Raw genomic sequence first — 57,671 nt, forward strand, 5'->3', positions numbered from 1 at the left:
GAGCCCTCCTCTACGCCGGAAAACCCAACTGGAATCTACTCGCCACCATCACACCCCGCTGAAATCCGATGAGCCGGATAACGGACCAGAGATGAAAGCCGGCGACACCCGCACCTTCATGGCGCTGATGGCGATCACCCAACATCATGGACGGCCCCACACTCCCACCGACCAGGCACCGATCGAGTCGTTCTTCGGCCACCTCAAAGGCGACTGGCCCCACCTGACCAGGATCACCGATCCTGCCGTCCTCGACGTCGAGCTCGACAGGATTCGAGTCGAATACAACACCGTCCGGCTACATGAAGGGATCGGGTATGTCACCCCCGATGACGAGCACTCCGGCAGAGGAGCCGCCATCCGACGGCAACGATCAACCGGGATGAAGAAGGCACGCAAAGATCGGATCGACTACAACAGAAACAACCCGCCCCGGACCCGACCATGAATTGGGTTAGGAACCCGGCGACCTATATCAAAGAGTCAGATACACCTCAGATCCAGAGACGCCTGCGCCTCAGCCAGCGACGTCGCCTGGAGGGTTCGCCACCAGCGTTGAGTCAGATAGTGGATCTGTTTCTCCACGACGCCTTTGCGGTTCCCCCGCCTCGGCGGACACGGCACCACTCTGACTCCGTAATGCTTCGCCACCGGTGCGAACGACGCCTGGATCTTCCCGGTCTGTGGGTTGATCACCGTCGCCATCCGATCCACCCTCCACACCCGTGCGGTGCCACCAAAACGGCGCAGCACCGCGTCGATGCCCTCAACCAGATACGGCTGATCGGTCGAATAGGCCAGCCACGCCCGACTCTTGGACGAATACGACAAGGCTCCGACCAGCATCGACACCTCCACGGTCCGATCCCACGGACACGTCCCGAGTTCGTCCCAGTCCCACTGGAGCTCCTCACCGGATGGATGCTCAATGATGACCGTGGGGCGGCCCTTCACCCCCGAACAGGCTTCGCAATGCGGACGCAGATTCCGTTCGCGTATCTTGCGGGTGAACGTCGGATACGAACGGTCATACCCCAACGCCTGGACCTCATCGAACAAGGTTGTTGCCCACACACCATGATCATCGACCAGACGCTGCCGCACATACGCCTCGACGTGGTCGAACGGATCTTCCTCGACCACCGCCCGAACGCCTGGTTGGCGGACACCAGCCAGATACGCCCGGATCGTCTTTCGGTCTCTTCCCGTGTGGCGGGCGATCTCCGAGATCGTCCAACCCTGCTTCCTCAATGCATGAACTTCCACGTCTTCCTCCTGTGTCAACATCAGGCAGGGGTTCCTCTCCTCGCCGGCGGGTCGTTGCTGACAGCCAGCTTGGAGAGGGCCCCACCCAACAGTGGGTATTCCCTCTCAGGAGGTGGGGAATTTCAGTGAGCAGGTCTGGGGAGTTTCAATGAGCGTGGTCAGGACCGCCGGCATAGATCAGGTATCCGCCCACGGCATCGTCGTGAAAAGCCGGGCCGTTGGCCAGGTAGTCCAGTGCTGCCACCGGAAACGTCTGGTCGTCGATTTCGACCGGACCTCGAAAGGCGGCAAATGGGAGGGCCAGTATGAGTCCTGCCGCGATCAACACCACAATCGGCGAAGCTGAACCATTAGATCGCTCACGAGACCGGATCGCCGGCACCATCCACGGCACCAACACAATCATTGCCGGAAATAGCGCCCGCAGTGATGTCAACCCAAACAGAAGGAATGGACCGATGATCCATAGATCTCCGACAGGAACCCTGCCCTTGATCGCTTGATAGATAAGGGCGATGATGCCGGCGAAAAACGGAAGGGCCCCAATGGACAGCGGATCGGGAGCAGCCCACTCGGAGATGAAATCCAAAGCTCCTCGATTCGATACAAATCGCCACAGGATCTCCCAAGCATGCCACCCATGCGCCGTAAGGGACACCACTATGCTCGCCAGTGTCAGCGGACGCACGATCCGCCGATCCCGCTGAGCGACGGCATACAGCGCCACGTATCCAATCCCGAGAACGAAAGAACCATGGCTCGATGCCCACACCCAGAGAAGGACCGGGATCGACCATCTCATTCCGGGCATCTCCGTGACGAGTATCAACAAAGCCAAAAGGGCAAACGATGCCACTACCGGCCGCGGAACGAAGTACATACCTCCCAGCCACGTCAGCCCGATCATCCCAGCGGATATGCGAGTCGCATTGAACCCGAGGCGGTACATGCGGATCCCGGTCGCTCCGACAGTCAGCAAGGCGCAGCCGGCAATCCATGCAGGTACGAACCTTAGTTCGAACCTGCCGTCGAGCCATCCGTACATGAGTTCGATCAACCAACTCTGGGTCCGCCATGGTGCGCCGCCGGACGTGAACGAGAAGGGATCGCTTCGGATCACCTCACCTGCACCGAGCTGAAGGTCGCCTGCCCGGAGATGCCAGAGAAACGAGTTGTCCCTGATGGGCTGAAATGCCGCGATGCCGATGGCGACCCAGGGAATGAGCATAAACAGACTCCGGATGGACCATCTAGTCGACGGAGACCGCGACGCAGGCGAATGGCGGGAGGGTCCTACCAATGAATCCTCAGAGATTGATGAAGTTGTCCCAGATCTGGAGTGCTGCCGGGCCTAGCAGGACGATGAATAGAGATGGGAAGATACAGAAAACCAGCGGGAACACCAGCTTGACTGGAGCGGCGAACGCTTTTTCTTGAGCCCGCTGCCTCCGCTTGACGCGCATCTCATCTGCCTGCACTCGCAGCACCCGGGAGATCGTCACACCGAAGGCCTCGGCCTGCATCATCGAGAGGATGAACGACCGAAGCTCGTCGAGGTCGGTCCTGTCCGTCAAGTGCCGCATCGCATCGCGGCGGGTGACGCCAACGCGAGTCTCCTGAAGCATGCGGAAGAACTCCTCAGACAGCGGGCCTGGGACCGTTGCCACCACCCTCGACAGGGCGGAATCGAAGCCGAGTCCGGCCTCAACGCTGATGACGAGCAGGTCCAAGACATCAGGTAGAGCGCGCTGCATCAGTGCGCGCCGCTCATCGATCTTGCGGGTCAGCCAGGCGTCTGGCCCGAAGAAACCGAGAATGAGCGCAAACGCAAGCATGAGCAGCGTCATCCCAATTGTGAGATCAACCGTCGATACAGCCAGGAAGAACAGTCCGAGGCCGGCGGCGACGCCCAACAGTTTGATCACGGCCCAGGCGTTGGCATCGAGAGTTCCGGGGCTGCCGGCAAAGATCAACCGCTTCTGCGTGCGTTTCAGCCAGCCCACCGGTGTAAAACGTGCAAGACCGCGACCGAGTCCGATGAAGATCGGGGCGATCGCCCGTTCGGAGACCGGCTTGGACAGCGTTTCCTCGCGCAGCGCGTTCCGCCCGTACATGGCCAACCGGTCGGTCGCCGCCTCGCGCACACGTACTACACCAAGTCCCACCCAGAAGGCAAAGGCAAATAGGACCAGAAATACAGAACCAGCGGCAAGGAGTAGTTGATCCATCAGATCTCGATATCCACGATCTTCTTCAACCAGAATCCGCCCAAGCCCATGAGCAGCAATCCGACGCCGATTGCGGACCATCCTCTGATATCGGCGGTGAGCGGGCTCAGGTAGTCGGGGTTGGTCGTGAACAGAAACAAGCCGAGAAGGAAGGGCATTGCGGCCAGGATCAAGGCCGATATACGGCCCTCCGCGGTCAGCGCACGAATCTCGCCTCGGAGCCGATTTCGCTGCAACATCGTGTCTGCCACAGTCTGCAGCACTTCAGCGAGGTTACCGCCGACCTCACGCTGGATTTCGATGGCCATGACTGCCCAGTTCCAGTCCTCAGACCGCATGCGGGCGGTGATTCCGTGTAGAGCATCGACAACGGGACGTCCCAATCGTGTCTCGGCAATCACCCTTCCGAACTCCCGAGCGGTCGGCTGCGGCGCCTCAGAAACGACGGCCTCGACAGCCTGCAGCAGCGATAACCCTGCGCGCAAAGACGTTGAAACAAGGATCAGTGTATCGGGCAACTGCTCTTCGAACTTGGTTTTCTCGCGTTGGCCCACCCGTTGGATGAGCGCAAACAGCAGGAGCAGCATCACAGCCAGAGCCGCGATCCCGAAGAGGGCATTTCGGGTCACAGCCCAGACAACCACACCAATTATGATGCTGAGGCCCAACCCTGCCGCAATAGCTTCGCCCGCCCGAAGAGGAATGTTGCCCTGCTCGAGAACACTGTTGAGAGCGTTGAGAATCCCGCGTTGCCGGGCGGCCTCCTCGGCTTGTTCGGTGAAGCGGCCGAGGAATGGGATGCGGGCCAGGATTCCCTTCTTCTCTTCAACGGCCTCCCGGCCTCCGCGCCCGTATGCTTGGAGGCGATTGCGGAAGGAGTCTGCCCCCTCGTCTTGCTCCCGCCCGAAGAGAATATAGAGCAGCATTACCAGAGAAAGACCAACGGCCAGGGATCCGATCAGAAGCAAGGTGCCGGGAGGAGCCGGGGCATTGGAGATAACGGTGTATTGCTCCGCCTGCGGAAAGGTCACGGTTGTCGTCGACCGGGGCTCGGTGGTTCGCGTTACGAAACCGGGAACGGCGACTGAGGTTGAAGCAACCAATGCGCCATACTCGACCGCGAAGGCAACATCCTCCGGGCTCTTGGTTGAGGCGTTGAATCGCAGGACGAGTTTGTTGTCGAGTTCGCGCTGAATCTGGTCGTAGAGCGTCGCCAACTCCGCCGGATCCGAGGTTGCGAGATAGAGACCATCGGTAGCCGATGAGAAGCTCTGGAGGGGGCCAGGATCGAAGGTTGCCGACTCGAGCCCGATGCCGAACACCCGCGGGGCACTTCCAGAGTCCAAGACTGCGAGCACGTCATCGACCGTCGCCTCGGAGCCATCATCTGCGCCGTCGGTGAGGATGATCATGTGTGGTTGGAGTTCGGCTGCCTCGCCTTGATACATACCAACCGAACGAATGACCGCGTCGTAGAGGGCGGTGTCGCCCCCAGATTCGAGCGTGCTGATCAGCCGGAGCAGTTCAGCCGAATCATTCCGGAAGGCCGAGAGAACATTGACCTCGTCGCCAAACGTGACGAGCGCAATCCAGTCTTGATCCCGTTTGGTGCGCACGAAACTGGCGGCGGCCGCCTTGGCCTGCTCAATAGGATCGCCCACCATGCTGCCGCTGACGTCGATGACAAGGACAACGCCCACCCTGACTGTCGACTCCGCAATGGACTCGACCTCAATCGACTCCAGGGGCACACCATTCTCGGTGACCACTATCTCGTCAGTGTTGAGACCAACGATGTTGCGGAACTCGACCACCATTGTGACACGACCATCGTCCTCGTACCGTCCAATGTTGACATCGAGGATGTCGAGAGAGGCCGTTTCGCTCTGGGCAAGCGCCGGTAGACCGGCAGAGACCAGAAGCATGACGACAAGCCCGAGGAGCAAGAGGCGCTTGATGGCTACCGTCCCATCGTGTAGGAATCAGACCGGCGAGCGAACGGTTCGGGATCGAAGAGATCGCCCGGCAGGCGAATGCCGATGTCCGATAGCTGATCGCTGAAGCTCGGCCGGATGCCGGTGGCTTTCAGCCGACCAAGGTACTTGCCGTCCTCGTCGACACCCATCCCGAAGTCGAACAGGAACAGATCCTGCAGGGTGATGATGTCGCCCTCCATGCCCTCCACCTCGGTTACGTGCGTTACACGGCGGGTGCCATCCCGCAACCGGCCGATGTGGACGATGAGATCGACGGCCGACGAGATCTGCTCACGGATGGCCCGGACCGGGAGGTCAAACCCGGCCATGAGCACCATGGTCTCGACGCGGGACAGTGTGTCCCGTGGCGAGTTCGAGTGCACGGTGGTCAACGACCCATCGTGACCGGTATTCATCGCCTGCAGCATGTCGAGGGCCTCACCACCACGAACCTCACCGACGACGATCCGGTCGGGCCGCATACGCAGGGTGTTGCGAACCAGGTCGCGAATCGTGATCTGACCTTTGCCCTCGAGGTTCGGCGGCCGGGACTCGAGGCTGAGCAGATGCTCTTGATGGAGCTGCAATTCGGCTGCATCCTCAATCGTCACGATTCGCTCGGTCTCGGGAATGTAGGAAGACGCCACATTGAGGGTGGTGGTCTTGCCGGAGCCGGTTCCACCGCTAATGAAGATGTTGAGCCGGCCCTCGACACATGCCCGCAGGAAGTCGGCCACTTTCTGGCTCATCGAGCCAAACCGGACCAGATCCTCCTCCTGCAATGGGTCGACGGAGAACTTACGAATAGTCAGGAACGGGCCACCGATGGCCAATGGATGAATGACCGCGTTGACGCGGGAACCGTCGGGAAGCCGTGCATCGACCAGCGGAGTGGCCTCGTCGACGCGCCTGCCGACCTGACCGACGATCTTGTCGATGATGCGTCGCAGATGGACATCATCGACGAACCTGACGTCGGTCCTGGCCAGCTTGCCGTCGCGCTCGACATAGATGCTGTGCGGTCCGTTGACCATTACTTCGGTCACCTCAGGGTCGTTGAGAAGCGGATCGATCGGGCCGTATCCGAGAACGTCCGAGGCGATCTCATTGAGGAGTTGTGATCGGTCGGCGCTCGACAGGGGGACGCTCTCCTCCTGGTCGACTGCCCATTCGAGCATCTCCATCACCCGTAAACGCAGTTCGGCGTCACTCATCTGGCGGTCGTAGAGCGTCGGACCGAGTTCCTCGACGACCCGGAAATGGAGCTTGCCGCGCAGGTCGCGGAACGTCTTCTCGCGCTGCGAGTCGAACGTCACGCCCGACTGTTTGGCGGCGGCCACTCTCTCAGACAGCGATGCCATGGTTCAGTCCCTCCTTCGGGGTGCGCGTCGACCAGTACCTATAACCATCGGCGCTTGGACTCCCGACTTGACTCGGTTGTCTCCCCAACGACGAGTCTATATACGGACTCAAATCCTTTGGCAACCTTCGATTTGGGAGCACTCTCGACGACCGGCCGGCCTTCGTTGACCGAAGCCGGTACCAGCCCGTCGGACGGAACAGATGCCGAAATCTTCATCTTTAGAGACTTCTCGATCTCCTTCTCGTCCAGCCGCGCCTTGGCGTTCGAACGGTTGAGCACCAGCTGGATCTTGGAAGAGGGGAACTTCAGCAAGCGCAACGTCTCGAGGGCCAGCTTGGCGTTCTTGACGCTGGGCAGATCCATGTCGACGATGACCAGTACGTCATCGGCACGTTCCAGCAGCGACAGCAGCAACTCATCGAGCAGCGAAGCCGTGTCGACGACCACGAAGTCGAACATGCCTCGCAGCTTGCCGAGGATCTCGATCATGGCGGCGGTGGAGATCTCGTCGGCGAAGGCCGGCTCGAGCGGGGCGGCGAGAACACTCAATCCGGTTGGGTGCTTGGTCAACAATGAATCGAGCAGGGACTCGTCCAGACGATGGATCTCATGGGCGGCGTTGACGACGGTCAGCTTCGGCTCAAGTTGCAGTACGAGGCAGACGTCGCCGAACTGCAGGTCGGCATCGACCACGACGACCCGCTTGGGGTCATGGTGTTGCGCCAGCATCATGGCCAGGTTGGTCGCCATGACCGTCTTGCCGCTTCCACCCTTGGCCGACATGACGGTGATGATGCGGCCCTCACGGGGAGCAGCGGGCGCATACGGCTCCGACGGTGGGGCGGCCAGTTTTCGTTCGGCACGCTTCCCGACGTCACCAAGTATCTCTGCCAGCTTGGCGGGAGAGACGGGTGCTTCGATCACATCACGAAGACCGCCCCGGAGCGCCGCCCTCAGGAGTGGAGCGGTGATCGTGCCTGCGACCAGGACGAGAGAGAGGTCGGGATCGAACTCCTGCAGCATCGTGGCGTCCTTGATACCGGCCTCGTGGGCGTGGGATGGTCCAAGCAACACCAAACGGATATCGCCCGCCTCGACGGCGCGCTGCGCATCGGCGAGCGTGCGCGCGGTCGGAACGCGTCCGTCGAAGGCACGCTTTGCCTCGTCGAGGAACTCGTCATCGTCATCGACGATGATGATTCCGTATTGGTCCCAGTCGTATTCGGTCGTCATTCTTCGAGGAGCAACGCTTCCAGGTCGGCAAGGAACGGGAACAACTTGGTTAGGTAGCCAAACTCGGGTCCGTACAGGGCTTCCACGGTCACACCCTCGGTCGGCTGATCGGATACGGCAACGAATCCGGGAGGTACGAGCGTCAACCAGGTCGAGCCGTTCTCACGGCCGAACACGAGTTTCTCGGCCTGGTCGGGAGAAACCTCGAGGGTAAGAACGACGACGCTGCTCTCTTCTTCTGGGACCGTCACCGCCCCGTCTTCGGTGGTCTGAGGAACGACGACCTCCGCAGGAGCGTCTTCTTCCGGCTTGACGTCTTTGCCAACTGCGAGGACAGGAACGCCTTGCAGCGTATAGCGGGTGAAGGCTTTGGTGATGGTATTGGTCTCTACCGGCTGTCCATCGGCAGGAGCGGGCTCTTCTGGCTGCACGTCTCCGATGATGACTTCTTCTCCGATCGGCACGTCGATCTCGAGTTCCATGGAAACGATCACATTCACCCTGTCACCGGGCTCGATGAACCCGTTGACACCCTGTTCAAGTGCGACTGAAACGGTGATGGCTTCCTTGCCGTCGGCAATCCGACCGGCCAGCGGCGCGATTTCTGTCGTGATCGCCACCCACTGATCGGTCGTCAAGACCTGCCCGCCGGAGATCGGACCGGCGGCTACCCGGCCGGCCAGCGTCGCTTCGAGTTTCTCGATCGAGTCGATGGCGTTCTGCGGAACGAGGCGGGCTTCTTCTTCGCTCTCCACATAGCGGAACTGCTCGATCACGGCCGCACCGGTGGTGCCCTCCGGGAGAACCTCGAGGGCGCGGTAAACGACCTGATAGGTGCGGTCCTTGGCGGCCTCTTCTTCGACTCCGGAGAGGAAGTTGTACACAGCAAACGTGGCGATGGCCGCCAGCAGCAGCGCAACCACCAGGACGAGTGTCCGCCTACCCATTGAGTCTCCTTAAATCATGAGGGCCGCATTCGAACGGCATCAAAACCCCAAAGTACCAGTTTGTTGCGGGGGCGCGCACAGCAGCGCGGTCGGTGAAAGCCCAACCGTTACCGTACACAAAACCCCCCTGTTGTCGCAGAGTCATCGTTATTCAGTCTCCCCGGCCCTGCCACCAGCACCGAGGCTGCCACAGATCGTGAAATTGTCAAGCCGCGTTCTCAGCGCCGGCCAATCCCGCGTTCTTTGAGTTCTTGCAGGATAGCCTCGAGACTCGAATCTACGTTGAATGAACGCTCTTCTGTTGTCTCCGGCTCCTTCTCGAATTCCCGGCGCTCGGGCGGACGGCGACGCGGCTCACGCGGCGCGGAAGTTGCGCCCGCCGAAGGCGGCGCCGGCCGGTCCTGCCAATCAGGAGAAGCCTGCTTGATCGAAAGGCTCACCCGGCGGCGACCTTCGTCCATCTCGGTGACCTTGACTTTGACCGGCTGCCCGATCGAAAGCTCGAGTTCCGGTGACTCCACCCGATGAGCGGCAATCTCCGAAACATGCACAAGACCCTCGACGCCGTCGCCGACGGAGACGAATGCTCCGAACGGGACCGTCTTCGTCACGGTGCCGTCCACAACCGAGCCCACGTCATGCACACTCGAGAAGGCTTCCCAGGGGTCTTCCATGGTCTGTTTGATCGAGAGGGAGATCCGTTCGCGATCGAGATCGACCTCGAGCACCTTGATCATCACTTCGTCTCCGACCTTCACGACCTCTGAAGGATGGTTGACGTGTTGAAAGGAGAGTTCGGACACGTGCACGAGTCCGTCCATGCCACCCAGGTCCACAAATGCACCGAAGTTCACCACCGAGGAAACCACCCCCGGGCGAATCTCGCCCACTGCCAAATCGTCGAGGAAGGCTTGACGTTGCTCGGCCTGAGCCTCTTCGAGGAACGCCCGCCGTGACAACACGACGTTGTTGCGATTGCGATCGAGTTCGATGACCTTGGCTTCGATGTCCTGACCGACGTACTGGTCGAGATCGCGCACCCTGCGCAACTCAACGAGCGATGCAGGTAGGAATCCACGCAGGCCGATGTCGACGATGAGGCCGCCCTTGACGACCTCGATGACGGGGCCCGTCACCGTGCCACCCTCATGGGTGATAGTCTCGATCCGGCCCCAAGCGCGCTCGTACTGCGCACGTTTCTTCGAGAGGATGAGACGACCCTCGTCGTCTTCCTTGTCCAGGACCACCGCCTCGATGCGCTCACCGGGGGACACGACGTCGGCCGGATTCACGTTGTTGCGAATGGACAGCTCAGAAGCCGGGATCACACCCTCGGATTTGTAACCGATGTCAACGAGGACCTCGTTCTGATCGATACCGACGACGGTACCTTCGACGATGTCGCCTTCGGAGAACTCGAGGACCGTGTGAGCGAGCGCGGCTTCGAAGTCATCGGCGATATCGTCCGGCAGGTCGGCGAGTGTCTTGACGACGATCGGCTTCGGGGGCTGGCGAACCACTGCCTCAACCGGAGCCGCCTCAGGGGCTTCCTCCGCGGGCGCTTCGGAAACGGCTTCCTCCGCTTCGGAGACGGCCTCAGCCTGTTCTCCGGGAGCCGGTTCGGCGGGCACTTCAGAGACTTCTGCAGCGGGCGCTTCGGCAATGACCGCGGCCGCCGATTCTTCAGCGACCTCCCCGGCGACGGGTGTGACCGTCTCCTCGGGTGCGTCTTCGACTAACTCTGCGACCGCTTCCGCCACTACGGCTTCGTCGGTCGTTTCGGTCTGATCAGTTTCGGCCGCCGGAGTTTCCGGTTCGAGGTCGGCCACCGCATCGCTCGCCTCATCGGCGATAGGCGCGGATTCGTTTTCGGTCGTCATGGGTGGTTGTGTTTCCTCCGAGAGAGATGCTCTCGCGACGGAACGTCACGAGGCGGAAAGAGTGTATCACGGAACAGCATCCGGCCTCCAGTCGAAACCCGGCGAGCTTGCAGATCATCCCAGGTGTCTGGGAGTCGGATTAACCCTTGCACTCGGCCAGGTTGGCGCCATTCGAGACATCGACTCGCAGCGGCACCGAGAGCTCGACCACGCTCTCCATTGTGGACACCAGTAGTCCGGTCGCTTCCGTCATCTCGTCGGGGGGAACTTCGAGCACCAGTTCATCGTGGATCTGGAGCAGCATCCTCGACTCGAGGCCGGCCAGGCGGGTGTCGAGTTCGACCATCGCCTTCTTGATGATGTCCGCCGCCGCTCCCTGAATCGGAGCATTCAGCGCCATCCGCTCCCCCATTTGACGGATGCGGAAGTTGTCGCTCTTCAGTTCGGGAAGGTACCGGCGCCGGCCGAACAACGTCTCCGTGTATCCCAACCGCTTGGCGTCCACGACCACGGAATCCATGAACGCCCGCACATCGGGGAACTGGGCGAAGTAGGCGTCGATGTGCTCGGTCGCTTCCTCGCGGGTGATCTCCAGCCGGTCGGCCAGGCCGAACGCCTCCATCCCGTACAGCAGTCCGAAGTTGATGGCCTTCGCCCTTCTCCGCAACTCGACGGGAACGTCATCGAGATCCCTGCCGAACACCCGGGCGGCGGTGGCGGTGTGGATGTCCTGATCATTCTTGAAGGCCTCGAGCAGCCCGGGGTCGCCGCTGAGGTGGGCGAGGATCCGGAGTTCGATCTGCGAATAGTCGGCGACCACGAACGTCCACCCGGCCTCCGGAACGAAGGCCCGCCGGATCAGGCGGCCCGTCTCCGACCGCACCGGGATGTTCTGCAGATTCGGATTGTCTGAAGAGAGCCGTCCCGTCGAGGCAGCGATCTGGTTGAACGAAGTGTGAATCCGTCCGTCCGCCGCGATCAAGGGCAGATAGCCGTCCACATAGGTTGACCGCAGCTTCTCGAGTTCGCGGTACCGAAGCAGGTGCTCGACGATCGGGTGGGCGTCCCCCAGCTTCTTCAACACTGAGGCGTCGGTCGACGGAGCCCCCTTCGAGGTTTTCTTGAGAACAGGGAGGTCGAGCCGGTCGTAGAGCACCTCACGCAACTGGAGCGTTGAGTTGATGTTGAAAGGTCCGCCCGCAGCCTCATGAATCAGCACTTCGAGATCGGCCAGCTGAGCCCTCAGGTCGTCGCCGAGCCCTTCGAGGTACTTCCGATCAATACCGACGCCCCGTACCTCCATCCGGGCCAGGACACCGAGCAGAGGGATCTCGACCTCGTCGAACAAGGGCCGCTCGCTGCGCGTGTCGAGTTCATCCATCAGTGCCCCGGAAAGCCGGCGGAGCACAACGGCCCGCCGGCCTGCCGCTTCGAGATCAGGTCCACCGGAGAAATCGAACGCCCCCTGGCTGCCACCGGACGCCTCTGTGTCGGGTGACTCGACCTCGAGACCCAGGTAGCGGTCCGCCAGATCGCGCAACTCGAATGACCGGGCGGCCGGGTCGATGAGGTAGGCAGCCAGGGCCGTATCGAGATCGAGTCCATGGACCTCGAGGTTCCTGGCCAGCATCTCGCGGACAAAGCCCTTGGCATCGTGAGCAGTCTTGGGGACCCCCTCATCCGTGAAGAAGGGACTCCATTCATCGATCCGGTCGATAGGCAAGAAGGCGGCCGTCTCATCGTCGACGGCGATGACCACCCCGACCAGCTCACCTCCTTCATGGAGCGGGTCGAACGCGATTCGATCCATCCGGGACAGCAGTTCGTTCATCTCTTGGCCGGGCGGGATCACGACTTCGACGTCGAGTGCTTCCACCTCCGGGGCGCCGTCCGGATGCACCGCCATCAGTTCATCGAACAGCGAATGGAACTCGAGGCTCTGGAACAGGACCTTCATCCGGTCGAGATCCCAGTTTGTCCAGGTCAGCTCATCCACCACGGCACCGGTGTCGAGATCGAGAATCAGCTGCATCAGATGCCGGTTGAGGAACGCTTGGGCACTCGCAGCCTCGAGGTTCTCGCGCAGCTTGGGCGTCATCTCATCGAGATGCTCGTAGATGCTCTCGAGTGTGCCGTAGGAGGCGACCAGCCGCGCCGCCGTCTTCTCCCCGACGCCGGGCACGCCGGGCAGATTGTCCGACGTGTCGCCGCGCAATGCTGCGTAGTCGACGTACTGCGCAGGGCTGATGCCGTAGCGCTCAGTCACCCACGGCTCATCGGCCATGACGATGTCGGAAATGCCGCGGCGCGTGTAGACCACCTTCACCCTGTCATTCACCAACTGGAACGCGTCGCGATCACCCGTCACGATCAGCACATCCCAACCCTCATCGGAGGCACTCGTAGCAAGGCTGCCGATGATGTCGTCTGCCTCGTACCCCTCCATGCGGAACTGGGTGATCCCCAGCGAGTCGAGCACCTCATCGATCAGTGGCAGTTGACTCCGGAAGGTGTCGGGAGCTTTCTCTCGCTGTGCCTTGTACTCGGGGTATTCATCGGTGCGGAACGTCCTCCGCCCTACGTCCCAGGCCACAGCCAGGCCGTCGACGGGGTGATCCTTGAGGAGACGGATCAGCATTCTGGCGAACCCATACACCGAATTGGTGACTTGCCCCGATTGAGTGGCGAGATCTTCCGGGAGCGCGTAGAACGCGCGGTAAGCCAGGCTATGGCCGTCGAGCAGGGCGAGAGTGGGCATGAACCGTGATCATAGGTCCCGGAGTCGATCGAGGAGCTTGCCTCGCTTCTCCTCGAGCCTAAGGCGGCGTGCTTGCACTTCGGCGACCGCCCGTTCGAACCTGGCGACATCTGCGGCAGTCTGGCGGGCGCCGGCCCGATCCTCCGGGTGATCTGAAACCGCGGCATCGCGCTGGGCGTCGTCGTTGAGGTGACGGTGGAACTGAAGCTCCTCGAACACCTGCGCTTCTTCGCGCTCGAGTTCGGCGAGGCGCTCGTTCATCTGGAAGATACGTCGTTCTGTGCGGGACATCAGACTCCGGGTGGCGGGCATGTAGTGCCGGGGGCGGGACTTGAACCCGCACGGACCAAGGTCCAATGGATTTTGAGTCCATCGCGTCTGCCAATTTCGCCACCCCGGCTCGGCGAGAAGTGTAGAGCATACGGAGGAGGCGGTCGCCACGCCTCGCCATCCTCTCAAAGCCCACCGCAAATCCTGATGAGGAGTATTCTTGAGGTGCAACGGTCACTCGAAATCTGGATCGCTCTTCGCCGCATCCCCCCACTCCCCACTCCCGGCTGGAACGGTCCGAGTTTCATACGGGTGACCGTTGCCTTGAAGAGGTTCTAGGTCAATAGGTTCTAGGTTGTGGCGCGTCAGAACCTAAGACCCAAAACTTAGAACCTAGAACTTCCTCTTTTCATAATGCCGCGCGAAACTCCCTCACGCCGGTGGCTACCGACGAGATTGCGTCCGCTGGTGTCCTCGCCTCGAGGACCCGGCGCACCAATGCCGAGCCGACTATCACTCCGTCGGCCGATGCTGCGACGGCAGCTGCTTGCTCGGGGGTCGAAATGCCCACTCCCAGCACCAGGGGAATATCGGTCAGCGCCCGGATCCTGCCGGCGAGTTCCCCGGCCCGACTGCTGGCAACCTTGCGTTCGCCTGTGACCCCCAGATCGGCGACCCCGTAGATGAAGACCGGTTCTGCGTCGACGATCCGGCGCAGTCGTGCCTCCGTTGTCGTCGGGGCTGCGAACAGAACCATGCCGAGTCCGGCCCGTTCGACGGCCTCCTGGATGGGACCGGCTTCCTCGAGGGGGAGATCGGCAACGATCACCCCGCTGACGCCGTGATCGGCTGCCCGGCGGGCGAATTCATCCGGTCCGGCCTGCACGACGACGTTCGCGTAGGTCATGACGAGAGCCGGCAAGCCGGTCCGGGCGACCACCCGACCGGCGATTTCGAGCCCTTCCTCGAGGCCAACGCCGGTAGCCAGGGCTCGCGCCCCGCCTTCCTGAATGATGGGCCCATCCATCAGCGGATCCGAGTAGGGGATCCCCACCTCGAATCCGTCGGCGCCGGCCCCGGCCATCGCCTCGAACATCTCGACCGCATGTCCGGGGTCGGGCAATCCGGCCGTCATGAACGGCAAGAGCGCGGTGGAATTGCCGGCGCGGCGAGCCGCGAACATAGACGTGAGTCGTTCGGCGCTCACGAGCGGGCCTCGGCGATCTGCTGAACGTCTTTGTCGCCCCGACCGGAGAGATTGACGAGTACGGTCTTGCCCTGGAGTTCCCCGGCGGCCTTGGCGATCCAGGAGATCGCATGAGCAGATTCGAGGGCAGGAATGATGCCTTCGGTCCTGGCCAGCAAACTGACTCCTTCGAGCGATTCGTCGTCTGTGATCGACACGTAGCGAGCGAGACCGAGGTCCTGGAAGTAGGCGTGTTCCGGGCCGACTCCCGGATAGTCGAGTCCTGCCGAAATGGAATGCGCCTCCTGCACCTGGCCGTCGGCGTTCTGCAAGAGGTAGGTTCGGGTTCCATGGAGAATTCCGGGCGAGCCCTCACCCAGTGAGGCACCATGCCGGCCGGTCTCGATGCCCTCTCCGGCCGCTTCGACTCCGACCAGATCAATGCCCAGACCGGCGAACGGATAGAAGATCCCGATGGCGTTCGACCCACCGCCAACACACGCCACCACGACATCCGGCAGATCCTCGCCCAGTTGCTCGAGTGACTCATCTCCGATCACCCGCTGGAATTCACGCACCATCCAGGGGAAGGGATGCGGACCGACCACCGAACCGATCACATAGTGAGTGGTCTCGACGGTACCAACCCAATCTCGCATGGCTTCGTTTACCGCGTCCTTCAGCGTCCCGGCCCCACTCGTGACCGGGATGACGCGGGTGCCGAGCATCTGCATGCGGTACACGTTGAGCGACTGCCGCTCGATGTCCTTCTCCCCCATGAACACCTCGCACTCGAGGCCGAGCAGGGCGGCGGCCGTCGCAGTGGCGACGCCGTGCTGTCCGGCTCCGGTCTCTGCGATCACGCGCGGTTTGCCCATACGGCGGGCGAGAAGAACCTGGCCGATGGCGTTGTTGATCTTGTGGGCGCCGGTATGAGCGAGATCTTCTCGCTTGAGCAACACCCGGAACCCGAGCTGAGCACTCAAGCGTTCGGCCTCGAAGATCGGGGTGGGGCGGCCGACGAAATCCTTCAGCAGGCGGTCGAGCTCGGCGCGGAACCCGGGGTCCACCCAGGCGGCCTCAAAGGCGTGCTCGAGCTCTTCGAGTGCAGGCATCAAGGTCTCGGGAGCGAACCGCCCTCCGAACTCGCCGAAGCGGCCTCGTGAATCGGGTCGTTCCAGTTTCATTGGTTCTTGGCCTCCCTCACAAACGCCCTGATGCGTTCGGGATCTTTCACTCCGGCGGCAGACTCTAGGCCGGTGGAGGCGTCGACCCCCCACGGGCGAACCCGGGTGATCGCCGCCGCCACATTGTCAGGGCCCAGTCCTCCGGCCAGCACGAAGTCGCGCTGCACTCCTTCGGTCAGACTCCAGTCGAACGGCGTACCGGTTCCACCCGACCGGGTCGGCTGAGAGTTGTCGAGCAACGGAATGCGATCGGCCGGGATCTCGGCAGGGTCGACGGCCGCGTCCATGGCCACGGGGTGGAGCACGAGCAATCCCCTCGCGACCGCCGCGTCGCCTGCGGCCTGAGCGTAGCGACCATGAGGTTGGACACCGCTTGCACCGGTGTCATCAACCCAGCGCATCAGCTGCTCGGGTTCTGTATCAACAGTGACGAGCACCGTTTGGATGGAGAGGTCGGCACCAAGGGAACGGGCGATATCGGGTGACACGCGGCGGGGCGAATCGGCCAGAACGAATCCGACCGCGTCGGCTCCGGCTTCGACCGCCGCCTCGACGTCCCGGCGCAGTCGCAATCCACACACCTTCACCCACATCGGGCACCGGCCGCCACGAACCGCCCGACGAGCTCCGACGGGTCCTCTGCCCGGACCAGACTCTCCCCCACCAGCACCGCGTCGTATCCGGCTGCCGCCATCCTGGCGACATCTTCGGGCGAGTGGATTCCGCTCTCGGCAACACGCTGCACACCGGCACCGAGGAGCGGCGCCAGTTGCTCGGCGGTAGTTAGGTCGACCTCGAACGTGCGCAGGTTTCGATTGTTCACGCCGATGATCTTCGCCCCAACGCCTTGCGCCCGGGCAACCTCCTCTGCAGAGTGGACCTCTACGAGTGCCGGCAGGCCTGCTCCGGTTGCTTCAGTCAAGAGGCTGAGCAGCATCGCGTCGTCGAGGATCGCCACGATCAGCAGGATGGCATCTGCGCCCATCGCCGCCGACTCCCAGACCTGGGAGGGATGGATGATGAAGTCCTTCCGGAGAACGGGAACCCCGACAACGCCCCGGACCAGGCGAAGATCATCCGGGGAGCCGCCGAAGTGGTCGTGCTCGGTCAGAACCGAAATCGCAGCCGCCCCTCCCTGCTCATAAAGGGCAGCCTGTCCGGCCGGATCCAGATCGGCGTTGAGCGTCCCCCGCGATGGCGAACGCCGCTTCACTTCGGCAATGATCGAAACGCCGGGGCCGGACAGGGCTGCAGCGAACGACCGGTCCGTGACGCCGGCCGCGGAGCGGTACTCGTCGTAGCGGGCAACAACTGCGGGGAGTCGCGCCTCGACGGCGGCGACGATTGTGTCGAGCATGAGGGCCTACATCGTAGGGGCAGGGGATTCTTTGGTGGGCAGGACCACCGTGATGATCGTTCCCGGGTGATCCAGGTTCGATCGGGCCTCGATGGTGCCTCCCATCGCGGTAACGATTTCGTGCACGATCGACAAGCCGAGCCCCGAACCCTCGGGACGCACACGCCGGTACTTCCTGGCGACGTAGAACTTCTCGAACACGTGCGGGAGGTCATCGGCCGAGATGCCAGGTCCGGTGTCGATGACTTCGAGACGGACGGACCCGGGACCTACCGCCAGCCTGACGGTGACGGTGCCTGCCTCGGGCGTGTAGCGGAGCGCGTTCTCGATCAGGTTGCCGGCGATCTGATCGAGCCGGTCCGGGTCGATCGCCACCGTGCCACCGCCGGCTGGCTCAAACCGGAGGGTGATGTGGGCGGCTTCGGCCCGCCCCCGGTAAGCCTCAATGGTCTCTCCCAGATGGGCGGAGACCTCGACCGGTTCCGCCCGAATCGAGAATTCGTTCGACTCGAGCCGGGCGAGCAGCATCAAGTCTTCTATCAACCTCTTGAGACGGCCCGTCTCCCGTTCGAGCACCCCGGCGATCCGGCTGAGTTCGGGCCCGTCGAGGTTTCCCTCTTGGAGAATCTCGACATATCCGGAGACCGTCGTGAGCGGGGTCCGGAGGTCATGTCCAACACTCATGAGGAACTCGCGTTCGCGCTGTCGGGCTGCGTCCAGTTCGTCCGCCATCTCATTGAAGGACCCGGCCACAGCCGCAATCTCGTCCGATCCTTCGACGGCGGCTCGGGCCTCATGATTGCCGGCGGCCAGTTCGCTCGCCGCCTCCCGGAGGTGCGCCAAACGCTTGACGAACCATTTCGATAGCCTCCCTGCGACGACGGCTGCCACCAACGCCGCCACCAGAAGCGGAAACACCATCTGTCTGATGATCGAACGGAATTCGAGCACATCCGACTGGCGGATCAGCACTGCCGCCAGCACCGTGCCCGTCCTCCCGATCTCCGCCACCGGCTCGGCGACGACCTCGACGACTGCTCCGCCTTCGAGGTCCGCGACCCGTCTGGCCATGGTTTCGCCGGACAGGATCGCGGCGAAGTCGAACGCCCGTACTACCGCGACCGGAAGCTCACCGCCCACGATTCGTTCACCGGACGTCACCGCCACCAGGCGAACCTGCGCTTCGGGTCCGGCCACCCTGCCGGCTTCGAGAAGGGTCCGCCGCACCGTCGGCGCCGAGTTCTCGGCCAGTAGATCGCGGGCACCGGCGCCGTCGAGGTCGACACCGTCGGTCACGAACGCGTCCTGGATCAACCCGACGATCTGTCCGACCTGGCGTTGCATCTCCTGACGAGTCTGGGCCCGAACGAGCGAGAGGGTCACCAATGCTCCGAGGGCGGTCACGATGAGGAGGGTGGCGGCCATCGCACCGAGTAGCGACCAGAAGAACCGGCGTCTCATCAGATCACTTCGATCCGGTAGCCAACGCCCCAGACCGTCTCGATGGGAATACCTTCGAGCTTCTTGCGGAGCTGCCGGATGTGCACGTCGACCGTGCGGGTTTCCCCGAAGTAGTCGTATCCCCAGACTGCTTCGAGGATCTGCGCTCGGGACAGCACCATTCCCTTGTGATCGGAGAGGTACCAGAGAAGATCGAACTCCTTGGCGGTTGGACGAATGGGATCTCCGTGTGGAGGCTTGACCTCCCGTCTTCCACTGTCGATCGTCCATCCACCCACTTCGATGAAGCGCCGATCGGTGGGACGATCCTGGGATCGTCGTAGGACGGCTTTGACTCGTGCAACGAGTTCCCGAGCCGAGAACGGTTTCGTCACGTAGTCGTCTGCGCCGATCTCGAGCCCGATGATCTTGTCGATCTCGGTGTCCCGGGCCGTCAGCATGATTACGGGAACATCGGATTTCGACCTGATCCGCTTGCACACCTCAACGCCGTCCATACCGGGCAGATTCAGATCGAGGAGCACAACCAGCGGTTCGGTACGGGCAAGACGGCGAAGCCCGTCCTCACCGGTCAGTTCGTGAACGAGCCGAAGGCCTTCTCGCTCGAACACGGTCGAGAGCATCTCGCCGATGCTCTCCTCGTCTTCGATCAGCAGGATCGAACCTTTGTTCATGGCGCTCCATCATCGTACCGGTCGCCTGGTATTGCTCTGGTGACGGGGGGTCACAGCACCATCGTCGCCGGACATTGTTCGAAAACGATCAATCCTCGGTGAAATCGTCGAGTGGAAGGTTCCCGGCGGTGGCGCCGACCGAGCCTCCCTCCCACCTGATCTCGACGGCTGCACCGATTTCGACTTCGCGCCTCACCAGGGCCAGGGCGACGGGGGCGCGCAGCGTCAGCGACTCGGCGACCGACCCGACCAGGCCGACCTCCCGGTCGCCGGAGAACACCGCTGCTCCCCGGGGTGGGAGCAGGTTCTCTTCTACCACCAGGCCGCGCAGGCGGCGGTTGACATGACCGCGGCTGTCGATCCGGGCGACGAGCTCCTGGCCGAGATAGCACCCCTTCGTGAAGGAGACAGCCTCGGGAACCAGCCCGGATTCCTGCGGGATGGTCGACTCGTCGACGTCTGCGCCCATGACCGGTTCGCCTGCTTCGATCCGTACCGCCGTGGCAGCCTGCTGCCCACACCGGACGGCTCCGGCGGTGAGGAGTCGGGCCGGATCAACGCCGGTCAGCAGGTAACGGTCGAGTCCGGCAAGTCCGGCTCGCGCCACCCATCCACCGGTGAAAGGCCGCCAACCGCCGGGAGCGGAGATGCCTGCCCTCTCGAGGACTCCTGCCGACGCAGGGCCCCACAGCTCGAGGACGGGGCTCCTCTCGCGTTCGATCTCCACGTCGACCCGGATGCGATACCGCCCGAGATCAGAGGCCACCGTCTCACCTGAACCGGCATCGGCGATGAGGACAACCTCGCCCTCGCCGATCAGAGCCCAGAGCAGGGCCCGTAGCTTGCCCTGCGGCGTGAGGAGCAGTGAACGCACCACCGTCCCGGCCGGTCCGCTGAGATCCTGGCTGAGCAATCCCTGCAGGAAGGAGATCGCATCCGGCCCCACCACTCGCACCGCCTCATGGCTGCCGGACACCAGACCGGCCCCCCGCCGGATGGCGAGGTATTCGGCGGTGACATCTCCGAACGAGGCATCAGACATGGTCGGCTCCCGCGATTGCCGCCAGGGCGGCGGCGGCTTTGTTCATGGTCTCGTCATATTCTGCAGACGGTTCGCTGTCGGCCACGAGCCCGGCGCCGGCCTGGACCCACGCCTTGCCGGCGGCCGCCACCACCGTGCGCAAGCAGATGGCGGTATCGATGTTGCCCGAGAAGTCGATGTACCCGACCGCGCCGGCGTAGGGGCCGCGCGCCACGGGTTCCAGTTCGTCGATGATCTCCATCGCCCGCACTTTGGGAGCACCCGACACCGTGCCGTGCGGGAACGTGGCGCGCACCACCTCAACCGGCCCGATGCCGGACCGTAGTTTCCCGGAAACCCCGGAAACGATGTGCATGACGTGTGAATAGCGTTCAATCACCATCAGATCGTCCACAGCCACTGTGCCGTACTCACACACGCGGCCGATGTCGTTGCGAGCGAGATCTACGAGCATCACATGCTCTGCCCGCTCCTTGGGGTCGGCGAGGAGTTCCTCAGCGAGTCGCTCGTCCTCCCCGAGAGTTGCTCCTCGCGGCCGGGTGCCGGCAATCGGTCGGGAGTAAACGACTCCCCCTCGCACCCTCGTCATCAGCTCCGGAGAGGATCCGATAACCGTCACTTCAGGATGCCGGTGATAGAAGAGGTAGGGCGAAGGGTTGATCATCCGCAGGGCTCGATAGACGGCGAAGGTGTCGCCGTCGAAGGGAACTTCGAGACGCTGGCTGATGACGATCTGAAAAGCGTCGCCCTTGACGATGTATTCCTTAGCGCGGCGGACGGCAGCCTCGAACGGCTCCCGGTCGAGCGTTGAGCGGGCGACCGGAGGGGCCGACTCCCAGTCGGCCCTTCTGACGGTGTAGCCGGACGGTTCGCCGAGCCGGGCGGCAGCTTCCTGGAGATCGGCGATCGCCCGTTCGTACTGAGCTTCAGGGTCATCGCCGACGAACACATTGCGCACCAGAGTGATTCGCTGCGCCATCCGATCGAAAGCGGCCAGCGAACCGACGAACTGCCAGACCATCTCAGGAAGGCCCCGGTCGTCCGGAGGGCTGTCGGGGAGATGCTCCACATATCGAACGGCGTCGTAGCCGAGCCAGCCGACCGCTCCCGTGTGAAGCGGAGGAAGCCCGTCGTACTGAGCCGCCGACAACCCGGAGATGAGGCTCTCGAGGACTTCGAGAGGGTTACCGGGAGGAAGCTCGATTTCCGGACGGTCGATTTTCGACACACCCCCGCGCGCCGACAGCGTGTATTCGGGATTCCAACCGACGAACGACCAACGGGCCCATCGCTCGCCACCTTCGACGGACTCCAGCAGGAATCCCGGCTCGTCTCCCACCAGTTTCTCGTAGGCAGTAACGGCGGTCTCCCGGTCGGCGAGAACCTGCATCGACACCGGAACAACCGCATACTGCCCGGCGAGTTCCAGGAAGGTGGAGCGATCAGGGGTCATGCGCGGAGCGTAGTCGCGAGTCGCGGGTTGCTAGTCGCGGGTACTCGCGACTCGCGACTAGGTGGACTCGTTGATGAAGTTGCCGATGGGGGTGTCGCCGAACACGTCGAGCATCCACGAGGCAATGCGCGTCAGGTTGCCGGTGATCATCACCACACCGAACCCGACCAGGAGCAACCCCGATGCGACATTGATCGGTCGCAGGTATTTCCGCATGAAGGTCATAGCCTTGAACGTGGCGCTCATCCCCACTCCGGCAATGACGAAGGGGACGCCGAGGCCCATCGCATAGACGAACAACAGCACCATGCCTTGCGCCACCGTTTCCTGGGCTGAAGCGACCAGGAGGATTCCGCCGAGGATCGGCCCGATACACGGTGTCCAGGCAAACCCGAAAGCGACCCCCATGATCGGCGGGCCGAGCAAGCCCATCTTTCCGGTGTTCACGTGCATTCGGCGCTCGCGCATCATCCACGACGTCAGCCTCCCGCCCTTCTGCAGCGCGGTCAGCATGATCAAAATGCCGAACGCCAGGACCATCCATCCGGCTACCTTCGACAGGCCGACACTGTTGCGCTGGAGCCATCCGCCGATGCTGGTAGCACCCGCTCCGAGCGCTACGAACACAACGGTGAATCCGAGGACGAACAGGCTGGTGACGCCCAGCATTCTCTTCCAGGATGCTGAGTTGTCCTGGAGGTCGGCAACCGAGTACCCCGACATCAGGCTCAAGTAGCCCGGCAGCAACGGCAGGACACACGGTGAAACGAATGAGAAGAGTCCGGCGACGAACGCGCCGACAAGCGTGATTTCCATATGCGACAACCAACCGGTTTGTGTGCTGAGATCTTCCCAGATCCTCGACATGTTTCGAAGCCGTTAAGGTTCGGCCACCGATCGGCGCCCGGCCGTAACGGGCCAGGAAGGCCGGTCGCGCTCATCCGGATCTGGCTCCGGCATCGAGCAATTGGCAGTTGCTGATTGGCCGAGCACCGCCCCTGCCACCATCGCAACGCGCCAGAACCCACAACCTATGACCTATAACCGATAACCTCGGCAGACGAGAACCGCGCTCCCCCGTCGGTTGATCCCGAATGCCGGCTACTCACTCATCCGCTTGTCCGGATATGGACAAATATCGACGAGGCCGCACTCGAAACACCGGGGTTTGCGAGCATCGCAGATGTCACGGCCGTACTGGATCATCTGCATGGACAAGTTCAGCCACCTGCTCTTGGGAAACAACGCTTTGAGGTCGGCCTCGATCTTGGCCGGATCGGAAGCCGTGGTCAGCCCGAGCCGGTTCGAGAGGCGCTTCACATGGGTATCGACGGCGATGGCAGGCACCCCGAATGCCTCTGCCAGGACCACGCTGGCCGTTTTGCGGCCGACTCCTCGCAGCGTGGTGAGCTCATCGATATCGATCGGCACCTCGCCCTCATACTTTTCAACGAGATCGGAGGCGAGCGCAATGATCGACTTCGTCTTCTGCCGGTAGAAGCCGGTCGAGAATACGATCGCTTCAACGGCTTCCGGATCGGCGCCGGCCAGATCGTCGGCCGTCGGATAGCGGTTAAACAACACGGGAAGGACCTTGTTCACGTTCTCGTCCGTCGTCTGGGCCGACAGCACCGTCGCCACCAGGAGCTGCCACGGGCTGCCGTAGTCGAGTGCTGTGCCGATCACCGGATAACGGCGGGAGAGCCGGTCACCGATCTTGCGAGCGTGGGCCCTCTCGACCTGGGTGGGAGTAGTGCCGTCTGCTCGTTCGTGACCGCGTGCCATGCGGCGGGAGGCTAGCGCTCGGGTAATGGGCAATTGGCGAAACCGCTTTGCGCGCAGCTACCCGTCACCCGACACTTGTTACTCTTCCGCCCGTGAACCTGCGCGAAGCCATCGCTCGGTACGGAGAGGTCAAGGGCGACCTCCTCATGGTGGATCGTTTCCTCAACCACCGCGTCGACCCCGAGGTGATGGCGGCGGTCGGCCTCGACATCGCCGCCTGGCTGACCGACAAGAACCCGGACCTGATTCTCACCGCAGAGGCCAGCGGCATTCCCCCCGCACTGGCAGCCAGCCGGGAGATGGGCATCCCGATGGTGTACGCCAAGAAGTATCTCGGCCCCGGCGAGCGCTACACGTTCTCACGGGAGGTCTCCTCTCCGACCAAAGGCGCCGAATACCGGGTCGAGGTCGCCCGCCGCGTCCTCGAGCCGGGCCTCCGGGTGGCCATCGTCGATGACTTCCTGGCCGGCGGCAGAACCGCTACCTCGCTGGGTGAGATCGCCGAGGAAGCAGGTTGCGAAGTTGTTGGGGCCATTTTCGCCATCGAAAAGACGTTTGCGGGAGGGCGCGAACTCCTCGAGTCCCACGGGTGGGATGTACACGCACTGGTTGGCATCACCTCGCTCGACGGTGGCGGTGTCGAGATTGCCGGCTGACCTCACAGATCTCGCCGATCGCATCAGGAAGCATTTCGACGATGGTTGCTACGCCTGCGGCCGCGCCAATCCGCTCGGACTCGGCGTGGACGGCTTCCGACTCGATGGCGAATATCTCGTAGCCGAATTCACCCCACGTATCGAGCATGGCGGCGGCCCCGGCGTCCTCCACGGAGGCATCGCCGCCGCCGCCCTCGATGAAATCCTCGCCTGGACCGGTATGGTCGGCGAGCAGGTGTTCATCGTCACGGCCACCCTGGAAGTCCGGTATCGAAAACCGGTCGCAATCGACGGTTCCGCTTTGCGTCTGCGCGGACGCCTCGACGATCGGCGCGGCCGGAAACTCAGGTTGTCGGGATCCCTGGAAGCCAACGGAAGCGAGGCGGCTACCGCCTACGGCCTCTATGTCGTTGTGCACGAACTCGACGGCATGTTCGACGGGGATACCTAACCTCTCTATCCATGCGCCGTCCCCCTATCGCCTATCTCGCGCTCGCCGTCGCCGCCCTCTTGTTCGGGGCGACCTTCGTCGTGATCAAAGAGGCCATCGCCTCACTCCCTCCCCTCGCCTTCGTCGGGTGGCGTTTCCTGATCAGCGCCCTCGCATTGCTGTTGCTGGCCTGGCCGCGCGGAAGCCGGATCTGGAAGGACGGGCTCCTGGCCGGCGTCCTGCTGTTTGCCGGGTTCGCACTTCAAACCTGGGGGCTCTCCCTTACGTCCGCCTCGAACTCGGGACTCATCACCGGCCTGTATGTCGTGCTCACCCCTCTCCTGGCGGCTGCCGTCACCCGGCGGAGACCGGGCGTCTGGACCACGATCGGTGCCGGTGTGGCGATTGCCGGATTGGCATTGCTGACAATCGACGAGTCCTTCCGCCTCCAGAGCGGGGACCTGATGACGGTCGGATGTGCCGTGGCCTTTGCCGGGCACATCGTGGTGATGTCGCGAGTCGCCTATCGCCACCCGGTTGTGCCGTTTGCGGCGGTGCAGTTGCTCTTCACCGCCGTTGCGGCACTGGCGGTATCGGCCGTCTTCGAGGGACTCCCCTTCCCGACCTCGTCGGATCTTCCGGCTCTCCTGCTCACCGGCCTGGCCGTGAGCGGCGGCGCCTTCATCCTGCAGGTGTGGGCTCAGACTGTGGTGGGGCCGGCTCGTACCGCCATGTTGCTGGCGCTCGAACCCGTTTTTGCGGTCGTGTTTGCGGCCTGGTTGCTGAGCGAGCGGCTCACGGCCCGCGGATGGATCGGCTCGATCCTCATCCTCGGTGCGATCTACGTGGTGCTGACCACCACAAAGGACACCGACGAGATCCCGGCGGCCGAGGCCGTCAGCCCCGCCCACTGATGATCAGCGCGGCGCCGCCAGCCTCCTGGTCGCCTCGGCGATCTCCTTGCGACGCTCTGCGCGACGAACAATCCTCATCATCACTCGCAACGTTGCGGTGAGCCCGAACAGCAATAACGCCAGCCCGATCGCCAGCTCAGGTCCGGACGCATAGCCGGTCGCACATCCGGACAAACCATCGCCACACAGACCGTATCCGGTACCGCCCGAGGCAAGGTCGAGCAGTACCAGGAGCGGCACAGCCGCAACGGCTACCACGGCCAGCAACAACGCGGCGATGACGAATCTCAACCAGAACACGCTCATAGCAACGGCAGGCTACCCCGTCTTGGTTCCCTCTCCGGTACTATCGCGCTCCGTGAGCGCCTACTACGAAGAGCCATTCACCCCGGCGGAGGCCGCCATACTGGGTCGATTCTTCACCAACACCGACCGACCGGTCTTCGGCCTCATCAATCTTCCCGAGGTCGTCAAGGGCGCGTTGTTCGCCAGATACTCACGAACCCACAAGTCCGTCCGCAGGTTGTTCCTCGACGAATTCGTCGCCAATGCCGACCTCGGCATCGAGGCCATTGCTGCCACGCTCCAGAACGAAGACTCCATCATCAAGTTCCGGCGGGCGGAGGAGCTCTACGATCGAGTGTTCTTCGAATACGGCGACGACTCTGTAGCCCAGCTGGGCGGCGTGCACCTCGCCTGCGAACAAGCCTCCAACGTGCTCACGAAAGTGCTCGAGTGGGGCAGAATCGCCGCCTATCTCGAACAAAGCACCCGCTATATCGCCTACGACCGTCCGCTTGGAGAGCGCTACCGATATTTCATCCCCGACGAGATCAAGGATGCCGGACTGGGAGACTCCTTCACGGAATACATGGAGCAGATCTTCACCTTCTATTCGAAGGCGGTTGAACGGCTCGTAGATCACTTCGCCGCCATCTACCCGCAGCAGACCGCCGATAGCGACTTCGTCTGGCGCTCAACGATCCGTGCCAAGGCATACGACACGGTCCGCGGGATCCTGCCGGCTGCCACGCAGTCCAACGTTGGCATCTACGGCACGGGCCAGGCCTACGAAATGGCCCTCGTGAGAATGCAGGCCCATCCACTCACCGAGGTGCGCACATACGGGGCAATGATGCTCGACGAGCTCCGCAAACAAATACCGGCCTTCATGAAACGGGTAGATCTTCCCGAGCGGGGTATTGCCTGGAGCAACTACCTCGCCGCCTCGGCCGGCGCAATGGCAGACATCGCCGGCTCACTCGACGAGCAGCCGGAGGAAACCGATGAAGTCACCCTCGTCGATTGGGATCAAGACGCAGAGCTCAAGATCGCCGCCGCCGCCCTCTACGCCTCCACCGGACTGCCGGATGCGCAGCTCCTGAGACACGTCGAGCGGCTCCCGATTGAGGAACGGGCGCGCATTCTCCGAGCCTATGTCGGCGATCGCAGCAACCGGCGGCACAAACCGGGTCGGGCCATGGAACGCGTCTCCTACCGATTCGACATCCTGTCCGACTACGGCGCCTTCCGAGATCTTCAGCGGCACCGGATGCTCACCATTGAGTGGCAGCGGTTGACCACCCGATTCGGCTACGACACGCCGGTGGAGGTCGCCGAGGCAGGACTACTCGATGAGTGGGACGCGCTCATGCAGCGCGCTTCCGTTCTCTCCGAGCAGGTGCGCGCCGCCTCAAACGCGGACGTTGCTCAGTACGTAGTCCCGTTCGCCTTCCGCATCCGCTACATGATCGAGATGAACGCCAGGGAGGCGTTCCACCTCCTCGAGCTGCGCACGCAACCGGCGGGACATCCCAGCTACCGGCGCGTCTGTCAGGAGATGCATCGCCAGATCAGGGACGTTGCCGGACATGAGATCATCGCCGACGCCATGCAGTTCGTCGACTACTCGGACCCCGGCCTCGAACGCCTCAACGAAGAACGCCGGCTAGAGGCAAAACGAGCAACCAGGGAGTAGCGCTCTCTGCCGAAGTGCGGATACAACACAGGGCCAATTGCCAATTGCCAATTGCCAATTGCCGATTGCCAGGTACCTACTCGCCTCCCAGGGGGATCCGAAACACCAGCTTCCCCTCCTCAACCGCCCAAGAAGCCTTGGCAACCAGCGAGAAGTCCATGAAGTCGGCCTCGGCCTGATCGATGAGGCGCTGGCGCTCGGGACCGGCGACCGGTGGGAGGTTTCGGTCCTTCACGGCATCGGCCCGGGCCTTGAAGCGGGCGATGAACTGGTCGACGTCAAACTCTGCCATGAGGTGAACTCCATCCACTTGCGTCCCCTCAGGCTATCGCGTCGACGGTTCGTTCGATCGGTCTGAGGGGTGGCCCGGCACCACTACCCTGACCCCGATGGATTCGTTGCGGCTCGTCGTAGTCACCGGAAAGGGAGGGGTAGGCCGGTCGGCTGTGGCAGCAGCCATCGCACTGCGCGCGGTAAGGGCCGGACGCAGGACCCTGGCCATTTCCATGACCGAATCAGGCGGCCTGGGCGAGCACCTGGGCGTCGAGACCCTTGGACCGAACGCCCACGAGATTCGCAGCGGCCTGTCGGCGCTGCAGGTCGAGCGCCCGGCCGCCCTCGATGAATACCTGCGCCTCCAGGTCGGCATCCCCAAATTCGCCAGACTGGGTCCGCTGGCCAGCGCCTTCGATGCGCTCGCCTCAGCCGCCCCCGGCATCCGCGAGATTGTCACGATGGGCAAGGTGCTCTATGAGGTGCGTCGCGGGGACACCTGGGATCTCGTCGTGGCAGACGGCCCACCGATCGGCCAAATCGGTTCGCATCTGCGCGCCCCTCGCACGGTTTCGGATCTGGTGCCAACCGGCCGGATTCGCGACCAGGCGGCCTGGATGGCCGACATCCTCGCCGATCCGGCCCGATCTGCCCTGGTGCTGGTCACGCTTGCCGAAGAACTGCCGGCCCTGGAAACGGCCGAGGCGATGATCTGGCTTCAGAATTCGAAGCTGATCACCACGAAGTCGGTCATCACGAATCGTGTCCTGGAACCGATGGGAGTTCCTGTGTCGACCGGCCCCTCGCAGGGAGCCGTGCACGAAGCGGCGGTGCTCCACCACGGCCTGGTCGAGGAACAAACGAAGTGGCTCAAACAAACACCGGATGGACCCCGGTTGCCGTATTTGTTCGGAGTAACCGGGCCGGCCGAGGTGGCCGAGCGACTCGCCGATCTGTTGGGGTCGCTGTGACCAGGGCAATTCTCGTCACCGGAGCGGGCGGCGTCGGCAAGACCACGCTGTCGGCTGCCATCGCCGTCCGGGCCGCCCGGTCGGGAAGACGCACACTCGCCCTCACCGTAGACCCGGCCCGGCGTCTGGCAGACGCGCTTGGTGTCGGAACGCTCGGAGCGGTTCCAACCGCCAATGCGGAACTCGACCTTCTCTGGGGGGCAATGCTCGACGCCGAGCATTCGTGGGATGCGGTTGCACGACGCCATGCCGATCCGGAGGTAGCCGAACGGCTCGTATCCTCCGAGTTCTTCCGGGTGGCCGCCAGACATTTCCCGGCCAGCCAGTCGTATGCCGCCGCTGAACGGATGGCCGACCATCTGGAGAGCGGCGAGTGGGATGTGGTGGTCGTGGATACTCCACCGGCGGCCGGCGGCATCGAGTTTTTCACTGCGCCGGCGGAGACCCGCGATCTCGTCGGTGGACGCCTCATCCGCTGGATCACCGGTGGCCCGCTTCCGGGTCGACGCAGCTTGTTCCGAATCGCCGGACGTCCGGCCCTTCGGATGGCGAGCGCAGTGCTCGGCTCCGATCTACTCGAAAGAGTGGCCGAGTTCCTGTTTGATCTCCGCACAACCCACGACAGTGTTTCCCGGCGAGCGGCCGCCATCGAGCGGCACTTCCGGCAGGCATCGACTCTCGTCGTGACGACCGCAGATCCGGCGCCCTTGCGAGAAGCGGAGCGATTCTTCCGTGAGCTCCCCAAGGTCGCCAGCCGCCCGGAACTGGTTGTGTTCAATCGATCGCTCCCAGACTCCTGGATGACGGGGCGGGCACCGGCAGACACGCCTCCGGTTCTGGCCGACAATCTGCGCAGATGGTCGTCTGAAGCAATACGACAAGCGGCGCATCGCGGAGAGTTCGCAGCCCACCACAAGACGGCCCTGGCAACGGTCCCCTGGCAACCAGAGAGCCCGACCAGCCTTCACGCGCTGGACGAGTTGTTCATCAGGTCTGAGGGCCTGGAAGTCCTGGGGTTCTGAAGGAGCCTGCGGCTCTAGAGTATCGATTTCTGTCCGAAGAGCTCGCGCAGCTCCGCATAGAGGTCGCTGCGCGGCTCGACGCGGTGGTCGTCGCCCAGCTTCAACACCTTGTGGCCGGTGTCCGTCGTCATGTGGAGATACACGGGGGCTTGACCCGGATGGTTGATCAACACATCCTTCAATTGCTTGACCCGCTCGGGTGAGAGCAAGCGGGCGGGAATCTCGAGCGTCACCGCGCCGTCGGGATCGAGTTGCGGTTCCTCGATGCCGTAGGCCATGACCTTGACATCATCTCCACGATGGTCGAGGCGACCCTTCACCAGCAGAATTGCATCCTCGCGAATCAGCGGTCCGCACTCGTTGACGGTGCGCGGGAATGCAACGACTTCGACGGAACCGGCCAGATCCTCAATGGTGAAGTAGATCATCTGATCACCGTTACGGGTGAAGCGGCGATTGATGCCCGAAACCAGACCACCAACCGTGATAGACGCCCCGTCGGTGAGTTCCATCAGATCCGGAATACCGCAGGTGACGACACGTCGCAACAGCCCCTCGACACCGAGCAACGGATGGTCGGAGATGAACAGGCCCAGCATCTCCTTCTCGAATCCGAGTTTCGTCCGTTTGTCCCACTCGTCATCCGGAATCTCGACGACGTCGGAGAAGACCTCTTGCTCGCCGCCGAAGAGGCTGAACTGACCGAGATCCTCTTTGCGTCTGCGGGCAATCGTTGATTCGAGTATCTGCTCGAACGTCAGGATCAGTCCCTTCCGAGCCAATCCGAGCGCATCGAACGCGCCGGCCTTGATGAGCGATTCCACGGTCCGGCGGTTGAGCGCGGAGACGTCGACGCGGTCCACGAAGTCCTGGAAATCGATGAACGGCCCTCCCAAAGTCCGCGCCTCGATGATCCTCTCCACAACGCCTTCCCCCACGTTGCGTATCGCCGAGAGACCGAACCGGATCTTGCCGGAGCGCACTGTGAAATCAACCTCGGATTCGTTCACATCCGGCACCAGCACGCCCGAACCCATGTTCCGGCATTCGCCCAAGTAAAGGGCGGTTCGGTCTTTGTCCTTTTTGGTCGAGGTGAGGATGGCCGCCATGTATTCGGCCGGATGGTGAGCCTTGAGGTAGGCCGTCTGAAATGCGATATAGGCGTAACAGGCGCTGTGCGGGATGTTGAAGCCGTAGCCGGCGAACGGTTCGATGGCATCCCACAGCTCCCGACCGAGATTCACCGGGTGACCCTGCGCCGCGCACCCCTCCGCGAATTTCTGCTTCTCGGCATTCATCACCGATTTGATCTTCTTACCCATCGCCTTGCGGAGGTTGTCGGCTTCGGCCATCGAGTAGCCGGCCAGGTCGCGGGCGACCTGCATGACCTGTTCCTGGTAGACGATTATCCCGTACGTAGATTCGAGGAACGGTTTGGTGGCGGGATGCGGGTACTCAACCGGCTTTCGGTTGTTCTTGCGCTCTGCGTATTCGTAGTGCATGTTCTGACCCATGGGACCGGGACGAAACAATGCGTTGGTGGCAACGATGTGATCGAATGTTTCCGGTTGAAGCGAGCGGATCAGCGACCGCATCGCAGAGCCCTCCAACTGGAAAACACCAACGGTGTCTGTGTTTCGGATCAACTCGAAGGTCTCCGGATCGTCCAGCGGGACACTGTCTATGTCGATGATCCCGCCACCGGATGCCTCGATCAACTCCAGCGTCCGCTCAATGATCGCCAGTGTGCGAAGACCGAGGAAGTCCATCTTGAGCAGGCCGAGGTCGGCAATTCCGTGCATCTCGTACTGCGTGACGATCTCGGCGCCTTCGCCCTTCTGCTGGATGGGCACGAGTCCGGTCAGGGGCTCCGGAGCAATGACGACTGCCGCCGCATGGATTGAATCCTGCCTGCGAAGTCCTTCGAGGCCTTTGGCGGCATCGACCACCTGACGGACTTCTGCCTCGGCCTCATAGGCCTCCCGCAAGCCCGCCGCATTGGAAAACCAGTCTTTGACGGTGACGTCGGCCTCCAACGCCGGGGGCGTCAGACACTGCTCCAGCGAAGGCTCTTTGCCGAGAATCGCCGGAGGCATCAGCTTGGCAACCCGGTCCCCGAGGCCGTATGGATGTCCCAGGACCCGGGCGGCGTCGCGAATGGCCTGCTTCCCCTTGATGGTGGAGAAGGTGATGATCTGAGCAACGTGGTCGGACCCGTATTTCTCTGCTGCGTATCGAATCATTTCGCCGCGATAGCGTTCATCGAAGTCCATGTCGATGTCGGGCATCTCCCGGCGGCCGGGATTGAGGAACCGCTCGAAGATCATGCCGTACTGGAGCGGATCGAGGTCGGTGATCCGCAGGCAATACGAAACGATGGAACCGGCCGCACTACCGCGACCAGGTCCAACGCGGATCCGCTGCTGGCGGGCATAGCGAATGAGATCCCACACGATGAGGAAGTAGGCGGGAAAACCCATGTCGTCGATGATGCGTAGTTCGTGTTCGATTCGCTCCCGAGCATCATCCGGCACCGGATCGCCGTACCGGACCCTGGCCCCCTCCTCGACCAGCTCTCGAAGGAATGACTGCTCTGTGTGCGCCTCTGGAACGGGGAATACCGGCAACAGGAAGTTGCCGAACTCCAGCTCCACGTTGGCCCGCTCGGCGACCCACAACGTGTTGGTGAGAGCACCGGGGAAGCGCTCCTCCGGGAACAGGGATCGCATCTCCGCCGCGGTTTTCACGTAGAGGCCGGATCCCTCGAATCGAAATCGATTCTGATCGTCGAGTGTCGAACCGGTCTGAATGCACAGGAGCACATCGTGGGCGGCCGCATCCTCGGCGGTGATGTAGTGAGAGTCGTTGGCAGCCAGCAGCGGAGCGCCGAGCTTGCGCGAGATATCCGCGAGATCGGGCAGAATTCGTCGCTGCGCCTCGATCCCATGATCCCCCAGCTCGATGAAGAAGTTGTCGCGGCCGAAGATGTCCTGATACATCGCGGCAGCCTCGACGGCGCCGTCGAAATCCCTGCTCAGCTGCGTGTTGCCCTCTTCCCGCGAGGCGTCCGGAGCTAGCAGGCTCGGCACGTGGCCGCCGAGGCAGCCGGAGGTGGCGATGATGCCCTCGGAGTAACGGCTGAGCAGTTCGACATCCATCCGTGGCTTGTAGTAGTAGCCCTCGAGGTACGACTTGCTGACGAGTTGCATGAGATTGCGGTAGCCGGTCTGGTTCTCTGCGAGCAACGTCATGTGATGCCGGATATTCTCGGCGCGGGCGGGCCGATCGAACCTGCTGCCCGGTGTCACATAGGCTTCGACCCCGATGATCGGCTTGATGCCGGCGCCGGTCGCAGCCTTGTAGAAGTCGACGACGCCGTACATGACACCGTGATCCGTGATCGCAACCGCCGGTTGCCCGTCGGCTTTCACGGCGGCTACCAGATCCTTGACCCGCGCCGCACCGTCGAGCATCGAGAACTCTGTGTGAACGTGGAGGTTAGCGAAGCTATCGCGGTCCATGGGTCCGAACTACATCAGTGGGATTCCCGACTGTAGCAGTTGGCCCGGTCCCTGAATCGCGAGGCGAGAGGTTCATTTCGCGTCTCCAGTCGCCCCGACCTCCATCAGACGAAGATGACCAGGAACAAAGCTACGAGTCCGATCGCGGCGGCGATGGCCGTCCGGTTCATCGTCGTCTTTTTCGGGACCAGGCCCCACAGATAACCGATGACGAGGCCGGCCAGGAATCCGCCCAGGTGGCCCTGCCAGGAGATCCGCGGTACGACGAACGAGAACACCGCGTTGATGCCCAGCAGGATGACGAGCTGACGGTAGAGGGCGGCGCCTGCTCGTGTATGCCGCACCCGCCAGGACCCGACCAGCCAAACTCCGAATAGCCCGAAAATGGCCCCGGAGGCGCCGACGAGCACCGTGAACTCGGCGCTGAGGAAATACGCGGCCGCTCCCCCGGCGGCGGCCGTCGACAGGTACAGGACCGCGAACGTAGACGAGCCGATCTGTCGTTCGAGTTCGGGCCCAAACACGTACAACGCCCACATATTGAACAGAAGGTGAGTCGAACTCCCGTGCAGAAACGCGGCGGTGAGGACTCGCCACCACTCTCCGTCCGCGACCAGCCAGTTGGCCTGGGCGGCGTTCTGTTCGATCAGGTCCCGTGCCCATTGCACCGTCGGTTCGGCCAGACCCGGCACGACCCGAGGCGCCAGGAACAGCACGACCGCCACTCCGATCAATCCGAACGACACAGGAGTTGGTCGGTTGAGCAGTTGTCTGGCCGTGACCTGCCGGGCGGCCGGGCGGGCGCATTCGAAACACTTCTGACCTGCTGGGGTGTCGACGGCACACTCGATGCAGATCGGCTTGCCGCACGTAGCGCAGCCCAGGAGGGTCTCTCGATCTGGATGGCGATAGCAGACGGTACCCGTTTCCATGGTCGACCACGCTAATCGAACAGCGGACATGCGTATCCTCACTCATAGGCGCGGCCACTACAGTTGTTGTCGTCCAAAGCCTCAAGGGAGAAACCAAATGAGTGACGAGTTGTTCATCCTCGCCTTCGATCACCGGGGAAGTTTCAAGTCGAAGATGTTCGGGATCAGCGGTCGCGATGCCACCGCCGACGAGCAAGCGGCCCTCCAGGACGCCAAGCGTCTCGTATACGAAGGCGCCCTCAAGGCAGTCGACGACGGGCTCTCCCCGGACCTCGTCGGTGTGCTCGTCGATGAGGAGATGGGTGCCGATGTGGCCCGCGATGCCAAGCAGAGGGGCATCAAGCTGGCGATGCCGGTCGAGTCGTCCGGCCAACCTCTCTTCGATTTCGAGTACGGCGACGAGTTCGGAGACCACATTGAGCGCTTCGACCCTGAGTTCTCGAAGGTGCTCGTCCGCTGGAACCCGGACGATGCTCCGGAGGACAACCGCATCCAGGGCGAGCGCCTGAAGCGACTAGGCGACTGGTTACGCGACAAGGGACGTACCTACCTCTTCGAGTTGCTGGTGCCGCCGACCGACCAACAACTTGCTCTCGTCGGGTCGGCTGCCGACTACGACTCGGAGGCCCGCCCGTATCTCACCCTCCAAGCGATCCGACAGATCCTCGATGCCGGCGTGGAGCCTGATATCTGGAAGATCGAAGGTCTCGACCGCCGGCGCAACTGTGAGCTGCTGTCCGATCTCGTCAGATCCGGTGGACGCGATGACGTCATCGCCGTCGTCCTCGGCCGTGGTGCAGACGATGCCAAGGTCGACCACTGGCTGCGGATGGGATCCGGCGTGCCCGGCTACGCAGGATTTGCCATCGGCCGGTCGATCTGGTGGGCAGGCGTCGAGGGCTACAAGGATGGAAAGATGAGCCGCGCAGAGGCCGTCGATTCGATCTCCGCCAACTACCGTCGCTTCGTCGACGTCTACCAGGCTGGATGATCTGGTCGCGCAAACGCGACCAGATGACTCAGAACCACACGACAGAAGGCACAATCGGAGTTCACCATGCGTATCGGCATTCTGACCGGAGGAGGCGACGTCCCCGGCCTCAACCCATGCATAAAGGCGGTGGTCAACCGCGTGGCCGAGCAGGGCCATGAGGTTATCGGCATCCGGCGCGGCTGGGGCGGGGTGCTGGAACACAATCCGGCGGATCCCGACTCGGCTGCCCGGCATTACCTGACATTGAGCCCGGATGTCGTGAGAACGATCGACCGCACCGGCGGCACCATGTTGCACACGTCACGCACGAACCCCCAGCGGGTCCGCACCAAGGATGTTCCCGACTTCCTCCAGGACCAGATCAGCGGTGAAGGACCCCACGACTTCACCAACCACGCTCTGCGGGTGCTGGAGGACCAGAAACTCGACGTCCTCATCCCGATCGGCGGCGATGACACCCTGTCGTTCGGTCAGCGCCTCCACGAAGAAGGCTTCCCGGTCATCGCCATCCCCAAGACGATGGACAACGACGTGCACGGGACCGAGTACTGCATCGGGTTCTCCACTGCAGTCACCCGCGGCGTGCAGTTCATCACGAACCTGCGTACCGCCACCGGATCCCACGAGCGGATCGCCGTCGTCGAGTTGTTCGGACGCAACAGCGGCGAGACCTCGCTCGTCACGGCCTACCTCTCCGGCGTGGATCGGGCCGTCATCTCAGAGGTTCCGTTCGACATCGATCGTTTGTGCAACTTCCTGGTTGAAGACCGGGCCAAGAACCCGAGCAACTACGCGATATTGACGATCTCCGAAGGAGCCCAGTTGATCGGTGGCGACATCGTTGAACGAGGTGAGGCCGATGCGTTTGGACATCGCAAGCTCGGAGGTATCGGAGATATCACCGCACAGTTGATCAAGGAACGGACCGGTATCTCGATCATCGAGCAGCGCCTCGCCTACTTGATGCGCTCGGGAAGCCCCGATTCGCTGGACCTGATGGTGGCGATCAACTACGCGGTAATGGCGGCGGACCTGGCCATGGAGGGAGCAACCGGACGGATGGTTGCGCTGCGCGGCGGAACCTATACGAGCGTACCGATTTCAGTCACCACCGAAGGCTTGAAACGAGTGGACATCGACGAGCTCTACGACCGGGACGAGTACCGACCCAAAGTCCGTCATGTCAGCGGCAAACCGATGTTCCTGTACTGATGAGCGGGGTCATCGGCGTTCTCACGGCCGGAGGGGATTGCCCCGGGCTCAACGCGGTTATTCGAGCGGTAGTCAGCCGTGCAACCGAACACCACGACGCCGAGGTAGTCGGCGTGCTCAACGGATGGGAAGGGTTGATGGAAGGCCGTACGCGCCCGCTCGACCGCGATGACGTGCGCGGCATCCTCCAGCGTGGTGGGACCATCCTCGGCACCTCCCGCAAGGATCCCTACGTGCACGGCGACGGATATGAGAGCGTGCGCGGAACGATCGAACGAAACGGCATCGAATCTTTGATCGTCATCGGCGGTGACGGCACCCTCCGCACTGCATTGAAGCTGTCGGAAGACGGCCTTCAGGTCATCGGCGTCCCGAAGACGATCGACAACGACATCGCCGCCACCGACTACACCTTCGGCTTCGACACCGCGCTGAGCATCGCCACCGATGCCGTGGATCGGATCGCCACGACGGCAGAATCACACAACCGGATCATGCTCGTCGAGGTGATGGGAAGGACGAAGGGGTGGATCGCCACCTACGCGGCCATCGCCGGAGGAGCCGACGCTCTGCTCATCCCGGAAGTCCCGTACGACCTCGACGACATCGCCGGCATGATCAAGAAACGGCACCGCCGCGGGCGCACATACTCGGTGGTGGTCGTAGCAGAGGGCGTTCCTCCTCCTGCCGGGCGTGAAGTGAACCTGTCGATCGATGCGTTCGGGTTCGAACGTCTCGGTGGTGTTGCCTACCAGATCGCTCCGGAATTGGAGCAACGGACTGGTTTCGAGACGAGAGTGACGGTTCTCGGCCATCTCCAGAGGGGCGGAACCCCGACGGCCTTCGACAGGGTGTTGGGGACCCGGTTCGGGGCGGCTGCCGTCGACCTGGCCATGGCCGGCGAGACCCGGGTCATGGTTGCCGTGCGAGGCGACAAGATGACGGCGATACCGCTCGGTGAGGCCTGCGAGAGCATCCGGGGAGTAGATCCGGACCTCTACGATCTCGCCGCCACGTTTTTCAACTAGGGAGCTCGAAAGGCCGGGGTCTCTTCGTCAGCCGTGGATTGACCCGTAGTCGGGTTCGCCGAGCGTTTCGAGTGACCGTGCCAGGTCATCCGGGCGCGGGGCGTCGACCTCCAGGCGGGCGCCGGTCAGCGGATGATCTAACTCCAGGTGGTGTGCATGCAGCCACAGCCGCCCGGCTCCCGACCGCGGTCCACCCTTGCCGTACACGCGATCATCGAACACGGGATGGCCGATCGAGCTGAGGTGAACCCGGATCTGATGTGTTCGTCCCGTCTCGAGCGCCAGATCCAGCAGCGAAGCCCTCTCTCCCCAGGCAGCCCGCACGGTGTAGTGAGTGCGGGCCGGCCGGCCTTCCGCCACCACGGCCATCCGGGTCGCCCGATCCGGGTCGCGCGCGATGGGCGCATCGATCGTACCCGTGTTCATGTGAAGTCGACCGTGCACGAGAGCGAGGTAATCCCGGGAAACCGTTCGAGCGCCGATGGCCGCCTGTAGCGCCGTGAGCGCCTCGACGGTCTTGGCGACCAGCAGCAAACCGGACGTCTCGCGGTCGAGACGGTGCACGATGCCCCACCTACCCTCCTCGCCGACCCCCCGGATTTCGGGCCAGCGGGCCAGGAGGCCGCCGGCCAGCGTCCCCAAATCCCGGCCGGCGCCTGGATGCACGACGATCCCGGCAGGTTTGTCCACGACGGCGATCCACTCGTCCTCGTATCGCACCGTGAACGGAACTGTGGCATCCGGTGGCAGAGGGGCATCGGCAACGGGCGCCGGAAAGCAGACGACCACCCCGACCGCCAGCCGCTCGCTGGCGGCGACCGGTCTGCCGTCTGCTTCAACCTCACCCCCACCGACCAGGCGGGTGGCGGCCGACCGGCTTATCCCGGCGAGGACGGCGATGACCTTATCCAGCCGCTCTCCGGCCAGTTCCGGCGGTACTACGTGCGTCAGCGGCGGCGGAAGGTCGCCAGGATCAGCAGCACCGCCCCCACCGAGATCGCGCTGTCTGCGATATTGAAGTTTGGCCATAGCGGTGTTCCGATCCAGTCGACGACGGCACCGTCAAACCAGCCTGGTCCCCGAGCGATGCGATCAATCAGGTTACCAAGCGCTCCTCCCATGATCGCACCAAGGGTGATCGCCTCATACCGCTTCTCGACCGAGCGTAGGGCGTAGATGATCAATCCGGTGGCGACGAGGGCGGCCACGGCGATGAGACTCCCGCCCCCTTTGAACAGCCCGTAGGCGGCGCCGGTATTGAACGAGAGCTGGAACTCGAGCACTCCGTCGAGGACGACGATCCGACCATCTGCCAGCGCATTGAGCGCCCAAAGCTTGGTCAGCCGGTCGGCCAGAATGACGACGGCCGCGGTACCCCCGGCGAGCGCAAGTGCACGTCGCTCTATGGGATTCGATTCAGCGTCTGTCTCTGGCACAGTCAACGCAGAGCGTGACATAGGGAAGGGCCTCCAACCGGGCAACCGGTACGGAAGTGCCACATGACTCGCAAATGCCGTACTCGCCTCGCTCGAGTCGACCGAGCGCATACTCGACCTTGATCAGAAGATCGGCGGCGTTCTGATCGATCGAGAGTTCCTTCTCGTACTCAAAGGCCATGGATCCGCCCTCAGCCGTCATCGGGTCCGGGCTGCGTTCTGACGCCGTCTCAGCAAGGCGTGCTTCTTCACGCTCCTGCTCATGTTCGGCGAGCAGACGCGCCAGGCTCTCGCGCTCCTCTTCGAGCTTCTGGCGGAGCCGATTGAGGGTCCCTGCTGAGAGTTGACGAGCCATGTTCCTCCTCTTGGCGGGAGAACCTAGCAGGATGTGAGCCGCGGGCCGATCGTCTGTGTGCGATCTGAGGTCCCGCCTATGGCGACTTCGGATGCCCGGTCAGATGCTCGAGCAGGGCGTCGGCGATCACTGCCGGCGTGCGGCCGGCCACGCGCACGCGTTTTCGTCTCGAGGCGGCCCCCCGGGCGAGGCTGGTCCTGGCTCCAACGAGCTCCTCGATCAACTTCAGAACGGCCTGGTTGGCCTTGCCCCCTTCTGCGGGCGCCGACACCCGCACCCGCACCGCGCCGTCGTGCAGGCCGGTGATGCCGGCCGTACGGGCCCCCGGCACCACCCACACATCGATGAGAGTGTCGGCGCCGGACGCCTGGAGAGCTCGCGCGATATCCGGCCGGCTGATCATTGGCAGCATGCTCGGAGCCTGCCGCGAGAATTGCGAATTGCCAGTTGGGTCCTCCCGCGGGACCACTGAATGTTGGCCGAGCGGCGAAATGGCGGCGGGGCGGGTGTCCGATCCCACTACGATGGCTGGTCCGAAACACGAGGAGCAGGGGCCTGATGGAAGGGTTTCGCCGAGTCGCATCGAACGTCGACCTACCCGCGCTCGACGGGCGAATTCTGCAACTCTGGGATGATATCGGAGCATTCGAGAAGTCGATCGAGCAACGGCCCGAGGACCAGAGCTTCACGTTCTACGACGGCCCTCCGTTCGCAACCGGCAGCCCGCACTACGGGCACATCCTCGTTGGCGTGATCAAGGACATCGTCCCCCGCTACTGGACCATGAAGGGGCACCGCATCGAGCGCCGGTTCGGTTGGGATACCCACGGACTACCCGTCGAAATGGAAGTTGAAAAGCAGCTCGGGATCTCGGGACCAAAAGAGATTCTCGAATACGGGGTCGATCGCTACAACGAAGCCTGCCGGTTGCTGGTTAACCAGACCACTGAAGAGTGGGAGGACATCACCAAACGGATCGGCCGGTGGATCGATTTCGAGAACGACTACAAGACGATGGACCCCGAGTTCATGGAATCCGTCTGGTGGGTGTTCAAGCAACTCTGGGACAAGGGTCTCATCTACCGGGATTTCAAGGTCCTGCCGTACTCGTGGGGAGCCACGACCCCCCTCTCGAACTTCGAAGCCAACATGGATTACCGGGATGTCGACGATCCGGCGATCACCGTTCGCCTGAAGGCCGTGGAAGGGGTTGGCGGTGTCCGGCCCGGTGACTGGCTCTTGATATGGACAACCACACCGTGGACCCTTCCCGGCAACCTCGCAATCGCGGTCGGCCCCGGCATCGATTACGTCTGCGTGCGGGACGGCCACGATCAGTACTGGATTGCCGAGGCACTCGTCGAAACACTCTGGCCCGACGGTGGGGACATAATTGCCAGAGCCAAGGGCCGCGACATGCTCGGCACCACCTACGAGCCTCCATTCGAATACTTCGGGGAAGAACGCGACCACGGGGCCTTCCGCGTGATCTCGTCAGAAGAGACCAGCACAGAAGAAGGCACAGGTCTCGTACACATGGCGCCCGCCTACGGCGAAGTCGACTTCTACGCACTCCAGGCCGCCGGCCTGGATGTCCTCGTTGACCCCGTTGATGCCGAAGCCAAGTTCACGAGCGACGTTCCGGATGTGGCCGGCATGTACGTCAAGGACGCAGACGCCAGGCTGATCGACCTGCTCAAGGTCAAGGGCCTACTGGTCAAGCGTGACCAGATCAGACACCCGTATCCCTTCTGCTGGCGAACGGAGACGCCCCTCATCTACAAGGCGATCCCGACCTGGTTCGTGGGCGTCGAACAATTCAAAGATCGTATGGTCGAACTGAATCGGAACATCCACTGGGTGCCGGCTCATGTCGGCGAGAAGCGGTTCGGCAACTGGCTGGAAGGAGCGAGAGACTGGGCCATCAGCCGGAATCGCTACTGGGGATCCTGCATACCGGTCTGGGAGTGCCCGAACGGCCACACGACCTGCATCGGATCGATCGATGAGTTGGAGGCCCTCTCCGGGATCCGGGTCGCAGATCTGCACAAACACATCGTTGATCCGGTCACGTTCCCTTGCCCGGAGTGTGAGACAACCGCCACCCGGGTCCCCGAAGTTCTCGATTGCTGGTTCGAGTCCGGGTCGATGCCGTACGCGCAGCCCCACTTTCCGTTCGAGAACAGCGAGTGGTTTGCATCCAATTTCCCTGCCAACTTCATCAACGAGAGCCTGGATCAGACCCGCGGGTGGTTCTACACACTGGTCGTGCTCGCCGCCGCTCTGTTTGATCGGGAGCCGTTTCAGAACTGCATCGTGTCCGGCATGATCCTGGCCGAGGATGGCCGCAAGATGTCCAAAAGCCTCAAGAATTATCCGGATCCGAGCCACATCCTCGACACCTTCGGTGCAGATGCACTGCGCGCCTATCTGATCGACTCTCCTTTGATGCGCGCCGAGTCTCTCCGGTTCTCTGAAGCCGGGGTGCGCGAGGTTGTACGGACTGTGTTGCTGCCGCTCTGGAACGCCTTCTCGTTCTTCACGACCTACGCAGAAGCCGACGGCATCACAATCGCCGACCTGCGGTCCGCCCCACTGGTGGCCGACCGACCCGAGCTGGATCGGTGGCTGTTGAGTGTCCTCCAGAGTCTGATCGTCCGGGTGAACGATGAGATGGAGGGCTACTACCTCTACAACGTGGTTGGACCGACCCTGTCGTTCATTGACGACCTCACGAACTGGTATATCCGCCGTTCACGCCGGCGCTTCTGGCGGACGCGACAAGCGGATGACTCCGACAAGTTGTCTGCGTTCGCAACCCTGTATGAGGCGCTCGTCATGTTCTCAAAGGTGCTGGCGCCGGTGCTGCCGTTCGTGACAGAGCACCTTCATCAGGAGCTCGTGGTTGCGCACGACCCCGATGCACCCGAATCGGTGCACCTCGCCGACTACCCGACCGCCGACCGCTCCCTCATCGACGAGGAACTCGAAACGTCGATGGCGGCCATCCGGACGGTGGTTCGGCTCGGACACAACATTCGCAAACAGCATGCCTTGCGCGTTCGTCAGCCACTCGCCTCAGCCACCATCATCACCAGGGATGCGGACGTCCAGAAGGCCGTGACCTCGCATGTGGACCTCATTGCCGAGGAGCTGAATGTGAAGCTCGTCACCACTAGCACCGACGAAGGGGATCTCATCGACCTGTCCGCACGGGCCAACTTCAAAACGCTCGGCCCCCGCCTCGGCCGCGCGGTCAAGGAAGTCGACGCGGCATTGGGAGCAGTTGCACAAGAAGACCTGCACCGGATCCAGCAGGGGGCGACTATCAGCGTCGAAGGGCACGAACTCAGTCTCGATGACATTCTCCTCCAGCGGACACCGAAGCCCGGCGTCGTAGTGGCCACTGAAGGCACGATCTCGGTGGCAATAGATGTCGAGCCAACCGACGAACTGATCGTCGAAGGATTCGCCAGGGAGATCGTCAACCGTATCCAGATGATTCGCCGGGATCTCGACCTGGATGTGACCGACCGGGTGGCGGTGTGGTGGTCGAGCGCGGATGCAAGAATATCGGCCGCCTTCGATCAATACCTGGACCTCATTGCCGATGAGGTCCTGGCGACGGCGATCCAACCAGCCGAACTCGCAGAGACGATTGACCTGGCAGGAACTCCACTCGGTTTGCGGGTGGAGAAAGGAACCGTCGAAAGCTAGGACAAAGGCCCCGTTCAGCGGTCGTCCCGCTCCCACGGTCGGCGAAACTCACGTTGCGGCTCCGGGGAGTCCGAGTCATCACGGGTCATCCAGTCGGGCACCTTGGCGACTTCAACGTCCCGGTCTTCGTCCTCGTCCTCGTCCTCGTCCTCGTGCTCGAAGCCTTCAGCGGGGCGCTCGACATCCTCAACAGCAACTTCATCGTCGGCGCTCTCGACGTCGCTCCCATCCCGATCTTCGTTTTCGTCTTCGAGTTCTTCGATCCCGGCGTCCCAGCGGTCATCGGCGCCCTCATCACCCGACCTGGAGGCCTCCGGCTCATAGGGGGGTTTCATGGGCTCACGGGTGGTCTCGCGTTCAATCTCTCTCAGATCCTGGACGGGAGCCGCGGTGGCGGCGATCCGATCGGCGGTTGCGTCGACGTCCAGCTCATCGAGTCGTTCGAGCGTCCCACCGGCGAGATCGGCCAGTGAAGCCCGCAATCCATGGACTCGATCGCGCAGGAGGGCGGTCTCGGCTAGCAGATGCGCCTTCTCCTCAGTCTGCCCGAGCATCACGCGTTCGACCTCACCGTGGGCGTCGGCCATCAGACGCTCGGACTCGGACTTGGCCTCTTCCACAATTGCATCGGCCGTGCGCTGTGCAGCCAGGAAAGTACGACGCATGGCGTCTTCAGTCTCTCGATTGGCCGACAGTTGCTCTTCGAGGACCGCAACTCGCTCCTGTGCGTCACGCAGGCGTTGCTCGTAGTCCCGCAGTGAGATCACGACCTCGTCGAGGAACTCATCTACTTCGTCTTCGGCGTAGCCCCGCAGGGCGACCTTGAAGGTTTGCTGTTGTACGTCGATAGGGCTCAGTGGCATGGCTCCGGATCCTCGTGACGGTCGGGATGGGGTGAGCTTAGTCCGAACTGACGGCGGAGAATGACCTCATCCGCCTATAAGAGGTTGCGGAGCAGGCTCAGTGCAAACAGAACAACCAGGGGAGAGAGATCGAGCGCAGCCGCCCCCATGCGCACCGGAGGGATAAGCCGCCGCAACGGGATCAGCACGGGGTCGGTGAGGGAGGCCAGAATCGATCTGATCCTCGCCACTGCATGGTCGGATGGAACCTCGAAGAAGCTGAGAATGATCCGCCCGAAGAGAACGAGTATGTACAGATCGATGAGAGCGCGTACGAAACTCACGGGGCGATCACGTCTGTTCGTCTCCGAGCCCGTACAAGCCGAGATCGGCGAGGCGGCGTTTTTCTTCCCGCCCAAGAGAAACTCTGGGCGGCAAGACGAGAATCACGCCTTCGTCGATCTTCCGCATCGATCCGTCGAGCGCGTAGGTGAGTCCCGTGCAGAAATCGACGAGACGGCGCACCATCTCCGGCTCTGTGTTTCGCATGTTCAGGACAACCGGAACCCTGTCACGGATGCGATCGGCAAGGAGTTTGGCATCGTCGAAATGTCCCGGCTCGATGATGTCGGTTTGCGCCTCGATGGTCGGTACGGGTCGTACTCCCCCGGTCGATCGGGCGGTCGTTGGTGGATGTGAACGCCTCGTAATCGGCGGTGGTTCGACGCGACGTCCTGCCACGCGTTCCTGGCGCCCCTGCGGTTCGACGGTTCTCACCGCATTCCGATTTCGTACCGGCGCGGCGACCGGTTCAGGCTCCTGATCGACTCGATCTTCATCGACGAGTCCCAGATACATCAGTGCCTTCTGCCACAGCGAAGCCATGTGCTCCTCGTTGTCCTAGCGAATTCTCGGCCCAAAGATAGCCCGTCCGACGCGGACGAGCGTCGCTCCCTCCTCAACGGCCACTTCGAAGTCGTCGGTCATCCCCATCGACAACTCCCGGACCTGCGGGTAGACGACCTGCAGGCGGCGGCCCAGGCCGGCCAGCTTCTGGAAGTACGGACGGGCGGCTTCGGGTTGCTCCACGCGCGGAGGCACGGTCATGATGCCTCGCACATCGACGCCGAGTTCGATGAGCTCGCCGATGACGCCGGACGCTTGATCCGGGGCTACTCCCGCCTTCTGTGGTTCTTCACCGATGTTGACTTCGAGGAGAACCGGCGGCGGTGAGCCCGGACCCTTGAGCCACGCCTCACCCAGCGACAGCCGGTCCATCGAGTGGAGAAGCACGACGGCCGGCCGAACCAGACGTACCTTGTTCCGCTGAAGCGGCCCCACGAAATGCCAGCGCACATCCGCCGGCAGCGCGGCTGCCTTCAGGGTGAGTTCCTGCGCCCGGTTCTCACCGAAGTCGCGGTGACCTGCCTGGTAGGCCTCCATGAGTACCTCGGGAGGAAAAGTCTTGCCAACTGCGACAAGCACGACGTCCTCCGGCTGACGGCCGGACCGCAGAGCGGCGGCAGCCACCCGCTCGATCGTCTCGGTGAGCTTCAACAGATCCATGCGATAGTTGCCATTCTTGCCGGTGTGGAGTCGGCGCGATGGGAATGAAGGCCGGTCGAGCATCTAGTGCACATGCCGGCCTCCCAAACCTCGAGATCCTCGAGTTGGGTACGCACCGCGCCGGGAAGGTCCACGCTCCTCGTTCCCCAGGTCGTCTCGGCGCCGTGGCTCGGGAAGTACCGCTCAACGTCGGAGCCGACCTCGTAGCAGCAGGGGCCGATTCCGGGGCCGACGGCTGCTCGCACCGGCGGGAATCCCACCGCGCTCATCGCCCCGGCCAGCGCAGGAATGACGCCCGCCACGATGCCACGCCAGCCTGCATGGGCTACGCCCACCGCGCCATCTGCTACGAGAGCCACCCCGAAACAGTCGGCAGTGAAGACCGCCACTGGAAAACCGATCTGAGAGGTGAACAGCGCATCCCCGCCACCCTGGTCGCCGGGGGTCGTCGCACGGGCCACGTGCGAACCGTGAACCTGGTGAACGAAGGCCCAGTCGCGGCCGATGCCGAGCCGGTCGGAGACCATCTCCCGGTCGGCGGGGTTGCCGCGCGGGTCGCCGTCGGCGGCCGTCGTGAAGGCGACACCCGGATACCCGGGTGAGACGATCATCCCTGGACGAAACTCGGAATGTCGAGGTCTTCGTCCCGGTGGTTGGAGGTACCGCCGGACATGGTGCCGGAGGCGAACCCTCGCGGGCGCCGCTGGTCGAATCCGGCTGCAATCACCGTGACGCGAATCTCCTCACCGAGTGAATCGTCGACCACTGCGCCGAAGATGATGTCGGCATCGGCGTCACAGTGTTCGGCGACCGCAGTGGCGGCCGCATTCACCTCGTATAGCGACATGCTGTTCGGACCCGCCACCGAGAGCAGCACACCGCGGGCGCCGTCCATCGACGTCTCGAGCAGCGGGCTGGCGATCGCCCGATTGGCGGCCTGCGTGGCCCTATCCTCTCCGGAGCCGCGGCCGATGCCCATCACTGCCGTCCCGGCGTCCTGCATAACCGTCTTGACATCGGCGAAATCGACATTGATCAAGCCGGGAGTCGTGATGAGATCAGTTATCCCCGCTACGCCGTTGGTGAGTACCTCATCGGCCATGCGGAACGCCTCGATGATCGGCGTCTTCTCCTCGGCGATCTCGAGCAGACGATTGTTCGGGATCACAATCAGTGTGTCGACCGCTTCGCGCAGATCCTGAATCCCCTGCTCGGCCTGCAGCGAGCGGCGCCGGCCTTCAAAGCCGAACGGACGGGTCACCACTCCAACGGTCAAGGCCCCGAGGTTGCGGGCTACCTCCGCAACTACGGGAGCGCCTCCGGTACCCGTTCCTCCACCCTCGCCGGCTGTAACGAACACCATGTCGGCGCCCTTGAGCACCTCCTCCAGCTCCTCTCGATGCTCCTCCGAGGCGGCGCGGCCTACCTCGGGATTCGCTCCCGCGCCGAGCCCGCGCGTGATATCACGTCCGAGGTCGAGTTTGATGTCGGCATCCGACATGAGGAGCGCCTGGGCGTCGGTGTTCATCGCAATGAACTCCACGCCCCTGACCCCCGAAGCGATCATGCGGTTGACGGCGTTGACACCGCCGCCACCGACACCGACGACTTTGATCACGGCTAGATAGTGTTGCGGCGTGGAAAAGTTCTTGTTGGCCATAGCGCGTAGCTCCAAGCAGGAGGGGTTCAGGTTGAACTTTACCTTGAATTGTGAGGGGAATCCATACTAGTTTCCTAACCCTCTACATCATCTTGAGGGTTGGGGGGGGGTGGTTGGCTAGGGCGTCACCGCGGGACGGGTAGGGGCGATCAGGTTGATGGATGATCCGGCGGGGACCTCGTCGGCCAGGACGGCGATCAGGGCCGCCGCCTTGGCCGGCATGTCGACCGGGCGTCCAAGCCGGACCTCATGGCCGTCAACCATCCCCCACACCTCCCCCACCTCTTCACGCAACTCGAAGCCCGGAAGCGAACCGTCGAGGGTCGCGAAGAATTGCAGGCCGCCCAGGACGAGAGGGTCGGAGTGGATCTCTCCCGGTTCCAGGCGCCTGGTAGCGAACTGCAGAACCGGGGCGCCTTCTGCGAGCGTGGATACATACTCGAGCACGACACCCTCAACATCGAGAGCGGCAAAGGAACCCGACGTCCAGAGCCAGGCAACGGCATCGCGCTGGTCGATGGCGATCTCAACGCGATCTGGGAAAAACCGCTGAACCGACGCCGACCGAACCCACGGCAGGGCCTCGAGTTCTGCCTCGACCTCCTCCGTCCGCACCAGGACCAGCGGAGTGCCTTCCTCGAGTCCGGCGGTCGAGATCGCTTCTCGCACGTCCGGACGGTTGCTTCCGGTCAAGACGATCTCATGCACGGACAGCCAGGGTGACTGCAGGACCCAGATGAGTGCTGCCACGAGGCTGACCCCGGCCAGCAGGGCGATGGCCCGACGGACCCCTCTCCTCGCCCCGCTCTCTATGACTGTTCTCCGGCGTTCGGCAATCCGAGGATCGATCATCCGTCTTCGGCTCCAGACCCGCCGGGGATCTCACCGAAGTCGCCGACGAACCGGATCTCCGGAACGAGATCGACGCCGGCCCGGCGACGGACGAGGTCTTGGACGGACAGCACCAGATCATGTACTTCTCGAGCCGTTGCCTTCTGCTCGGCCACTATGAAGTTCGCGTGCTTCTCCGATACCGAAACGGCTCCGATCGAGTATCCCTTGAGGCCACACTGATCGATGATGCGGCCTGCCGCATCGCCGGGGGGATTCTTGAAAACGCTTCCTGCGTTGAGCGTGCCGCCCGGTTGGTACTGGCGCCGCCATCTACTCACCTCACGCATCGTCTCCTCTGCGGTATCCGGATCGACGGGATCGGTCCGGTAGGTGGCTGCAACGACGATATCGGTATCAGCCAGGTTCGAGTGCCGGTACGAGAGCTCGAGGGCGGCCGGTGACAGTTCCGCCCGCGATCCGTCGCAGAGATCGAATACTTCGGCCACTTTGAGAACCTCTGCCGTCTCAGAGCCGTGACACCCGGCATTCATGCGTACCGCACCGCCGACGGACCCCGGTATCCCGACATAGAACTCGAGACCACCCTGGCCGGCTTTCCCCGCACTTCTCGCCAGTTGCGGAAGAGGAGTCGCCCCGCCTGCAGACACCAAACCCGGTTGCCACCGCACCCAGGCGAATCCGGCGGTCAGGCGCACGACGACCCCGTCGAAGCCACCATCCGCGATCAAAACATTGCTGCCTCTCCCGAGGACGAGGACCGGGAGTGGCGTTTCCTCGAGCCCGGCTGCCAGCGATTCCAGGTCGGCTCCGTCGTCCACATCCACCAGGAGGCGCGCCGGCCCGCCGAGCTTGTACGTCGTCAGGGGCCCGAGTGGCACATGGGTCCTCAGCCGACCCCGGTCGGCCAGATCTCTCCATGCGTTCATCAGCCGTTGCCCTGCGAGAGCAGTTCGGCCAGCTCATCCGGAAGCAGCGTGATGTCACCGGCGCCCATTGTCAGGACGAGGTCACCGGGGCCGACCAAACCGACCAGGAACCCGGCTAGATCCACCCGATGTGCAACGTAGTGAACTTCGGCGTCGGTGAGAGTCCTGGCGGCGTCTGCCACGAGCGCTCCGGTCACGCCGGGTCTTGGTACCTCACGGGCACCGAACACGTCGGTGACCACGATGTGATCGCACCCGGACATCGCCAACCCGAACTCACGCTGAAATGTTTCGGTCCTGCTGTAGAGGTGCGGCTGAAAGACGGCCAGTACCCGGTCCCACCCACCCTTGAGCGCCGTACGGACGGTTGCTGCCACCTCGGTCGGATGATGGGCATAATCGTCGATGATGGTGACTCCCCCGATCGTCGCCCGCACCTCGTAGCGCCGTCTGATACCGGCGAACTCGCTGAGCGCGCGCGCCGCCTCGCTCGCATCAAATCCGAGTTCGGAAGTGAGAGCAATTGCGCCGGCAGCATTTCGAGCGGTGTGCAAACCAGGTCGCGACACGGCAACCGTTTCATCGAAACCGGGTCCCGACAGCCGGAACGCCACCGACATCGCGTTCTCCTCAACGCCGGTGATCCGCCAGGTCGACTCCGCAGCTGTGCCGTAAGTGGGTCTGCCGGTGCGGTCGGCAAGCCGTCTGCCTCCCGCGTCGTCGATACCGACGATCACCGGCCCATCGACCCGCCGCACGACCCCGGCAAAGGCGTCTTCCATCTCGAAGACGGATCCGAAGTGACTGAGGTGCTCCGGTTCGACATTGGTGACGACGAGGCCGCGCAGGTGGAGTGACTCGAATGTACGGAACGCTTCGTCGGCTTCGATCACAAACGGATGCGACCTTCCGAGGTGGGCATTTGTGCGGAGATCAACGAGCTCACCGCCAACGAGGAAAGAAGGATCCGTATCAATCGAACGCAGCATCGCGATCAACATCGCCGTCGTGGTTGTCTTCCCATGTGTACCCGTTGCCCCGATGGCGGGCATGGAACTGGTCAGTGCCTCCAGCAGCCGAGGGCGGCGCCACACGGCGATACCGCTCTCGCCCGCCGCCACGTACTCCGGGTCGTGATCGGGGACAGCCGATGAAGCCACCACGAGTTGGGTATCTGCCAGCTCGGCAGGCCGGCTGCCGGTCCACGTACGAACCCCGACACTATCCAGATTGTCGAGGGTTGGTCCGGCTTTGAGGTCTGATCCGGAGACATCGTGTCCGAGTTGAGCAAGTAGTTTGGCGAGTGCGCTCATCCCCGCCCCGGCTACGCCGATGATGTGAATCCGCTTTGGAGTATCTAGATCAACCATGTGCCCGCCTGAGTTCATCAGCGATTGTGGCAGCTGCGGCCGGCCTGGCGATGTCACGCGCCGCACTCGACATTCCCCGCCGCCCGGCCGGATCCCCGGCCAGCTGCGCGATGGCTTCAGCCAGACGCTCGACATGATCCTCATCTATGGCAATCGCTGCACCTGCTTGCTCCAGTGCGGCAGCATTGGCGTCCTGGTGGCCTCCGGATCCGAAACCTCCCGGGATCAAGATGGCCGGAGTGCCCGTTGCCGTGATCTCAGCCACCATTCCCCCTGCGCGCGCCACCACCAGATCTGCAGCTGCGAAGAAGAACTGCATCTCGGGCTCGAAGTCCAGCACTACCCACGGTGAGTGCGAAGCGGCGGCTGCCGCCCGGACCTCTTCGACATGATCCCGACCGGCTATATGCACCAGCTGAATCGGCGGACCATCCCAGGTGACGACGGCCTCGATCACTGCCCGGTTCACGGCTCGCGCTCCGAGACTGCCCCCGACGATACCGACCGTCACCCTGCCGGGTTCGAGCCCGTAGCGTTCGAAGGAGGCATGTCTCAGGTCGGCGCGATTGAAGGCGGCTAGATCAGCCCGGATTGGATTGCCAACATGTTCCGCTCGAATCGCGCCCTCAGTTTGTTCGAATGACGTGAACGTTGTGACCGCCATCCGACCCATCATCCGGTTGGCGAGCCCTGCGTGAGCGTTCTGCTCGTGCAGATACAGAGGAATCTGCCTGCGCCTGGCGGCCAAGCCGACCGGAACAGACGTATAGCTCCCCATGCCGAGGACCACTCGCACCCGGCGGCTATCGAACTCTGCGGCGGCTCTCCGGCTCGCCCGAACGACAACGGCCGGAAGTGCCAGGTTCTTTGGGCTGAGACTGCGGCGAAGCCCTTGTACCTCGAGTTGCAGGTACGGGAATCCTGCTTCCGGAAACACTTTGACGGCCAGGCGGTCACCGCCTACGTAGAGGATGTCCGAACGCGGCACGCCGTCCGCAACGAGCTGTTCTCCAACCGCCAGCCCGGGGAATACATGACCACCCGTCCCCGCCGCCGCGATCGCAAAGGTCATCTGGCGCCGCTTCGCCGGTTGGAGACGCCGCTTCTTGCCACGCTGATGAGAACACCGGCCGCACCCATCGCCATCACCAGGGCCGTCCCTCCGAAGGAGATGAATGGAAGCGGCATCCCGGTGATCGGCAGCGCCTGAACAACGCCTCCGATATTCACAACAGCCTGTGCGGTGATCCAGACCGTGATACCAACCGCCAGGAGCCGGCCGAATCGGTCCGGAGCTCGAAAGGCGATGATCAACCCGAGGACGGCAACGAGGGTGAAGAGTGCGATGATGACGAGGCCGCCGGCAAATCCGATTTCCTCTCCGATGATGGCGAAGATGAAGTCTGTGTGGGCGTTGGGGACCCATCCCCATCGGGTGCGGCTGGCGCCCAGGCCGACCCCGAAGGATCCGCCCGTCCCAAGGGCTCCGAGGCCCTGCAGCACCTGATAACCCTTTCCGAGTTCGTCGGCGTACGGGTCCAGGAAGGCTGTCACCCGGGCGACCCGGTAGTCGGCGGCGTACGCGAGAATCGAAGCACCGACGGCTCCGCCCAGCCCGGTTGCGATCACATACCGCAGCGGTGAAGACGACACTGCCAGGACGCCGAACGAGGCCGCCGCCACGATGAGCGTTGTCCCGAGGTCGGGCTCCAACATGATCAGCAAGCACGTCGTTCCAACGATGGTGATGACCGGGATCACGAAGTGCCAGAGGTCGTGGAGCACACGCTCCTTCTTCGCCATCACGGCGGCCAGCGCCACGATTGTGGCGAACTTGGCAAACTCCGAAGGTTGGAATTCGGTGAAGCCGAGATCGATCCAGCGCTGGCTGCCGTTGTCACGGTCGCCGACCAATAGGACGGCGAGGAGCCCGGCGATCGAGAGTACGAATATCGGTGCCGCCGCCTTCCGGTACCAGGCGTATGGAACCCGGGCGGCCACAATCATCGCCACTGCACCGACACCCATCGCCACCAATTGCCTGGTGAAGAACGCCCATCCGTTGCCTTCGAGCTCGAGGCCGACGACGGATGAAGCGCTACGCATGGCGCCGAGTCCGATCACAAGCAGCAGACCAACCGCCAGGCTGCACAGAACGGCAAGCCGGGTGTTGACTTCGGCGGTCACCGCGTAGCGGCGGGCGGCCGAGCGAGCTCCGGCAATGGATGTGACCTTCGTGGTCATTCCCCCTCCTCGAGGTTGAGAACTGCTTGTCTAAACACGTCACCGCGCTGCCCGTATGAATCAAACATGTCGAAGCTGGCGCACCCGGGGGCGAGGAGCACCGTGTCTCCTGATTCGGCCATGGTTCTGGCAACGGCAACCGCCTCGACCATCGAACCGGCCGCTCTCGAAGGAATGTGTTCGGTTGCCGCGAGAAGCTCCGGTCCTGCTTCACCGATGGCAACCACAGCCCGCACGTGGGGGTGACGGACGATCGGCTCGAGGTCGAGGCCCTTGTTTCGACCACCTGCTATCAGCACGACCGACGGATATGCGGCCACCGCGGCCAGCGCTGAATGCGGGTTCGTGGCTTTTGAGTCGTTGACCCAGGTGACCCCGCGCCATGTACCGATGGCGGTACGGCGGTGAGTGGTGGGTTCAAACGACTGGATGGTCTCGATTACTGCATTCGGGGCGGCTCCGGCCGCCAGGGCGGCACTTCCTGCTGCGGCCAGGTCGAGGAGAAAGGCGGGGTCGTGAACCGGCAGGCTATCCAGAGGCAAGTCGATGCCACTGAGAACGAAACGCTTGCCGTCGACCCCCCACCCTGCGCCGGTGCGCTGTCTCCCGCTGACGGGAACAGGCGTTGTGGCCGCCCTCGCGGCAACGGCAGCAGCCTCTGTGTCATCTGCGTCGAAGATGAGCGGCACATCGGGCCCGGCATTCCGGACGAGGTTTGCTTTGGCGTCCCGGTATGCCGCAAAGGTCTGGTGCCAGTCGAGGTGATCAGGAGCGATGTTAAGCAGGACGGCCACACCCGGTGCGAACTGTTCGATGAAACGAAGCTGAAAACTCGATGCCTCGACCACTATGACATCCGGGGAACTGCCGACGATGTCCGTCAGAGCGGTTCCGATGTTGCCGGCGGCAACAGCCTGGAGCCCGGAGAACTCGAGCATGTCGGCGATCAGGCTCGTAACGGTTGTCTTGCCGTTGGTTCCCGTGACCGCCACGATCGGGGCAGTCAAATGCCGGGCGGCAAATTCGAGTTCTCCCCAGACCGGCAGGCCGGCCTGCAGCGCGCCCACAATCGGCGCAGCATGCTCCGGAATTCCGGGACTGGTAACGACGACGTCGACATTTTCCAGCCACTCCGGCCGCCAGTCGCCGTGGAATCTTTCGATATCCACCAGATCCTCGATCGCCTCTCGATTGCCGTCGTAGACGGCGAGCACGTGACCCAGGCGGGTGGCCAGGCGGATTGCCCCTCGACCAGACACACCTCCGCCGAGAACGAGGAGTCGCATCAGATAACCCCGCGTACCGCATCGACGCCGCCGTTGGTGATGAAATCTCCGTAGAAGGCACCCAGCGCCAGTGCGACGCCGAGTGCCGCCAGGATCCAGAAACGAACGATGATGGTTGTCTCCGGCCAGCCGACCAGCTCGAAGTGGTGATGGATCGGTGTCATCCGGAACAGGCGGCGACCGAAGCCCCGGAAGCTGATGATTTGGATGATCACCGTAACGGTCTCCATCACATAGAGACCACCGAGCAGGAGCAATAACAGGTCGGTATTCGAGATCAGGGCGAGGGCGGCGAGGGCTCCGCCGATGGATTGCGAACCAACGTCCCCCATGAATATCTTGGCCGGTGCGGTGTTCCACCAAAGGAAGCCGAGGAGGGCTCCGAACAGGGAAGCCGCGAAAATGGCGAGCTCGAGAGCGCTCAACTCGGTGGCGAGAAAGCGACCGTAGAACGAGTCGTTGCGAAATATCCAGAACAGGATGATTGTGTAGGCGCCGAACACCAGCGCCCCGGAGCCGGCCACCAGGCCGTCGAGACCATCCGTGATGTTCACTGCGTTGGCCGTGGCGGTCAGCATCAGCAAGACCCAGATGAAATAGGCGATGCCGAGATTGATGCCGAGCGATCTTGTGAAACCCACCTCGGTAGCGACTCCTGCTTCGACGGCCCACCAGGCGAATCCGCCGGCGATTGCCAGTTGCCCACCGAACTTGGCCGCCTTTCCGATGCCGAGGTTCCGCTCCCGGGTGTACTTGCGATAGTCATCGATGAAACCGATCAACCCCATACCCACGAAGGCAAAGACCATCAGTAGTCCTCCGGCCTTGAACCCCCGGACGTTTAGACCCAGCCCACCCTCCTGACTCCAGAACGACACGTGCGAAAAGACGTAGGCGATGAGGACGGCCCCAACGATCACCACACCGCCCATCGTCGGAGTACCGCGTTTGTGGGAATGGCCCTCGACCTCTTCCTGAATGAACTGCCCGATACTCCGTTTCCGCAGGAATCGAATCGCGTACGGAGTGCCCAATATCGACACTCCGAAGGCGACCGCAGCAGCGCTCAACAGGGCGAGCATTAGGCGTTCTCCAAATCTGCGAGCTCCTCGGAGACGACCTTTCGATCGTCGAATTCAATGACTCGACCCGCGACTTCCTGCCCCAGCTCGTGGCCCTTGCCAAGCACCAGCACCGTGTCCCCCGGCTCGGCCATCGCCAGAGCACGGTGGATCGCCAGTCGGCGATCGGGCTCGACGATCAACTCGACCGCGTCGGCTTCGACACCAGCGCGCACCGCCTCGATGATCACTCCCGGTGACTCGGACCTCGGATTGTCGGAGGTCAGGATGAATCGGTCGGCAGCCGAGGCGGCTCTCCCCATTGCCGGGCGCTTGGATCTGTCCCGATCGCCTCCGGCGCCCAGCACCACGGTTACTCCGCCGGAACTCACCGCCCGAGCAGCCTCAATGACCGTCTCGACGCCGTCCGGAGTGTGTGCGTAGTCGACGGCCACGGTGAACCCTCTGGCGGTAGGCACGATCTCATAACGTCCCGGGATCTGACCCACCGACTCGAGGCCGGCGACGATCGTGTCCACACCGATGCCGAGCTCGAGTGCACAAGCCGCGGCTATCAGCGCATTGGACACGTTGAAGGCACCGGCCAGGGGCAAGGACACAATCGCAGTTCCGAGTGGCGTCACCAATCGGAAACGAGTCCCGGTCGCCGCTAGTTCCAACTCGGATGCCCTGACCTCCCGCCCGACCGCCAGCACGGGCACATCGACCGCTCCGGCCAGCGATTCGCCGCGCGCGTCATCCACATTGATGACGGCTCGCTCCGTCCGGCCTCTGTCGAACAACCCGGCCTTCGCCGCGAAATAGGACTCCATGTCACCGTGGAAGTCGAGGTGGTCCTGAGAGAGGTTCGTGAAAGCCGCCACCGCGAACGACACTGCGTCGACCCGGCCCAGCGCCATGGCATGTGATGAGACCTCGGCGGCCACGACGTCAACGCCCGCATCGACCATGTCGGCTAGAAGCCGCTGGAAGTCCGACGCTTCGGGAGTGGTCCTGGGCAGCGGTACGGAACGCCCACCGATCGACGCACCCGTCGTCCCGATGCGTCCCGCGGTCAAGCCGCCTGCGGTAACGATGGACTCGAGCAGATACGTCACGGTGGTCTTGCCGTTGGTGCCGGTGATGCCCACGACCCGCAGCCGTGACGACGGCCGGCCGTGCACTTCTGCGGCCAGCCTGCCGAGAACCGCTCTCGAATTCTCGACGAGGATCTGCGGAACAGGACATGCATCAGCCAAATCCTCTACACACACCGCAGAGGCGCCTCTTCCCACCGCCTGGTCGACGAAGCGGTGTCCGTCGGTGGTGAATCCGCGCACGGCGACGAACAGCGCACCGGGTGCTGCATCCCTACTGTCGTGCACGACGTCCGTGATCGTGGTGTCGGAATGACCGACCAGAGCGCCTTCGACGAGCTCGGTGAGCCGGACCACACTCACTCCGGCGTCACTCATCGGACGGCACTCCCAGCTGATGCAGTGCATGCTCCATGACTTCTGCGAAGGCAGGAGCTGCCGCATCTCCACCGTAGTGGCCGTTCACAGGCGAGTCGATGACGACCGCCACCACCAGCCGCGGGTCGTCGATCGGAGCCATGCCGATGAAGCTGGCTATCCAGGCGGTCTCCGAATACGAGCCCCCTTCCCACTTCCGGCTCGTTCCCGTCTTCCCGCCGACCTCATAGCCGGCCACCCTGGCATTACCACCGGTGCCGTTGTCGGCCTCGACGACAGATTGGAGCAACAGCCGCATGACCCGGGCGGTGTCCTCAGAAACAATGCGGTGCTCATCCAGCTCGACGGCCTGACGAACCCCGTCACCATCGACGATGCTACTGACGAGATGCGGCTGAACCCATACCCCATCGTTTGCGATCGTCGCAAACACGGACGCCATCTGGAGCGGGGTCACCGAGACGCTGTAGCCGATCGCCGCCGAGGCGGTACAGGGGCCACAGGTGATGTCGACTTCGGCGACACCTACCGCCTCCCCGGAGAAGTCAACGCCCGTCCGGGTACCGAACCCCCAGCGCTCGAGATAATCGCGGTGGGCAACATCCCCGAGCTCACGCTGAATCAGGATCGTTCCAGTGTTCGATGACTGGGTGAAGATCTCTTTGACGGTCAGATCGAGATCCGGATGGACGTAGGCATCGTGGTAACAGCCGAACACGTCTTGACCCTTGCTGCAAGCTCCCTCGACGACCTCGAGTTGATAAGGCACACCCCGGAACAGGGTGCTCCACTCGACGACGCCCTCTTCGATGGCCGAGGCAACCGTCACGAGTTTCTGTGTTGATCCGGGCTCATAAGTCATGCGAACGGCCGCGTTCTGG

At 63.0% G+C, this 57,671-nt stretch carries 54 protein-coding genes and 1 tRNA gene (1 of these 55 running past the window's edge); 11 read left to right on the plus strand and 44 right to left on the minus strand.

What is annotated here, in order from left to right; genetic code table 11:
* Positions 1-448, plus strand: a 448-nt coding sequence (locus P1T08_00005; GenBank protein ID MDF1594463.1) for an integrase core domain-containing protein, incomplete at its 5' end; no start/stop codon positions are given.
* Positions 449-483: 35 nt separating this feature from the next.
* Here the strand turns inward: P1T08_00005 and istA are convergent.
* The 21 genes from istA to nth form a co-directional block, all read right to left on the minus strand.
* Positions 484-1,287, minus strand: coding sequence for an IS21 family transposase (gene istA, locus P1T08_00010; protein MDF1594464.1), 804 nt, complete (start codon positions 1,285-1,287; stop codon positions 484-486).
* Between the two features lie 124 nt (positions 1,288-1,411).
* Complete coding sequence (locus P1T08_00015; protein MDF1594465.1) at positions 1,412-2,494, minus strand: hypothetical protein; 1,083 nt, start codon at positions 2,492-2,494, stop codon at positions 1,412-1,414.
* 79 nt (positions 2,495-2,573) lie between these two features.
* Complete coding sequence (locus P1T08_00020; GenBank protein MDF1594466.1) at positions 2,574-3,494, minus strand: type II secretion system F family protein; 921 nt, start codon at positions 3,492-3,494, stop codon at positions 2,574-2,576.
* Positions 3,494-5,440 carry a type II secretion system F family protein gene (locus P1T08_00025; GenBank protein MDF1594467.1) on the minus strand — a complete coding sequence of 649 codons (1,947 nt, stop codon included), beginning with the start codon at positions 5,438-5,440 and terminating at the stop codon, positions 3,494-3,496. The genes P1T08_00020 and P1T08_00025 overlap by 1 nt, the downstream gene beginning before the upstream one ends.
* A gap of 14 nt (positions 5,441-5,454) precedes the next feature.
* Positions 5,455-6,831 (minus strand): CpaF family protein, encoded by a 1,377-nt coding sequence (locus tag P1T08_00030; protein MDF1594468.1) that lies wholly within the window; start codon positions 6,829-6,831, stop codon positions 5,455-5,457.
* 38 nt (positions 6,832-6,869) lie between these two features.
* The gene (locus P1T08_00035; GenBank protein ID MDF1594469.1) at positions 6,870-8,066 is read right to left on the minus strand and encodes an AAA family ATPase; all 1,197 of its coding nucleotides are present in this window, start codon (positions 8,064-8,066) and stop codon (positions 6,870-6,872) included.
* Positions 8,063-9,013, minus strand: coding sequence for a Flp pilus assembly protein CpaB (gene cpaB, locus P1T08_00040; GenBank protein ID MDF1594470.1), 951 nt, complete (start codon positions 9,011-9,013; stop codon positions 8,063-8,065). The genes P1T08_00035 and cpaB overlap by 4 nt, the downstream gene beginning before the upstream one ends.
* 218 nt (positions 9,014-9,231) lie before the next feature.
* Positions 9,232-10,509 carry a 30S ribosomal protein S1 gene (gene rpsA, locus P1T08_00045; protein MDF1594471.1) on the minus strand — a complete coding sequence of 426 codons (1,278 nt, stop codon included), beginning with the start codon at positions 10,507-10,509 and terminating at the stop codon, positions 9,232-9,234.
* Between the two features lie 523 nt (positions 10,510-11,032).
* The gene (gene polA / locus P1T08_00050) at positions 11,033-13,651 is read right to left on the minus strand and encodes a DNA polymerase I (protein MDF1594472.1); all 2,619 of its coding nucleotides are present in this window, start codon (positions 13,649-13,651) and stop codon (positions 11,033-11,035) included.
* 9 nt (positions 13,652-13,660) lie between these two features.
* The gene (locus P1T08_00055; protein MDF1594473.1) at positions 13,661-13,942 is read right to left on the minus strand and encodes a hypothetical protein; all 282 of its coding nucleotides are present in this window, start codon (positions 13,940-13,942) and stop codon (positions 13,661-13,663) included.
* Between the two features lie 25 nt (positions 13,943-13,967).
* Positions 13,968-14,051: transfer RNA gene (locus P1T08_00060), tRNA-Leu, on the minus strand.
* A 279-nt stretch (positions 14,052-14,330) separates the two neighbouring features.
* Complete coding sequence (trpA, locus tag P1T08_00065) at positions 14,331-15,128, minus strand: tryptophan synthase subunit alpha (GenBank protein MDF1594474.1); 798 nt, start codon at positions 15,126-15,128, stop codon at positions 14,331-14,333.
* The gene (trpB, locus tag P1T08_00070) at positions 15,125-16,294 is read right to left on the minus strand and encodes a tryptophan synthase subunit beta (GenBank protein ID MDF1594475.1); all 1,170 of its coding nucleotides are present in this window, start codon (positions 16,292-16,294) and stop codon (positions 15,125-15,127) included. Before trpB ends, trpA begins: the two co-directional genes overlap by 4 nt.
* On the minus strand, positions 16,291-16,866 hold the full coding sequence (locus P1T08_00075) for a phosphoribosylanthranilate isomerase (GenBank protein MDF1594476.1): 576 nt from the start codon (positions 16,864-16,866) through the stop codon (positions 16,291-16,293). The genes trpB and P1T08_00075 overlap by 4 nt, the downstream gene beginning before the upstream one ends.
* 11 nt (positions 16,867-16,877) lie before the next feature.
* Positions 16,878-17,651: an indole-3-glycerol phosphate synthase TrpC gene (gene trpC / locus P1T08_00080; GenBank protein MDF1594477.1), complete on the minus strand. Its 774-nt coding sequence runs from the start codon at positions 17,649-17,651 to the stop codon at positions 16,878-16,880.
* A gap of 6 nt (positions 17,652-17,657) precedes the next feature.
* Positions 17,658-19,112 carry a HAMP domain-containing sensor histidine kinase gene (locus P1T08_00085; GenBank protein MDF1594478.1) on the minus strand — a complete coding sequence of 485 codons (1,455 nt, stop codon included), beginning with the start codon at positions 19,110-19,112 and terminating at the stop codon, positions 17,658-17,660.
* Positions 19,112-19,786 carry a response regulator transcription factor gene (locus tag P1T08_00090; GenBank protein MDF1594479.1) on the minus strand — a complete coding sequence of 225 codons (675 nt, stop codon included), beginning with the start codon at positions 19,784-19,786 and terminating at the stop codon, positions 19,112-19,114. The genes P1T08_00085 and P1T08_00090 overlap by 1 nt, the downstream gene beginning before the upstream one ends.
* An 88-nt stretch (positions 19,787-19,874) precedes the next feature.
* A complete protein-coding gene (locus P1T08_00095) occupies positions 19,875-20,828 on the minus strand; it encodes a glycine cleavage T C-terminal barrel domain-containing protein (protein MDF1594480.1) in 954 nt (317 codons plus the stop codon).
* A complete protein-coding gene (gene trpE / locus P1T08_00100; protein MDF1594481.1) occupies positions 20,821-22,281 on the minus strand; it encodes an anthranilate synthase component I in 1,461 nt (486 codons plus the stop codon). Before trpE ends, P1T08_00095 begins: the two co-directional genes overlap by 8 nt.
* A gap of 57 nt (positions 22,282-22,338) precedes the next feature.
* Positions 22,339-23,148 (minus strand): cytochrome c biogenesis CcdA family protein, encoded by an 810-nt coding sequence (locus P1T08_00105; protein ID MDF1594482.1) that lies wholly within the window; start codon positions 23,146-23,148, stop codon positions 22,339-22,341.
* Positions 23,149-23,382: 234 nt separating this feature from the next.
* The gene (gene nth, locus P1T08_00110) at positions 23,383-24,066 is read right to left on the minus strand and encodes an endonuclease III (GenBank protein ID MDF1594483.1); all 684 of its coding nucleotides are present in this window, start codon (positions 24,064-24,066) and stop codon (positions 23,383-23,385) included.
* A 92-nt stretch (positions 24,067-24,158) separates the two neighbouring features.
* Here nth and P1T08_00115 point away from each other — a divergent pair, with 92 nt between their 5' ends.
* From P1T08_00115 to P1T08_00125, 3 genes are read left to right on the plus strand one after another with little or no spacing between them, the layout of a single operon-like run.
* A complete protein-coding gene (locus P1T08_00115; protein ID MDF1594484.1) occupies positions 24,159-24,722 on the plus strand; it encodes a phosphoribosyltransferase family protein in 564 nt (187 codons plus the stop codon).
* Positions 24,712-25,173, plus strand: coding sequence for a PaaI family thioesterase (locus tag P1T08_00120; GenBank protein MDF1594485.1), 462 nt, complete (start codon positions 24,712-24,714; stop codon positions 25,171-25,173). Before P1T08_00115 ends, P1T08_00120 begins: the two co-directional genes overlap by 11 nt.
* A gap of 11 nt (positions 25,174-25,184) precedes the next feature.
* Positions 25,185-26,066, plus strand: a complete 882-nt coding sequence (locus P1T08_00125; protein ID MDF1594486.1) for a DMT family transporter — start codon at positions 25,185-25,187, stop codon at positions 26,064-26,066.
* 3 nt (positions 26,067-26,069) lie between these two features.
* Here the strand turns inward: P1T08_00125 and P1T08_00130 are convergent, their stop codons facing one another.
* Complete coding sequence (locus tag P1T08_00130) at positions 26,070-26,372, minus strand: hypothetical protein (protein MDF1594487.1); 303 nt, start codon at positions 26,370-26,372, stop codon at positions 26,070-26,072.
* Positions 26,373-26,424: 52 nt separating this feature from the next.
* Between P1T08_00130 and P1T08_00135 the strand changes: the two genes are divergently transcribed.
* Positions 26,425-28,044 (plus strand): FAD-dependent thymidylate synthase, encoded by a 1,620-nt coding sequence (locus tag P1T08_00135; protein ID MDF1594488.1) that lies wholly within the window; start codon positions 26,425-26,427, stop codon positions 28,042-28,044.
* A 76-nt stretch (positions 28,045-28,120) separates the two neighbouring features.
* Here P1T08_00135 and P1T08_00140 read toward each other — a convergent pair whose 3' ends face one another.
* On the minus strand, positions 28,121-28,336 hold the full coding sequence (locus P1T08_00140; GenBank protein MDF1594489.1) for a hypothetical protein: 216 nt from the start codon (positions 28,334-28,336) through the stop codon (positions 28,121-28,123).
* A gap of 97 nt (positions 28,337-28,433) precedes the next feature.
* Here P1T08_00140 and P1T08_00145 point away from each other — a divergent pair, with 97 nt between their 5' ends.
* Together P1T08_00145 and P1T08_00150 are read left to right on the plus strand one after the other, a co-directional pair.
* Entirely contained in the window at positions 28,434-29,288 is an 855-nt protein-coding gene (locus tag P1T08_00145) for an ArsA-related P-loop ATPase (GenBank protein ID MDF1594490.1), read from the plus strand.
* The gene (locus P1T08_00150; GenBank protein MDF1594491.1) at positions 29,285-30,310 is read left to right on the plus strand and encodes an ArsA-related P-loop ATPase; all 1,026 of its coding nucleotides are present in this window, start codon (positions 29,285-29,287) and stop codon (positions 30,308-30,310) included. Before P1T08_00145 ends, P1T08_00150 begins: the two co-directional genes overlap by 4 nt.
* 14 nt (positions 30,311-30,324) lie before the next feature.
* Here P1T08_00150 and dnaE read toward each other — a convergent pair whose 3' ends face one another.
* Entirely contained in the window at positions 30,325-33,831 is a 3,507-nt protein-coding gene (dnaE, locus tag P1T08_00155; protein MDF1594492.1) for a DNA polymerase III subunit alpha, read from the minus strand.
* A gap of 104 nt (positions 33,832-33,935) precedes the next feature.
* Entirely contained in the window at positions 33,936-34,793 is an 858-nt protein-coding gene (locus P1T08_00160; protein MDF1594493.1) for a rhomboid family intramembrane serine protease, read from the minus strand.
* Positions 34,794-34,860: 67 nt separating this feature from the next.
* On the opposite strand from P1T08_00160, the gene P1T08_00165 reads away from it, so the two are divergent.
* The 3 genes from P1T08_00165 (at position 34,861) to P1T08_00175 (ending at position 37,997) form a co-directional block, all read left to right on the plus strand.
* On the plus strand, positions 34,861-35,754 hold the full coding sequence (locus P1T08_00165; GenBank protein MDF1594494.1) for a DUF2090 domain-containing protein: 894 nt from the start codon (positions 34,861-34,863) through the stop codon (positions 35,752-35,754).
* A 66-nt stretch (positions 35,755-35,820) separates the two neighbouring features.
* Positions 35,821-36,969: a 6-phosphofructokinase gene (locus P1T08_00170; GenBank protein ID MDF1594495.1), complete on the plus strand. Its 1,149-nt coding sequence runs from the start codon at positions 35,821-35,823 to the stop codon at positions 36,967-36,969.
* A complete protein-coding gene (locus P1T08_00175; protein MDF1594496.1) occupies positions 36,969-37,997 on the plus strand; it encodes an ATP-dependent 6-phosphofructokinase in 1,029 nt (342 codons plus the stop codon). The genes P1T08_00170 and P1T08_00175 overlap by 1 nt, the downstream gene beginning before the upstream one ends.
* Before the next feature lie 27 nt (positions 37,998-38,024).
* On the opposite strand, the gene P1T08_00180 is transcribed toward P1T08_00175, so the two are convergent.
* The 4 genes from P1T08_00180 to P1T08_00195 all read right to left on the minus strand — a co-directional run bounded on the left by P1T08_00180 (position 38,025) and on the right by P1T08_00195 (position 40,200).
* Positions 38,025-39,026, minus strand: a complete 1,002-nt coding sequence (locus P1T08_00180; protein ID MDF1594497.1) for an RluA family pseudouridine synthase — start codon at positions 39,024-39,026, stop codon at positions 38,025-38,027.
* The gene (gene lspA, locus P1T08_00185; GenBank protein ID MDF1594498.1) at positions 38,945-39,433 is read right to left on the minus strand and encodes a signal peptidase II; all 489 of its coding nucleotides are present in this window, start codon (positions 39,431-39,433) and stop codon (positions 38,945-38,947) included. The genes P1T08_00180 and lspA overlap by 82 nt, the downstream gene beginning before the upstream one ends.
* A complete protein-coding gene (locus P1T08_00190; protein ID MDF1594499.1) occupies positions 39,414-39,788 on the minus strand; it encodes a TraR/DksA C4-type zinc finger protein in 375 nt (124 codons plus the stop codon). Before P1T08_00190 ends, lspA begins: the two co-directional genes overlap by 20 nt.
* A gap of 76 nt (positions 39,789-39,864) precedes the next feature.
* Positions 39,865-40,200 (minus strand): DUF167 domain-containing protein, encoded by a 336-nt coding sequence (locus tag P1T08_00195; GenBank protein ID MDF1594500.1) that lies wholly within the window; start codon positions 40,198-40,200, stop codon positions 39,865-39,867.
* Positions 40,201-40,346: 146 nt separating this feature from the next.
* On the opposite strand from P1T08_00195, the gene ileS reads away from it, so the two are divergent.
* Positions 40,347-43,505 (plus strand): isoleucine--tRNA ligase, encoded by a 3,159-nt coding sequence (ileS, locus tag P1T08_00200; GenBank protein MDF1594501.1) that lies wholly within the window; start codon positions 40,347-40,349, stop codon positions 43,503-43,505.
* A gap of 14 nt (positions 43,506-43,519) precedes the next feature.
* Here the strand turns inward: ileS and P1T08_00205 are convergent, their stop codons facing one another.
* The 15 genes from P1T08_00205 to P1T08_00275 form a co-directional block, all read right to left on the minus strand.
* Positions 43,520-44,368, minus strand: a complete 849-nt coding sequence (locus P1T08_00205; protein ID MDF1594502.1) for a DivIVA domain-containing protein — start codon at positions 44,366-44,368, stop codon at positions 43,520-43,522.
* Positions 44,369-44,442: 74 nt separating this feature from the next.
* The gene (locus P1T08_00210; protein ID MDF1594503.1) at positions 44,443-44,691 is read right to left on the minus strand and encodes a YggT family protein; all 249 of its coding nucleotides are present in this window, start codon (positions 44,689-44,691) and stop codon (positions 44,443-44,445) included.
* Between the two features lie 7 nt (positions 44,692-44,698).
* Positions 44,699-45,232 carry a cell division protein SepF gene (gene sepF / locus P1T08_00215; protein MDF1594504.1) on the minus strand — a complete coding sequence of 178 codons (534 nt, stop codon included), beginning with the start codon at positions 45,230-45,232 and terminating at the stop codon, positions 44,699-44,701.
* 15 nt (positions 45,233-45,247) lie between these two features.
* Positions 45,248-45,913 (minus strand): YggS family pyridoxal phosphate-dependent enzyme, encoded by a 666-nt coding sequence (locus P1T08_00220; GenBank protein MDF1594505.1) that lies wholly within the window; start codon positions 45,911-45,913, stop codon positions 45,248-45,250.
* Positions 45,901-46,524: a polyphenol oxidase family protein gene (locus tag P1T08_00225; protein MDF1594506.1), complete on the minus strand. Its 624-nt coding sequence runs from the start codon at positions 46,522-46,524 to the stop codon at positions 45,901-45,903. The genes P1T08_00220 and P1T08_00225 overlap by 13 nt, the downstream gene beginning before the upstream one ends.
* Entirely contained in the window at positions 46,521-47,573 is a 1,053-nt protein-coding gene (gene ftsZ, locus P1T08_00230) for a cell division protein FtsZ (GenBank protein MDF1594507.1), read from the minus strand. The genes P1T08_00225 and ftsZ overlap by 4 nt, the downstream gene beginning before the upstream one ends.
* A 117-nt stretch (positions 47,574-47,690) precedes the next feature.
* Complete coding sequence (locus tag P1T08_00235; GenBank protein MDF1594508.1) at positions 47,691-48,425, minus strand: FtsQ-type POTRA domain-containing protein; 735 nt, start codon at positions 48,423-48,425, stop codon at positions 47,691-47,693.
* Positions 48,422-49,354 (minus strand): UDP-N-acetylmuramate dehydrogenase, encoded by a 933-nt coding sequence (gene murB / locus P1T08_00240; protein ID MDF1594509.1) that lies wholly within the window; start codon positions 49,352-49,354, stop codon positions 48,422-48,424. Before murB ends, P1T08_00235 begins: the two co-directional genes overlap by 4 nt.
* On the minus strand, positions 49,354-50,724 hold the full coding sequence (gene murC, locus P1T08_00245) for a UDP-N-acetylmuramate--L-alanine ligase (protein ID MDF1594510.1): 1,371 nt from the start codon (positions 50,722-50,724) through the stop codon (positions 49,354-49,356). The genes murB and murC overlap by 1 nt, the downstream gene beginning before the upstream one ends.
* Positions 50,717-51,796 (minus strand): UDP-N-acetylglucosamine--N-acetylmuramyl-(pentapeptide) pyrophosphoryl-undecaprenol N-acetylglucosamine transferase, encoded by a 1,080-nt coding sequence (locus tag P1T08_00250; protein ID MDF1594511.1) that lies wholly within the window; start codon positions 51,794-51,796, stop codon positions 50,717-50,719. Before P1T08_00250 ends, murC begins: the two co-directional genes overlap by 8 nt.
* Entirely contained in the window at positions 51,793-52,968 is a 1,176-nt protein-coding gene (gene ftsW / locus P1T08_00255) for a putative lipid II flippase FtsW (protein ID MDF1594512.1), read from the minus strand. The genes P1T08_00250 and ftsW overlap by 4 nt, the downstream gene beginning before the upstream one ends.
* Complete coding sequence (murD, locus tag P1T08_00260; protein MDF1594513.1) at positions 52,965-54,254, minus strand: UDP-N-acetylmuramoyl-L-alanine--D-glutamate ligase; 1,290 nt, start codon at positions 54,252-54,254, stop codon at positions 52,965-52,967. Before murD ends, ftsW begins: the two co-directional genes overlap by 4 nt.
* A complete protein-coding gene (gene mraY / locus P1T08_00265; protein MDF1594514.1) occupies positions 54,254-55,336 on the minus strand; it encodes a phospho-N-acetylmuramoyl-pentapeptide-transferase in 1,083 nt (360 codons plus the stop codon). The genes murD and mraY overlap by 1 nt, the downstream gene beginning before the upstream one ends.
* Entirely contained in the window at positions 55,336-56,790 is a 1,455-nt protein-coding gene (locus P1T08_00270) for a UDP-N-acetylmuramoyl-L-alanyl-D-glutamate--2,6-diaminopimelate ligase (protein ID MDF1594515.1), read from the minus strand. The genes mraY and P1T08_00270 overlap by 1 nt, the downstream gene beginning before the upstream one ends.
* Positions 56,783-57,671 carry the 3' portion of a penicillin-binding protein 2 gene (locus P1T08_00275; GenBank protein MDF1594516.1) on the minus strand. 851 nt of this gene lie beyond the right edge of the window, so the window shows 889 of its 1,740 coding nt (coding positions 852-1,740); the start codon falls outside the window, past its right edge; the stop codon is at positions 56,783-56,785. Before P1T08_00275 ends, P1T08_00270 begins: the two co-directional genes overlap by 8 nt.

The organism is Acidimicrobiia bacterium, from assembly GCA_029210695.1.
Lineage (GTDB): Bacteria > Actinomycetota > Acidimicrobiia > Spongiisociales > JAHEDJ01 > JAHEDJ01.

Excerpts from the sequence above, each read along its gene's own strand:
- P1T08_00235 (MDF1594508.1), bottom strand. The coding sequence starts at position 48,425 with ATGATCGATCCTCGGATTGCCGAACGCCGGAGAACAGTCATAGAGAGC.
- cpaB (MDF1594470.1), bottom strand. The coding sequence starts at position 9,013 with ATGGGTAGGCGGACACTCGTCCTGGTGGTTGCGCTGCTGCTGGCGGCC.
- ftsW (MDF1594512.1), bottom strand. The coding sequence starts at position 52,968 with ATGACCACGAAGGTCACATCCATTGCCGGAGCTCGCTCGGCCGCCCGC.
- P1T08_00165 (MDF1594494.1), top strand. The coding sequence starts at position 34,861 with ATGAGTGACGAGTTGTTCATCCTCGCCTTCGATCACCGGGGAAGTTTC.
- P1T08_00020 (MDF1594466.1), bottom strand. The coding sequence starts at position 3,494 with ATGGATCAACTACTCCTTGCCGCTGGTTCTGTATTTCTGGTCCTATTT.
- P1T08_00105 (MDF1594482.1), bottom strand. The coding sequence starts at position 23,148 with ATGTCGAGGATCTGGGAAGATCTCAGCACACAAACCGGTTGGTTGTCG.
- P1T08_00250 (MDF1594511.1), bottom strand. The coding sequence starts at position 51,796 with ATGACCTTTGCGATCGCGGCGGCGGGGACGGGTGGTCATGTATTCCCC.
- trpC (MDF1594477.1), bottom strand. The coding sequence starts at position 17,651 with ATGCTCGACACAATCGTCGCCGCCGTCGAGGCGCGACTCCCCGCAGTT.
- P1T08_00180 (MDF1594497.1), bottom strand. The coding sequence starts at position 39,026 with ATGGCCAAACTTCAATATCGCAGACAGCGCGATCTCGGTGGGGGCGGT.
- P1T08_00190 (MDF1594499.1), bottom strand. The coding sequence starts at position 39,788 with ATGGCTCGTCAACTCTCAGCAGGGACCCTCAATCGGCTCCGCCAGAAG.
- P1T08_00085 (MDF1594478.1), bottom strand. The coding sequence starts at position 19,112 with ATGAGACGCCGGTTCTTCTGGTCGCTACTCGGTGCGATGGCCGCCACC.
- P1T08_00095 (MDF1594480.1), bottom strand. The coding sequence starts at position 20,828 with ATGTCTGATGCCTCGTTCGGAGATGTCACCGCCGAATACCTCGCCATC.
- sepF (MDF1594504.1), bottom strand. The coding sequence starts at position 45,232 with ATGGCTTCGCTGTGGCAGAAGGCACTGATGTATCTGGGACTCGTCGAT.
- P1T08_00205 (MDF1594502.1), bottom strand. The coding sequence starts at position 44,368 with ATGCCACTGAGCCCTATCGACGTACAACAGCAAACCTTCAAGGTCGCC.
- P1T08_00175 (MDF1594496.1), top strand. The coding sequence starts at position 36,969 with ATGAGCGGGGTCATCGGCGTTCTCACGGCCGGAGGGGATTGCCCCGGG.
- P1T08_00225 (MDF1594506.1), bottom strand. The coding sequence starts at position 46,524 with ATGATCGTCTCACCCGGGTATCCGGGTGTCGCCTTCACGACGGCCGCC.
- P1T08_00195 (MDF1594500.1), bottom strand. The coding sequence starts at position 40,200 with ATGCTGCCAATGATCAGCCGGCCGGATATCGCGCGAGCTCTCCAGGCG.
- P1T08_00015 (MDF1594465.1), bottom strand. The coding sequence starts at position 2,494 with ATGCTCATTCCCTGGGTCGCCATCGGCATCGCGGCATTTCAGCCCATC.
- ileS (MDF1594501.1), top strand. The coding sequence starts at position 40,347 with ATGGAAGGGTTTCGCCGAGTCGCATCGAACGTCGACCTACCCGCGCTC.
- P1T08_00035 (MDF1594469.1), bottom strand. The coding sequence starts at position 8,066 with ATGACGACCGAATACGACTGGGACCAATACGGAATCATCATCGTCGAT.
- P1T08_00145 (MDF1594490.1), top strand. The coding sequence starts at position 28,434 with ATGGATTCGTTGCGGCTCGTCGTAGTCACCGGAAAGGGAGGGGTAGGC.
- P1T08_00125 (MDF1594486.1), top strand. The coding sequence starts at position 25,185 with ATGCGCCGTCCCCCTATCGCCTATCTCGCGCTCGCCGTCGCCGCCCTC.
- P1T08_00030 (MDF1594468.1), bottom strand. The coding sequence starts at position 6,831 with ATGGCATCGCTGTCTGAGAGAGTGGCCGCCGCCAAACAGTCGGGCGTG.
- P1T08_00055 (MDF1594473.1), bottom strand. The coding sequence starts at position 13,942 with ATGTCCCGCACAGAACGACGTATCTTCCAGATGAACGAGCGCCTCGCC.
- polA (MDF1594472.1), bottom strand. The coding sequence starts at position 13,651 with ATGCCCACTCTCGCCCTGCTCGACGGCCATAGCCTGGCTTACCGCGCG.
- trpB (MDF1594475.1), bottom strand. The coding sequence starts at position 16,294 with ATGAAACTGGAACGACCCGATTCACGAGGCCGCTTCGGCGAGTTCGGA.
- ftsZ (MDF1594507.1), bottom strand. The coding sequence starts at position 47,573 with ATGGCCAACAAGAACTTTTCCACGCCGCAACACTATCTAGCCGTGATC.
- P1T08_00130 (MDF1594487.1), bottom strand. The coding sequence starts at position 26,372 with ATGAGCGTGTTCTGGTTGAGATTCGTCATCGCCGCGTTGTTGCTGGCC.
- dnaE (MDF1594492.1), bottom strand. The coding sequence starts at position 33,831 with ATGGACCGCGATAGCTTCGCTAACCTCCACGTTCACACAGAGTTCTCG.
- murC (MDF1594510.1), bottom strand. The coding sequence starts at position 50,724 with ATGGTTGATCTAGATACTCCAAAGCGGATTCACATCATCGGCGTAGCC.
- P1T08_00270 (MDF1594515.1), bottom strand. The coding sequence starts at position 56,790 with ATGAGTGACGCCGGAGTGAGTGTGGTCCGGCTCACCGAGCTCGTCGAA.
- nth (MDF1594483.1), bottom strand. The coding sequence starts at position 24,066 with ATGGCACGCGGTCACGAACGAGCAGACGGCACTACTCCCACCCAGGTC.
- P1T08_00140 (MDF1594489.1), bottom strand. The coding sequence starts at position 28,336 with ATGGCAGAGTTTGACGTCGACCAGTTCATCGCCCGCTTCAAGGCCCGG.
- P1T08_00170 (MDF1594495.1), top strand. The coding sequence starts at position 35,821 with ATGCGTATCGGCATTCTGACCGGAGGAGGCGACGTCCCCGGCCTCAAC.
- murD (MDF1594513.1), bottom strand. The coding sequence starts at position 54,254 with ATGCGACTCCTCGTTCTCGGCGGAGGTGTGTCTGGTCGAGGGGCAATC.
- murB (MDF1594509.1), bottom strand. The coding sequence starts at position 49,354 with ATGAACGCATGGAGAGATCTGGCCGACCGGGGTCGGCTGAGGACCCAT.
- P1T08_00220 (MDF1594505.1), bottom strand. The coding sequence starts at position 45,913 with ATGGATCTGTTGAAGCTCACCGAGACGATCGAGCGGGTGGCTGCCGCC.
- P1T08_00160 (MDF1594493.1), bottom strand. The coding sequence starts at position 34,793 with ATGTCCGCTGTTCGATTAGCGTGGTCGACCATGGAAACGGGTACCGTC.
- P1T08_00090 (MDF1594479.1), bottom strand. The coding sequence starts at position 19,786 with ATGAACAAAGGTTCGATCCTGCTGATCGAAGACGAGGAGAGCATCGGC.
- mraY (MDF1594514.1), bottom strand. The coding sequence starts at position 55,336 with ATGCTCGCCCTGTTGAGCGCTGCTGCGGTCGCCTTCGGAGTGTCGATA.
- trpE (MDF1594481.1), bottom strand. The coding sequence starts at position 22,281 with ATGACCCCTGATCGCTCCACCTTCCTGGAACTCGCCGGGCAGTATGCG.
- istA (MDF1594464.1), bottom strand. The coding sequence starts at position 1,287 with ATGTTGACACAGGAGGAAGACGTGGAAGTTCATGCATTGAGGAAGCAG.